A 43,357-nucleotide genomic window follows, 5' to 3' on the forward strand; every position below is an offset into this window, starting at 1 on the left:
CGCGGCCAAGCCGGCGGCGGCGAAGAAGGCGCCTGCGGCCAAGAAGGCTGCGGCCAGGAAGGCCCCGGCGAAGCGGAAGCCCGCGGCCAGGAAGGCGCCGGCGAAGCGCACGCCGAAGGCCTGAGGCGCGGCTGGCCTAGGCCGCGGCTCTGCGCAGCGCGACCAACGCCTCCTCCAGGCAGGCGCGATCGCCGGCGATCGCCACCTGGCCGCGCCATTTGGCGTCGCGTGCGGCCGGTCGCCCGCCGAGGTCTTCCCCGCGCCAGTCGGTGACCAGGCCGCCGGCGCCTTCCAGGACCGGGATCGCCGCCTCGATGTCCCAGGCCGCGAGTCCCGCCTCCAGCACCAGATCCAGGGTCCCGGCCGCCACCATCGCGTAGGCGTAGGCGTCGCAGCCGAGCCGCGCGAGCTTCGCCGCCGCCCGCACCTGGCTCCAGGCGCCGAGCTCGGCGCCCGAGAAGCACATTTCCGGATCGGTGGTGGCGATGATCGCGTCGGTGAGATTCGGGCAGGGCCTCACCTTCAGCGGTCGGCTCCGGCCGCGGCTCATCAGCCGGGCGCCGCCGGCATGGCCGATGAAGAGCTCGCCGAGGTAGGGCTGGCCGATCGAGCCCAGCACGGGCCGGCCCTCATGCCTCAGCCCGATCAGGGTGCACCACAGCGGCAGGCCGGCGATGAAGGCGCGCGTGCCGTCGACCGGATCCAGCACCCAGACGAATTCCGCATCGGGCCGGTCCTCGCCGTATTCCTCGCCGATGAAGCCGTGCGTCGGATAGCGCTCGGCCACCCGCTCACGGATCGCCCGCTCGGCGCCCTTGTCGGCCTCGGTCACCGGATCGAACGCCCAACGGCCGCCCTTGTGGACCACGCCGTGGTCGCCTCGGAACAGCGGCAGGATGGCGTCCGCCGCCGCGCGGTTCAGCTCCACCAGGAAGGCATCAAGCTCCTCGGTGCGATCTTGCGAGAGCGCCATGGGCGGCGGTTTAGAGCTTCGGCGACGCCGGCTCAATCAACGGTCTCATCCGGGAGCCATGGACGCCCAGGCGGCCGCTCAGCCTTCGGCCTCGCCGCCGTGCAGGGACTTGGCCAGGTCGAGCAGCCGGCGGCGCGGGCGCTCGCCGAGCTGGTAGTAGGCGCGCACGAGGTCGCGCGTCTCCTTGCGGGCGAACACCTCGCCGCCTTCCTCGCGCAGCCGCGACTTGGCGCGGAGTTCGCTCAGCCCCTCGAAGAAGTAGGCGACCGGCACTTCCAGCGCCTCGGCGAGTTGCCACAGACGCGCGGCCGACATGCGGTTGGCGGCGCACTCGTACTTCTGGATCTGCTGGAAGCGCACGCCGCAGGCGCGGGCCAGCTCCTGCTGGGTCAGCCCCAGCAGGCGGCGCCGGCGCCTGAGACGCCGTCCCAGATGCATATCGATGTCGTCAGCCATACTCGGCTTCCCGAAAACGCCCCCGGATCGTCCCGTTGCGGGACGCCTGGCCCGGTCCGCTTCAAGTCGCGCGCCAACGTGGCGTTGCCGAGCGTCGCCGAGCCTGCCTACTAAATTGCATGGCGCACACCCGCCCCTCGTTCCTGCAAGACCTCGCCTGGCGGCTGCAGGCGGCGGCCTACGACGGCCTGACCGCCGTCCTGCGCCTGTTCCCGGTCGATCGGGTGTCGGACTTCGGCGCCTGGCTGGGTCCGATGATCGGGCCGCTGACCAGCCTGAACCAGGTCGCGGAAACCAACCTGAGGATCGCCTTCCCCGAGAGCTCGGACGCCGAGATCGCCCGCCTGCTCAGGGCCCAGTGGCAGGAGATCGGCCGGACCATCGTGGAGTATCCCCTCCTCGACCGGATCACCGCCGAGCCCGGCCGCGTGGAGGTCGTGGGCGAGCAGCGTCTCGCGGGCATAGCGGCCAGCGGCAAACCCGTCGTGTTCATCTCGGGCCACTTCTCCAATTTCGAGGCGATGGCCTGGGCCATCGTGCATGCCGGCGTCCCTTGCCAGGTGACCTACCGCGCGACCAACAACCCCTATTTCGACGAAAGCATCCGCAAGGCTCGCTACCGCTATGGCGTGCGGCGGTTCGCACCGAAGGGCCTGGCGAGCGCGCGCGAGCTGATGCGGGCCATGGCTCGGGGCGAAAGCGTCGCGCTGATGAACGACCAGAAGTACAACGGCGGAATCGCCGCGCCCCTCTTCGGCCGCACCGCGCACACCGCCCAGGGCCCCACGACCTATGCGCTGCGCTTCGGCGTCCCGCTGCAGCCGATGTCGGTGCAGCGCACGCACAGGGCCCGCTTCCGGGTTGTCGTCCACGATCCCATCGAGCTCGCGGATACCGGCGATCGCGAGGCCGATATCGAGGCGGGCGTGCGGCGCGTCAACGCCTTCATGGAGGCGCGCATCCGCGAACGGCCCGCGGAATGGTTCTGGGTCCACAAGCGCTGGCCGAACGAGGTGTACAAGACCCCGCGTTAGGCCTGCGTCTCGCGCCAGCGCTTCAGCGCCTCGGCGGGGCCTGCATAGGCTTCCTGCAGGGGCACGCTCCAGTAGCGGAGCTGTTCAATCGGGACCTTCGCCCCGCTCACCGCACAGAGCACGTAGCGGCCCGGCTTCAGGATGGCGAATTCGCCGTCCCCGTAGTGCAGCACCGCCAGGTCCTGGGCGGCGAAGTCGCGGTCGTGGGCGTTCATGGCGGACTATCTAATCCCCAATTCGCCCTCAGAACAGGTCGCCTTGCGCCGAGGTCGCGGCCTTCGGCTTGGATTTCGCAGGCTTGGCCGGCGGAGCGTCGGCCGCGCCGTCGATCACCGCCTGGCGGGTGACCTGGTCGCCGAACTTGATCGCCACCGGCTCGCCGCCGGCCAGCGAGGCTCCGGCGCGGACGATCGAGCCGTCGCGGCGCGTCACCCGCGCGAACCCGCGCTGCAGCGGCCGCTCCGGATCGACGCTCGCATAGAGCTTGCCGAGCGCGGCCAGCCGCTCGGCGGCCCGCTCCAGCCCCCGCTCCGCCGCAGGCGCCAGGCGCGCCGACAGGCTCTCCAGGCGCTGGCGCTGCACGGCCTGCGGGCGCTGCAGCAGCATCGGCGACAGCCGGGCGGCGATCCGCACCAGGTCACGCTCGTGCGCCGCGGCGTTGCGGGCGAGGGCGGCGCCCAGGCGGCCCGAGACGATGTCGAACCGCTGCTCGGCCAGCCGCACCAGGTCGGGCACGCGGGCCAGCGCCCGCTCCGCATGCGCCACCCGCGCGCGGCGGTCGGCCACCACGCGTCCGCCGCAGCGGTGCATGCGCCCGCCGAGATCGCCGACCGCGGCGCGGAGCTCCGCCAGCACCGGCGTCGCCATCTCGGCCGCCGCGGTCGGCGTCGGCGCCCGCCGGTCGGAGACGAAGTCGATCAGGGTGGTGTCGGTCTCGTGGCCGACGGCGCTGATCAGCGGGATCGTGCAGGCGGCGACGGCGCGGGCGAGCGCTTCGTCATTGAACGGCCACAGGTCTTCCACCGAGCCGCCGCCGCGCGCGACGATCAGCACCTCGGGCCGCGGAACGTCGCCGCCGGCGCCCAGCGCGCAGAAGCCGTGGATCGCGGCGCAGACCTGGGCCGCCGCCTGATCCCCCTGCACCACCACCGGCCAGACCACCACCCGGCACGGCCAGCGGTCGCGGATGCGATGCAGGATGTCGCGGATCACCGCGCCGGTGGGGGAGGTGATCACGCCGACGACCGCCGGCATCGAGGGCAGGGGACGCCTCTTCGCGACCTCGAACAGGCCTTCGGCCGCCAGCCTGGCCTTCAGCCGCTCGAGCTGGGCCAGCAGCGCGCCGACGCCCGCCGCCTCCATGGTCTCGATGACGATCTGGTAGCGCGAGCCGGCCGGATAGGCGGTGATCTTGCCGGTGACCACAACCTCCAGCCCCCGCTCGGGCCGGATGGAGAGCGCCCGCACCTGCGTCTTCCAGACCACCCCGTCGATCGCCGCCCGCTCATCCTTCAGCGTCAGGTAGATGTGGCCGTTGGCGTGGTGGGTGACCTTGGAGATCTCGCCGCGCAGGCGGACGAAGCCGTAGGCGTCCTCCAGCGTCCGCCTCAGGGCGAACGCCAGCTCCGAGACGGAGTAGGGGCGGGCGTTGCCGTCCTCGGCGATCGACTCGGGCGCGACCTCGGTCATGGCCGAAAGGTAAGCCCTCCCGGGGCCGATTCCCAACGCGATGGGCGGCGGCGCCGGCGGGGGTTCCGTCCGGCGCTGAGGGTCCCGGCCTTTCGCTGACGCGAAAACCGGGATGGCGCAGGCGGCGCACGGGGGCTCCAGACGGAAAGGGCGCGCCCGGAGCCGAAGCTCACGGACGCGCCCCCATCCCCAACGGATCGTATGGGCCGATCGCGCCGCCTAGAGGTAGCGGCGGAGCGAGCGGGCGAGCTCGGCGGCGGAGGTCTTCTTCTTGGCCTGCGCCGGCTGGTAGGCGACCTGGGCGTGCTCGTGGCAGTAGGGGCCTTCGTCGGTCCGCCGCCCGCAGAAGGTGAAGCTCTCCAGGGCGGGATCGCCGATCGGCCACTTGCACATGTGGGCGCCCAGCGTCAGGACGGTGGCGGTGCCGGGCGGCTCGTCGACGTAACGAACCGGCGCCGGCTGCATCGCGTGCGCCGCAGGCTCGGCGAGGCGGCGGGGCAGGGACGGCGCCGAAACCGGGCGGGCGGGCCTCGGGGCCTTGAACACCGTGCGGGCGGGCTTCGAGGGCGTCGCCCGGCCCGACAGCCCCAGCCGGTGCACCTTGCCGATCACCGCGTTGCGGGTGACGCCGCCCAGCTGCTTGGCGATCTGGCTGGCCGAGAGGCCCTCCTGCCAAAGCCTCTTCAAAAGCTCGACCCGCTCGTCCGTCCAGCCCATGCTCGCCTCCCCGACGGGCCCCGGCTCACCCCCACGGTCTCCGGGACTCTACATCTTGTGGCGCCCAGCTCTCTCAGCGCCCACCAACCACTATCAGTGGTAAACAACTCCTTAAGGGACACAATAGGCGCCACGGCATTCGTCCACAGGAACTACATCTTGCGTCCTCCCGCCGCAGCTAGGGCCGGGGTTGCGAGCCGGGGCGAGCAGGCGCACATGGGCGCCATGAAGGACATGGCCGTCGCTGACGAAGTCGTTCTGCCGCCGCAGCCGCGCAGCTACGAGGGCGTCAACTGGGTGGGCCTGCAGACCCTCTATCTCCGCGAGGTGCGGCGGTTCTGGAAGGTCGGCATGCAGACGCTGGCCGCCCCGGTGGTGACGGCGCTGCTCTACATGCTGGTGTTCGTGGTGGCGGTGGGCGGCGGCCGCGCCGTGAACGGCGTCGCCTACGGCTCGTTCGTGGCGCCGGGCCTGATCATGATGCAGGTGCTCTCCAACGCTTTCGCCAACTCCTCGTCATCGCTGCTGCAGGCCAAGTTCAACGGCCTGATGGGTGACTTCATGACCCCGCCGCTGACGCCCCTGGAGCACCTGATCGGCTTCGGCCTGGGCGCGGCGACGCGCGGCGTCTTCGTGGGCGGGGTCGCCGCCGTCGCCGTCATTCCGTTCGCGCGGCTGCCGATGGCGGCGCCCTGGGCGATCGCCTTCTTCGGCCTCGGCGCGGCGCTGATCATGGGCTTCGTCGGCATCATGGCCGGGCTGTGGGCCGAGAAGTTCGACCACATGGCCGCGGTCACCAACTTCGTCATCATGCCGATGACCTTCCTGTCCGGGACCTTCTACCTGATCGAGCGGCTGCCCGAGCCGTTCCGCAGCTTCTCCAAGTACAACCCGGTGTTCTATCTGATCGACGGCTTCCGCTACGGCTTCATCGGCCGCCACGAGGGCTCGCTCACCGCGGGCGTGGCGATGACCCTGGGCCTGATCGCCTTCACCGGCTTCGTCTGCTTCCGGATGTTCCAGACCGGCTACAAGATCAAGACCTGACCTCCCTTGAGGGACAGGTCGCAAAGCGGCCAGGGTGGGGATGGGTGGGCCAAATCTCCCACCTCACAGCCTGATCCTGACTCGCCCACCCGGCCCGAGCTCGCTCGGTCCACCCTCCCCTGAAGGGAGGGAAGATTGACAATCCCCCTCTCCGAGCCGAAAAGCCCATGCCTTCCAGTCCCCGGCGCCTGCGCGGCGGGGACGCTGCCGTTCTGGAGGGCTCCTTCGGTGACCGAGAAGACTGCGCAAGCGACGCCTGCGCCCGTTCCCAGCGACCACATCATGGGCGTCTATCAGCGCGCCCCGCTGGCGTTCGAGCGAGGCGAGGGCGTGCGCCTCTATACGGCCGAAGGCGAGGCCTATCTCGACTGCCTGGCCGGCATCGCGGTCAATGCGCTCGGCCACGCCAATCCCAAGCTGGTCAGGGCGCTCGAGGCGCAGGCCGAGAAGCTCTGGCACGTCTCCAACATCTTCACGATCCCCGGCCAGGAGCGGCTGGCGAAGATGCTGACCGAGGCGACCTTCGCCGACGTGGTGTTCTTCGGCAATTCCGGCGCCGAGGCGATCGAGTGCGCCATCAAGACCGCGCGCAAGCACCACTGGGCGAACGGGAATCCCGAGCGCATCGACATCATCGGCTTCGACGGGTCTTTCCATGGCCGCACGCTGGCGGCGGTGAACGCCTCCGGCAACCCCAGCTACCTGGAGGGCTTCGGCCCGCGCATGCCGGGATTCCTGCAGCTGCCGTTCGGCGACCTGGACGCCATCCGCGCGGCGGTGGTCGAGACCACGGCCGCCATCATCCTGGAGCCCGTGCAGGGCGAGGGCGGCGCCCGCGCCTGGCCCGATGCGACGCTGAAAGCCATCCGCCAGCTCTGCGACGAGACCGGCACGCTCCTGATCTACGACGAGATCCAGTGTGGCCTCGGACGCACCGGGACGCTCTTCGCCTACGAGTGGCTGGAGGGCGCGGCCGATCCCGACATCATGGCGATCGCCAAGGCGCTCGGCGGCGGCTTCCCCGTCGGGGCGTGCCTGGCGACGGCGCACGCCGCCAACGGCATGACGCCCGGCTCGCACGGCTCGACCTACGGCGGCAATCCGCTGGCCATGGCGGTGGGGATCGCCTCGGTGGAGGAGCTGGTGAAGCCCGAGCTCCTGGCGCATGTGCGCGAGGTGGCGGGCTATTTCACCCAGCAGCTCTCCGGGCTGAGGGACCGCTACCCCGATGTCGTGGTCGACGTGCGCGGCAAGGGCCTCCTGATCGGCATCAAGCTCGCCACGCCGAACCGCGAGTTCATGCAGCACGCGCGCGACCAGCACCTGTTGATCGCCGGCGGCGGCGACAACTGCGTGCGCCTGCTGCCGCCGCTGGTGCTCACCCTCGAGGAGGCCCGCGAAGCCGTCGAGCGGTTCGAGCGCGCCTGCGAAACCGCCCGAAGCAAGGCCAGGGCCGCGGCCTAGATTCTTCGCCGGTGGGGAATCCGATTTGACGCAATCGCCAAGACACTTCGTCGACCTCTGGAAGCTGGAGGCGGCGGACCTGCGCGCGATCCTGGATGACGCCAGGGCCCGCAAGGCCGCCCGCGACGGCTGGCCGATGGGCCGTCCCGACGCCGACAAGCCGGCCGAGCACCGGACGCTGGCGATGATCTTCGAGAAGCACTCCACCCGCACGCGGTTCTCGTTCGATGCGGCCATGCGCCAGCTGGGCGGCAGCGTGATCATCTCCAACGCCTCGGACATGCAGCTCGGCCGCGGCGAGCCGATCGAGGACACCGCCCGCGTGCTCTCGCGCATGGTCGACGCCATCATGGTCCGCGCCAACATCCACGAGGACCTGGAGCGGCTGGCGATGAACGCCGCCGTGCCGGTGATCAACGGCCTTTCGGACAAGGGCCACCCCTGCCAGCTGATGGCCGACCTGCTGACCATCGAGGAGCACTGCGGTCCGGTGGCCGGCAAGACGCTGGCCTGGGTCGGCGACGGCAACAACATGTGCGCGAGCTTCATCCACGCCGCGCCGAAGCTCGGCTATCGCCTGAACATCGCCAGCCCTGCGGTCTACCATCCGGACCTGGTCGATCTCGCCCGGGCGGCCGAGCAGCAGGGGATGGTCGCGACCACCCACGATCCGCGCGAGGCGGTGGCGGGCGCCCACGCGGTGATTACCGACACCTGGGTCTCGATGGGCGACACCGACCACGACGAGCGGCTGGAGGCGCTGGAGCCCTATCAGGTCGACGAGGAGTTGATGGAGCTCGCCGACCCGCGCGCCATCTTCCTGCATTGCCTGCCGGCCCACCGCGGCGAGGAGGTGACCGACGAGGTGATCGACGGCCCGCAGAGCGTCGTCTGGGACGAGGCGGAGAACCGCATCCACGCCCAGAAGTCCATCCTCGCCTGGTGCTTCGGGATAGATCTGACCCATCCCCCCGTGGGGAGGGAAATCTAGGCCGCGACCGCCGCCGCCCGGACTTCGCGGCGCCTCATGACCTCCAGGACTCCCAGGCCGAGCGCTCCGAACAGCCAGTCGCCGATCAGGGTGCCGCGGAAGAAGGGCAAGGCGGCGGCGTAGCATTCCGACAGCCCCTCGAGCGTCTTCGGGTAAGGCGGCGCGTTCAGGAGCGCGCCCCCCGACAGCCAGACGCCGAAGTTGCTGATCAGGAAGAAGATCACCGGCGCCGCGGCCACCGCCCCCAGCTTCCAGCCGAGCGGGCGCTCCGCCAGGACGCGGGCGATCGCCGCCACGACGGCGAAGGCGAGATAGTCGAACACCCGGCCGGCGTGGATCGGGTGGCCATCGTAGGCCAGGTTCAGGATCACGTCGGAGACGAACAGGCCTGCGAAGGGCGCCGCGATCCAGGCCCAGCCGGTTCCCAGATAGAGCCCGCCCAGCACGAACATGGCGCCCACCGGCGTGAGGTTCGGCAGGTGCGGCGCCAGCCGGTAGATCGCCAGCCCGGCGATCGCGGCCAAGGCGGCGATGCGGCTCAATCCGAAGGCTTGCAGCTTGGCCATGTGCGGTCCCCTGGGTTCGCCGTCCTATAGCGCGCGCCGGCCAGGCGGCCAAATGCCGGCGGTTGAGGCCTGCGGCTTTGCGGCGCCTTCCGCCAGGCGTGCGACACAGGCGAGCCTCGAATCCCGCCAACCCCACCCTATATGCGGCCGGATGCCTTCCTCCCTTCCCGATGACCTGGTCGGCGCCTTCCAGATCGAGGGCGAGCCGGTCCGCGGCCGGCTGGCGCGCCTGGGGCCGGCGATCGATGAGATCCTGACCGGCCACGACTATCCCGAGAGCGTCGCCAATCTGCTGGGCGAGGCCTGCGCGCTCGCCGCCCTGGTGGGGTCGAACCTGAAGTTCGACGGCCGGCTCATCCTGCAGGCCCAGGGCTCCGGACCGGTTCGCTTCGTGGTCGCCGACTACGACACCTCCGGCGGCCTGCGCGGCTACTGCCGCTATGACGGGGCGGCCGTGGAGCAGGCCGCACAAGGTTTCCAGCGGCCCGGCGCCCGCTCGCTGCTCGGCGAAGGCGTGTTCGCCATGACCGTCGACCAGGGCCCGGACATGGACCGCTACCAGGGCGTCACCCCGATCGAGGGGGAGACGCTGGCGCTCTGCGCCGAGCAGTACTTCGCCCAGTCCGAGCAGACGCCCACCCGTATCCGCCTGGCGGTCGGCCAGGCCGACGAGGGCGAGGGCGTCCGCTGGCGGGCTGGCGGGGTCCTGATCCAGCACATCGCCGCCGACGATGCGCGCGGCTCGACGCAGGAGGCCTGGATCCGCACCCAGGCGCTGTTCGAGACGCTCGGCGAGGACGAACTGATCGATCCGCGGCTGGCCTCCGACACCCTGCTCTGGCGGCTCTTCCACGAGGACGGCGTCCGCGTCTTCGGGTCCAAGCCGCTGCGCGCCTTCTGCCGCTGCAGCCAGCATCGCATCGAGAACGTGCTGAAGTCCTTCCCGCCGGAGGACCGTGTCGACATGGTCGAGGCCGACGGCAAGATCCGCGTCACCTGCGAGTACTGCAGCCGGGTCTACGCGGTCGAGCCCACCAGTCTCGACGAGGCGGCCTGATTCCTCCTCCGAAGGGGGAGGTGGCCCAGGGGGCCGGAGGGGTTTCCTCCGCAAACAAGCGGCACACCCTCGGTCGCTCCACGACAGCTCCCCCTGAGGGGAGCAACTACTTCCCGACCGCCTTGCAGACCGCCTGGATCGCCTCGGCCTCGGCGCCGACCGGATCCTGCCAGGTCCGCTCGTCGGTCACCCGGGTGGCGATCTCGCCCTCGAGGTTGTTGCCGGTGAAGATGGTCATGCGGGTGACCGCGAGGCGACGCGCCATGCAGTCCACCGCCCAGCGCGCCAGACCTGAGCGCGCCAGCCCGGCGCTGACCCGGATCGGCCGGAAAAGCTCGGTGCGGACATCGGCTTCCGCGAGGCCGTCCGGGGTCCTGCGCACGCCGCCGGGGGCGGTGAGCTTGACGCCCTCGCGGTCGTAGGCGAGCAGCGTCCACATCTCGCCCTGCACATAGGCCTGCGTCCAGGCGAGCACGGCCTCGCGGTCGAGGCTGGCCGGAGCCGGGATCTCGACCGGGGCGGGCGGCTGCGGCTGCAGGCTCGGCCCCGGCGTCGGGGCGGCGAGCGCGAGGGCGGCGAACAGGCTCAGCATCGCGGCAAGCTTCTCACGATCCTCTAAACCCCGTCACCCCGGGCTTGTGCCGGAGAGGGCGAGATCAGGCCGCATCCAGCGCGCGGCTCACGTCGCGCGAAAGATCGTTCGCCCCTTCCAGGCCGACGCTCATCCGCACCCAGCCCTCGGTCAGCCCGATCTCCAGCCGCTCGGCTTCCGGCATGGAGCGGTGGGTGGTGGTGGACGGATGCGTCGCGATCGACTTGGCGTCGCCCAGGTTGTTGGAGATGTCGACGATCTGCAGCGTGTCCAAGAACCGCCAAGCGGCGGCGCGGTCGCCGAGGTCGAAGGCGATCAGGTTGCCGCCGCCGGTCATCTGGTTGGCGATGATCGCCGCCTGCGGATGGTCCTTGCGGCCGGGATAGATGACCCGCTTGGACTTGGGATGCTCGGCGATCAGGTCGGCGATCCTGGCGGCCGTCTGCGTCTGGCGCAGCACCCGCAGCTCCAGCGTCTCCAGTCCTTTCAGCAGCAGCCAGGCATTGAATGGCGACATTGCCGGGCCGGTATGGCGCAGGATGTCGCGATAGGCCTCGCGGATCACCTTCTCGGATCCCAGGATGGCGCCGCCCAGCACGCGGCCCTGGCCGTCGATGTGCTTGGTGGCCGAATAGACGACCACGTCGGCGCCCAGCGCCAGCGGCTTCTGGAAGATCGGCGTCGCAAACACGTTGTCGACGATCAGCTTGGCGCCCGCCGCACGCGCGATCTCCGCCACCGCCCCGATCGGCGCGACCTCGAGCAGCGGATTGGCCGGGCTTTCCACCAGCAGCACCTTGGTGTTCGGCCGGACCGCGACGCGCCAGGCGTCGACGTCGGGGCCGTCCACATAGGTGGTCTCGACGCCGAACCGCGGCAGCAGGTTGGTCAGGATCCAGCGCGAGGAGCCGAACAGCGCGCGCCCGGCGATCACGTGGTCGCCGGCCCGAAGCAGCCCGATCAGCGAGGCGTGCACCGCCGCCATGCCGGAGGCCGTGGCGCGGCACATCTCGGCGCCCTCGATCAGCGCCAGCCGCTCCTCGAACATCGCCGTCGTCGGGTTGCCGAAGCGCTGGTAGATGAAGCCCGGCTCGCCGCCGAACCGCCGGTCGGCCGCCTCGGCGGAGGGATAGGCGAAGCCCTGCGTCAGGAACAGGGCCTCGGAGATCTCCCCATATGGCGAACGGGCGATGCCGCCGCGCACGGCCCGGGTCTCGATCTCCCAATCGCGCGGATCCTCGGCCATGGCGGGCCTCCCTTCGAACGTGCGGGCAGGAACCGCAGGCGAAAGGCGGCGTCAAGGCCAGGGTTTTCCGCGACGCTTGATGACCCTTCACCCGCAAGCGGCATCCGGCCCTCGCGGCCGCATCGAGGGGCGGAGTCCGCCGGCGCTGCTGGACCGCGGTCCGATCGTCGCGTTCCCGCGGGCGCGCGAGCAAGCCTTGCAAGACTCGGCGTCTCGGCTAAGGCTGCGTCGCCCATGAGCGAGCCTGAGCGCCCGGGCATCCTGCCCTGCCAGTCCATCGATGCGCTGATCGCCGCCGGCGCGATCGCGGCCGACAACCCCTTCGAGCCCGACCAGGTGCAGCCGGCGAGCCTCGACCTGCGGCTCGGCGCGCGAGTGTGGCGGGTGCGCGCGTCGTTTCTGCCGGGCGAGGGGCGCAAGGTCGCCGAGCGCATCGGCGAGGTGGCCATGCACGAGCTCGACCTCGTCGCCGGCGCGGTGCTGGAGCGGGGCTGCGTCTACATCGCCGAGCTGCAGGAGCGGCTGGCGCTCCCGCCGGGCATCTCGGCGCGGGCCAACCCGAAGAGCTCCACCGGCCGGGTCGACGTGTTCGTGCGCCTGCTCTCCGACGGCGGGGCCTTCGACGACGTCGTCGAGGGCTACCGCGGCCCGACCTTCATTGAGATCGCGCCGCAGACCTTCTCCGTGCTCGTGCGCCGCGGCACCCGGCTCAACCAGCTGCGCCTGAAGCGCGGCCAGCCGCCGCGGCTGCGCGTCGAGAGCGTCGGCGTCGACCTGTCGGACGGCATCGCCGGCTTCCGCGCCCGCCGCCACGCGCCGGTGGTCGACCTCGACAAGGAGGACGGCCACGATCCGCGTCACTACTGGGAGCCCTTGATCCCGCGCGACGGCCAGCTGCTGCTCGATCCCGGCGAGTTCTACATCCTGGCCTCCAAGCAGGCGGTGGAGATCCCGGTCGACGAGGCGGCCGAGATGACGCCGATCGATCCTTCGGTGGGCGAGTTTCGCGTGCACTACGCCGGCTTCTTCGATCCGGGTTTCGGCACCGACGAGGCGCACGGCAAGGGCTCGCGCGGCGTCCTGGAGGTGCGCAGCCACGAGACGCCGTTCATCCTGGAGGACGGCCAGACGGTGGCCCGGCTGGTCTATGAACCGCTGACCGAGCGGCCCACGCGGCTCTATGGCGACCTAGGGTCGCATTACCAGCGACAGGGCCTGAAGCTATCCAAGCACTTTCGAGCGTGGGGCGAGTGACGGCCCCAGTGGTGGCCGAATGCCGAGCTTGTTCAAAGCGTTGCTGTCTGCGGCCGCGGTCCTGATCGCCAGCTTCGGCGCCGTGCAGGCCGCCGCCGCCGCCCCGGCCATGTGGCTGGTGAAGTCGCCCCATTCCGCGATCTATCTGTTCGGCACCCTGCACGCGCTGACGCCCGGCGACCGCTGGCGCACCCCGCTCTACGACGCCGTCTACGCCAAGGCACAGACCCTGTGGTTCGAGACCGACGTGGCCGGCGCCGATCCGCTCGCGGTCCAGAACCTGGTCGCCCGCTACGGCGTCGACCCGCAGCGCACGCTGAGCCAGAAGCTGCCCGCCTCCGACGTCGCCACGCTGAGCCGCACCGCCAACCTTTCGCGCCTCGACCACCTGCGGCCCTGGGCGGCGGCGCTGGTGCTCTCCATGCAGCCGGTGATCGCGCAGGGCGGCAAGGTTGAGGCCGGCGCCGACATCGCGGTGACGCGCGAGGCCCGGGCCGGCGACAAGCACGTGAAGTTCTTCGAGAGCCTGGAAGACCAGGCGCGCCTGTTCGCCGACCTTCCGGAGCCGGCGGAGGTCCGCTACCTCTCCGACGTGTTGAAGGACCGCGCCCGCCCGCACCGCAGCCTGGCGCGCCAGGAGCCCTTGGAGCAGGCCTGGCTGGACGGCGACCTGGCGCGGCTGGGCCCGGCGCTGGTCGGCCAGATGAGAACCCAGAATCCGGCGCTCTACGAGGCGCTGCTCAAGCACCGCAACGAGCTCTGGGCCGCGCGGCTGACTGCGGAGCTGGCGACCGGCGACAGGGTCGAGCTGGTCAATGTCGGCGCTCTGCACATGGTCGGCGACGACGGCCTGCCGGCCCTGCTCGCCGCCCGCGGCTACACGGTCGAGCGCGTCCAATAGCAAGCGAAGCCGACAAAATGTAAGGCGTGCTTGACTAGCGGATTGTGTCGTGTTTCCTTGTCAATAAGGCAAGGAGACTGTTCTATGCTCGATCGACACAACCTTCGACTCTGGGCCTACAGCGGGGTCGCCTTCATCGGCGCGATCCCGATCATGGTGGCGCCGCACTATCTGATCGGCCCCGGCCATCCCGCCGGCGATCCTCTGCGCATCGTGGTGATGACGGCCAGCGCGGTTGCGGCGGTCGCCTGGGGCTTCACCTTCGCGACGCTGGGGTTCCGCCACGCCGACGAATACATCCGCGAACGCTCGAAGTTCGCCTGGTACTGGGGCGGCCTGATCGGGATCGCCGCCAGCGCGCCGGTCTACGCCTTCGTGGGCCTGGGCGGGCAGCACTGGCTGAACCCCGCCAACCCCATGGGAACGCAGGTCTTTCACGCCTTCGCTCTGGGATACAGCCTGCCGATCCTGGCCCAACTTCTCGGGTTCATCGGCGTGTATCTCTGGTGGAAGGCGACCAAGCGATGAGCGCCAAGCCGTGGAGGTTTCGGTGAAGAACCGCCTGAAAGTGCTCCGCGCCGAGCGCGATTGGAGTCAGGCCGACCTCGCCCAGCGCCTGGACGTCTCGCGCCAGAGCGTCAACGCCATCGAGACCGGCAAGTACGACCCGTCCCTGCCGCTCGCCTTTCGCATCGCGCGCCTCTTCGACATGCCTATCGAGGCGATCTTCCAGGACGCATAGTCGAGCAGGGGGCTCGCAGATCATGTTCGACCGCTTGCTACCGACGGCGCTCGCCTTCGCCGCCGCTGCAGCTGCGCCCGGCCTCGCCCAGGCGCAGGAGGCCCCCGGCGCCTGGCACGGCGTGCTGATCGCCGGGACCGCCATCTTGCGCGTGGTTGTCAAGGTGACCGCCGGCGCGGACGGCAAGCTCGCCGGCGAGTTCTTCTCCATCGACCAGAGCCCCAGGGGTTTCGCCCTCTCCGATGTGAAGGCCGCGGGCGGGAGCCTCTCCTTCAGCCTGCCGCAGATCTCCGGCAGCTTTGAGGGCAAGTGGGATGCGGCGCGCGGCGCCTGGGTCGGAACCTGGAAGCAGGGGCCCGTCAGCCTCCCGCTGACCCTGGCCAAGGGCGGGTTCCCTGCCGAGGCGCCGAAAGTGGCCGCCCCGCCGCCACCTGCGGCCCGGGCCAAGCCGCCCCCCGGCAAGACCGTCGAGGGGCTCACGGTGCAAGGTCAGGCCCAGACCGGCACGCGGATCGATATCGACCGGCGCAGCTACGACATCACCAAGGACCTGCAGGCTCAGACCGGCTCGATCGCCGACGCGTTGCGCAACATCCCCTCGGTGCAGGTGGACGTGCAGGGCAACGTCTCGCTGCGGGGCGATCCCAGCGTCACCATCATGATCGACGGCAAGCCCTCGAGCCTGTTCAAGGGACCCTCGCGCGGCACGGTTCTGCAGAACCTCCCGGCCAACGCCTTCGAGCGCGTGGAGGTGATGACCAATCCCTCGGCGGCGTTCCGGCCCGACGGCACGGGCGGCATCATCAACCTGATTCCCAAGAAGGCGCGCCAGCTCGGGCGCGCCGGCTCGCTGCGCGCCGCCGTGGGCGGAACCGACAAGTACCAGATGAACCTCAACCTCTCGCAGGTGGGCAAGAAGCTGACCCTGTCGGGCGACGCGTCCTGGGCGCATGAGAAGCAAGAGGTCGACATCACCGACCACCGCTCGAGCCTCGATCCGAAGAGCGGCGACTTCCTGGCCAGCACCCAGGCCACGGCGCTCACCCAGACGGTTGACGTGCTCATCGGCCGCGCCGCCTTCGACTACGACCCGGACGCCAAGACCCGCATCTCCGGCGAACTGCGCGGCACGGTGATCCACCTCGACGGGAGCGACGCCACCGACTTCACCAGCCAGGCGCCGGTGACGCTTGCGCCGATCGGCTTCACGCGCGACGGCAAGATCAGGCTGCAGCGCAACAACCTGGCCGCCAACGGCAGCTGGCGGCGCAAGTTCGGCTCCGACCCGGACCACGAGCTCGTCGTCGACCTCACCCAGGAGCACAACACCGACCGGCTCGACCGCGACGACTTCCTGGCGGGCCACGGCCTGCCGGACCGCGCGGAAAGCCTGCGCAGCAACACCGACGCCGACCAGAGCCACGTCAAGGTCGACTACACCCGGCCGTTCGCCGACGCCGCCAAGCTGAAGACCGGCTACGAGCTGGAATACGACGCTTCGAGGTTCGACAACTTCGGCGAGACCGGCCTCACCGAAGCTGCCGAGGCGCCGGACCCGACGCTCATCGACGCCTTCAGGTTCGACCAGGCGATCAACGGGATCTACGCCACCTACCAGCGCCCGTTCGGCAAGCTGACGGTGCTCGGCGGCCTGCGCCTCGAGGACACCCGGATCGACCTGCGCGACGACACCACCGGCTTCCGCGGCTCCAACGACTTCACCCGCTGGTACCCATCCCTGCACCTCGCCTGGAAGCTGGACGACGCTCGCCAGCTCACCGCCAGCTATTCGGAGCGGATCGCCCGGCCGCAACCGTCCGACTACAACCCGTTCCACGTCTTCCAGAGCCCGTTCACCTTCTCGGCCGGCAACCCCGACCTGAAGCCGCAGATCACCCACTCATTCGAGCTCGGCTACCAGTTGAAGAAGGGCTTCAGCTACTATCTCGCCACCCTTTACTGGCGGCAGAACGAGAAGGGCGTGACCGATGTCGTGCAGGACATCGGCGGCGGCGTCTTCCTGACCACCAAGCAGAACCTGTCCTCCAGCCGCAACGGCGGCCTGGAGCTGGTCGCCGCGAGCCGGCTGGGCTCGAAGTGGAGCTATCAGGTCAGCGGCGACGCCTTCTGGAACGAGATCGACGCCTCGGCCCTCGGCTTCCCGGACAAGCGCTCCGACTGGACGCTGTCGGCGCGGGGGTCGCTCACCTACCGGCCGACGCCCAAGGACACCTTCCAGCTGGTCGGCAACCTTTCCGCCAAGCGGCTCACCCCGCAGGGCTTTCACGAGCCGTTCAGCGGCTTGTTCGCGGGCTATCGCCACCAGTTCAACAAGGACTGGTCGGTCGCGATCTCGGCCCGCGGCTCCCTCAAGGACACCCTGGTGATCGACACGCCCACGCTGCACGACCGCATGGAGACCCGCGCGAACCTCCGCGCGGTCTTCGTCAGCCTCACCTACAGCTTCGGACGGGGCCCGCGGAAGGACACAGGCATCGACTACGGGACCACTGGCGTCGGCGCCGGCGGCGCGCCGCGCTGACTTCAGCCGTCATCGGGGTCAAAGCGTCGCCAGGCGGCGCGAAGAGTCGCGACCCGGGGGCGGTGCGCACGGCCGCCGCGTCCCGGATCGGCCCTTCAGACCGCCTGGGATGACGGCTTTGTGCCCGAAGTCATGCGCCTAGGCGGTCTCCCGCAGATAGATCGACCGCTTCGGCGCAGCCATCACGCGCCTCAGCATCGGCTCGAAGGCCTCCAGCGGCATCGACTCGTAGGCCGGGTCGAAGGCGCTCTGGTCGTAGCGGTGGCAGAACTGCGCGCAGTGCTCGAAATGCGGATGGCCGCGGTATTGCTCGCGCATGTCGCGGTCGAGGCCGATGTGGTGGAAGAAGTAGTAGCCCTGGAAGACGCCGTGCTTCTCCAGCATCCAGTGGTTCGCCTCGGAGACGTAGGGCTTCAGGATGCAGGCGCCGAGCTCGGCGTGGTCGGCCGGCATCAGGATGTCGCCGATGTCGTGGATGAGCGCGCAGACCACGTACTCCTCGTCGCGACCGTCGCGGTGGGCGCGCGTGGCGGTCTGCAGCGAGTGCTCGAGCCGGTCGACGGCGAATCCGCCGTGATCGCCCGCCAGCAGCTTCAGGTGGGCGAGGATGCGGTCGACGTGCTCGCCGCGGTGGGCGGCGCTGGCCCGGCCGATCGCCTGCCAGTCCTCCAGCGTGCCCTCGGTCATGGCGTGGAACTTGGCGCGGGTCTGGACGGCGGCGTCGTCGGCCATGGCGGCCTCCTTGTGAGCGTGATCGGCGATCAGGGTGCGGCGCGACGGAGAGCGCGTCAACGCGCCTATTCCGCCGCCTGCTTCTCCGGCTCTTCCACGAAGCCCTTCCACGAGCGCATGTAGCCCACGAATTTCTCCGACAGGCCCTCGGCCCGCAGGTGCGCCTCCGGGACCGGCCGGGCGATCGGCTCGAAGTCCGGATCGGCGGCGTAGAGCTTCGGATAGTCGTGGTGCAGGATCGCGGCGCGGCCCAGGAACACGAAATCCATGCCGCGCTCCAGGCAGGCGCGCACGTCGGACCCGCTCATGATCTTGCCGGCGCAGCCCAGCCGCACCTTCCCCCGGTCGAGCTCGGTGAAGTAGCTCATCAGCGTGCGGCCCTGGAATTCCTCGTCGGCCGGCTCCTTGGCGTAGTCCCAGAGGCTCATGTCGAGGTAGTCGATCCGCCCCTCGGCCATCACCTCGGCGGCGAGCGCGACGATCTCCGGCAGCTTCAGCTCGAAGCGCTCCGGCGACAGGCGCAGGCCCAGCGAGAAGTCCGCCCGGCAGCGCTCGCGGATGCCCGCGATGATCTCCTTGATCACCCGGCTGCGGTTCTCGGGCGAACCGCCATAGCGGTCGGTGCGCCGGTTGAGCCCCTCGGAAAGGAACTGGCACAGGATGTAGCTGTGCGCCCCGTGGATCTCGACGCCGTCGAAGCCCGCCCGCTCGGCGCGTTGGGCGGCGGCCGTGAAGTCCTCGACCAGCTGCTCGACCTCGGCCGTCGAGAGCCCGCGCGCGCCGGTCGCCTCGTCGTCGGAGGGCCCGACCGGCGCCTGGCCGATCAGCGCCTTCGGGCTGCGAATGCCGGCGTGGTGCAGCTGCACGACCGCGACCGAGCCCTCGGCCTTGATGGCCTGGGCGAGGCGGGTCATGCCGGGCAGGTGCTCCTCGCCGAACACCCCGAGCTGGCCCGGAAAGCCCTGGCCCTGGCGCTGCACGTGGGCGGCGCAGGTCATGGTCATGCCGAAGCCGCCCTTGGCCCGCAGCGTCAGCCAGCGGAACTCCTCGTCGGACAGCACGCCGTCGGGATGGCTCTGCAGGTTGGTGAGCGGCGCCAGCGCGAAGCGGTTCTTCATCGCCGGGCCGTGGGCGAAGGTCAGCGGCGCAAGCACGTCGGTCAAGCTGGGGTTCCCCTCGAACGCTTGTTTGAGAGATGGGTCATAGCCTCACTTCCGCAACGGCGCCAAACCCCGCGTCCGCGACCGATCGGCGCCGCGCTTGAGGGCCACGGCCCGAGCCGCTATGCATCGCGCCTGCGACGCGGGCGTAGTTCAGAGGTAGAACGTCAGCTTCCCAAGCTGAATGTCGTGGGTTCGATTCCCATCGCCCGCTCCAGCATCGCCCGCGCGCGCGGGTCCATGACGCGGCGCCAGAGCGGCGGGACGAAGGCCATCAGCAACGCGGCGGCGTAGCCGCTGGGCAGCTCCGCCGCGCCGGGCAGCGGCTCCAGCGCCTGGTAGGGCCGCTGGGTCAGCCGGTGATGGTCGCTGTGGCGGCCCATGTTGAACAGCGCGGCGTTGTTCATCCGCCGGGCCGAGTTCCAGGAATGCTGCGGCCCGAGCGGCTCCGGCCGCCCCGAGGCCGCATCACGGCGCGTCAGGCCGTAGTGGGCCACGTAGTTGAAGGCCTCCAGGAGCCCGATGGCGACGATGGCGCTCACGGCGACGAAGGCCAGCGCCCGCAGGCTGACCATGCCGAGGCCGATTGCCAGCAGGGCCTCCAGCGCGAGGTAGCCGAGCACACGGTTGCCGGGACCGATCGGGCGGCGGCCCGCGCGCCGCAGCCGCTCCGTCTCGAAGCGCCAGGCCTCACCGAACTGGCCTGCGATCGAGCGCGGCAGGAAGGCGTAGAGTCCCTCGCCCAGCCGCGCGCTGGCGGGATCCTGCCAGGTGGCCGCCCGGCGATGATGGCCGTGCACGTGGGAGATCCGGAAGTGCATGTAGAAGACGCTGCCCAGCAGCGCGAGGCCGAGCGCGCGCTCCGCCGGCGCGCGGCTGTGGATCATGTCGTGGGCGGCGACGAAGCCGAACACGCCGAGGGTGACGCCGGCGGAGACCGCCAGGCCCGCGGCCTCGGGAAGGCTCGTCCCAGGCCGCGCGGCCAGCGCCGCGGCCCAGGCGAAGGCGGCGATCTGCAGCGGGATGTAGAGCCAGAGGATCAGCCGATGCCCGGCTCCCGCGCCTGCGCCCGCGGACGCCCGCTCGTCGCCGAACACGGCGTCGAGGCCGGTCAGGACCAGCGGCGTGGCGATCACCGGGGCGAGGGTCCAGGCGCCGCCCAGCCAGCCCCCGAGAGGCAGCAGGGCCAGGAAGCCGAACGGCGTGCAGTACCTCAGCGCCGCCATGCGGCCCTCGCGCAGCATCGTTCCCCTTGACTGCCGAAACGTACATCGTTCCGTTCCGTTGAGGTACGTAGATGAAAATCGGCGCGATCCCCGAGACCCCGCTCGAGTGGCTGGCCCTGAAGCTCGGCCTGGCGCCGGAGCCGCTCGCCGACACCCACGGGGCGATGCTGCTGGCGCGCACCGTCATGGCGGGCGCGGAGCTCGGGGTGTTCGACGCCCTCGCCGCGAAGCCCCTGACCCGCGACGAGACCGCCGCGGCCTGCGGCACGGCGGCCGGGCCCACCGAGCTCCTGCTGGATGCGCTGCTCGCCTGCGGCTACCTGCGGGCCGAGGGCGGCCGCTTCGGCCTGACCGCCCGGTCGCGCAAGTGGCTGCTCAGCGACGCCCCGGCCTCGGTCCGCGACAAGCTCCTGCTGCAGACCATCGAGTGGCGCTGGCTGGGCGAGCTGGAAGCCTTCGTGCGCAGCGGCCGGCCGCTGGAGTTCCACGACGCGATCTCGCCGGCGGAGCTCGATCTCTACCACCGCGGCATGCGCGCGCTGGCGCAGGTGGCCGGCGGCGAGGTCGCCGTCCGCACGCCGCTACGCTCCGGCGCGACCCTGATGCTCGACATCGGCGGCTCGCACGGCCACTACGCCGCGGAGATCTGCCGCCGCCATCCCGGCCTGAGCGCCGAGGTCATGGACCTGCCGGAGGCGGTGGAGGCTGCGGCGCCGATCCTGGCGCGCGAGGGGCTCGGCCAGCGGGTCGTCCATCGCGCCGGCGACGCGACGAGCGCGGACCTCGGAACCGAGCGCTATGATCTGGTGCTGATGTCGAACCTCGCCCATCACCTGGACGCCGGCCAGAATCTCGACCTCGCCCGCCGGGTGGCGCGCGCGCTGAAGCCCGGCGGCGCCTTCGTGATCCAGGAGCCGGCGCGCGCCGAGGCGCCGGGCCGCGCGGGGCAGGTGCCGGCGCTGCTCGGCCTCTACTTCGCCATGCAGAGCCGCCCCGACGTCAGGACCTGGACGGTGCGCGAGATGGCGGGCTGGCAGGCGGCCGCGGGGCTGCGTCCGCGGCGTGCGGCGGCCCTGCGGACGGCGCCGGGCTGGGTGCAGCAGGCGGCGATTCGCAGACCTGGGGAGACCGCGTCATGACCACCGTCCTCGTCACCGGCGCGAACCGCGGCCTCGGCCTGGAGTTCGTGCGCCAGTACGCCGCCGACGGCGCGCAGGTGATCGCCTGCTGCCGCGATCCGCAATCGGCCGATGCCCTCGGCCGCATCGCCAAGGCCTCCGACGGCCGCGTGCGCATCCTGCCGCTGGACGTGGGCGACGCGGAGTCCGTCGCCACCCTGAAGGCGGTGCTGGGCGAGGAGCCGATCGACATCCTGATCAACAACGCCGGCGTCGGCGGCCCGCGCGAGCAGTCGGCCGGCAAGATCGACGCGGGCGGCTGGCTGGCGGCGTTCCTGGTCAACGCCATGGCGCCGGTGCTGATCGCCCAGGCGCTGCACGACAACCTCGTGCGCGGGCGGGAGAAGAAGCTGGTGGCGATCACCAGCCAGCTCGGCTCGACGGCGAACAACGGCGGCGGCCGCTATGTCTATCGCTCCACCAAGGCCGCGCTGAACAACGCCATGCGCGGGCTGTCGCGCGACTGGGCGGGCGAGGGGATCGCCGTCGGCATCTTCCATCCCGGCTGGGTGCGGACCGACATGGGCGGCAAAGGCGCGCCGCTGACGCCGGACGCGAGCGTCAGCGGCCTTCGCCGGCGCATCGCCGAGCTCTCGCCCGCGACCAGCGGCGCCTACCGCGACTACGCCGGCGCGGAGCTGCCCTGGTAGCGCCGCAAGCAAGCGGCGGGGCCCTGCGGCCCCGCCCGTCCCAGGCTCACCAGATCCGCACGCGGTCGGCCGGGGCGACGTAGAGCTTGTCGCCCGGCTTGACGTCGAAAGCCGGGTACCAGCCGTCGATGTTGCGGATCGTGCCGTTCACCCGATAGCGCGCCGGCGAGTGCGGATCGATGACCAGGAACTGCTTGGCCCGGTCCTCGCGGATCTTCTCGCGCCACACCTGCGCCCAGCCGAGGAAGACGCGCTGGTCGCCCGTGGTGCCGTCGATGATCGGCGCCGGGCGCCCCTTCAGCGAGGCGTGGTAGGCGTCCAGCGCGAGCGAGACGCCGCCCATGTCGCCGATGTTCTCGCCGAGCGTCAGATGCCCGTTCACATGCGCGCCCGGATAGGGCTCGAAGGCGGAGTACTGGGCCGCCAGCTTCTCGGCCTGGGCGGTGAACTTCGCGGCGTCCTCGGCCGTCCACCAGTCGCGCAGCACGCCGTCGCCGTCGGACTTGCGGCCCTGGTCGTCGAAGCCGTGGCTGGTCTCGTGGCCGATCACCCCGCCGATGCCGCCGTAGTTGATCGCCGGATCCGCGTCGGGGTCGAAGAACGGCGGCTGCAGGATCGCGGCCGGGAACACGATCTCGTTGTTCACCGGGTTGTAGTAGGCGTTGACCGTCTGCGGCGTCATCCCCCACTCGGTCTTGTCCACCGGCCCGTTCAGCCGCACGACGTCGCGCCGCCATTCGAAGGCGCCCGAGCGCTCCACGTTGCCGTAGAGGTCGGTGGGGCTGAGCGTCAGCTTGGAGTAGTCGCGCCACTTCACCGGGTAGCCGATCTTGACGGTGAACTTGGAGAGCTTCTCCAGTGCGCGCCCCTTGGTCTGCGGGCTCATCCAGTCGAGCTTCTGGATACGGGCCCTGAGCGCGCCCTGGATCTCGCCGACCAGCGAGTCCATCTTGGCCTTCGAGGCCGGCGGGAAGTAGCGCGCCACGTAGACCCGCCCGATGCTCTCGCCGATGGCGCTGTTGGCGAAGGCCACGGCGCGCTTCCAGCGCGGCTGCTGCTCCGGCTGTCCGGAGAGCGTCTTGTTGTGGAACTCGAAGTGGGCGTCCACGAAGCGCTTGGAGAGATAGGGCGCGGCGCCGTCGGTCACGTGGAAGGCCTCCCAGGCCTTCAGGGTCTTGAGCGGGGTCTCCGCGTAGACCTTCGCGACCTTCGGGTAGGCGGTGTTGGTGGTCACCACGATCCGGTCGAGGTCGGCCGGCAGCTCCGTCCCGGCCAGGTAGCGCTTCCAGTCGAAGCCAGGCGTCATCGCCTGCAGCTGCGCAAGCGTCGCGGGATTGTAGGTCTTGTCGAGGTCGCGGCGCTCGGCGCGGCTCCACATCGCCTCGGCGAGCTTGTCCTCGAAGCCGACGATCGCCTTGGCGTTGCCGGCCGGGTCCGGCCAGCCGGCCATGGTCAGCATCTGCTGCACGTAGGCGAGGTACTTGGCCTTCTTGTCGGCGAACGAGGCCTGCAGGTAGTAGTCCCGGTCCGGCAGGCCCAGGCCGCCGGTGGTCGTGTAGACCGCGTAGCGTTTCGGGCTCTTCTCGTCGGCTTCGATGAACACCGGCAGGATGCTCGCGAAGCCTGTGGTGTTGGCCTTGCCCATCAGCGCCGTGAACTGCGCCTTCGTCTTCACCGCCTTGACCTGGGCGAGCTCGCGCGCGAGCGGCTTGGCGTCCAGCTTGTCGGCCAGGGCTTCGTCCATGAACGAGGCGTAGGCGGCGCCGATCTTGGCCGCGTCCGGGTCCTTCAGCAGGCCGGCCTGCGCTTCCTCGAGGATGGCGTGCACGCGGGCCTCCGACAGCTCCGCGAGCTTGTCGAAGTTGCCGTAGCGGGTGCGGTCGGGCGGGATCTGCGTACGCGCATCCCACTTGCCGTTGGCGTACTCGTAGAAGTCATCGCCCGGCTTCACCGCTGGGTCCATGCCGGTCAGGTCGAAGCCCCAGGTCCCGTACTTGGGCGCGGGCGGCGGCTGGTCGATGTGGACCTCGGCCCGGGCGGCGGCCGCCGGCTTCGCTGCGGCGTGCCTGGCCGGCGCATGGCGCGCCTTCGCGGCCAGACCCGGGTCGGCGCTCAAGGCCAGCGCCGCGACGCCCGCCGCGCCAAGCAAAAGGTTTCTCAAGACTGGCCGCATTTCGCCCCCGCTGCTTCGGTGATGGCGCGGGCCACGATGTTTTCGCCCCGCCGGCCGCATCAAAGGTGGAAAATCGCCCCCGATGCAAGTGAACGGGGTGTCATTCGCCGCATCGCGGCGGCGCAGGCTCACTGCGCCGCGGGGAGCAGCCGTTCGTAGGTCCGGCGGATGACGCCGTAGCACTCGCAGGCGAGCGTCTCGAGCGTGCCGCGGTCGACGATGTCGACGACGCCGCGGCGATAGCGGATCGCCCCCTTCCCCTGCGTCGCGCGCGCGACCGCCGTCACCGTGGTTCCGCTGCACCCCCAGCATGTCGGCCAGGAACTCCTGGGTGAGCGCGATGGTGTCGGTGGAGATCCGGTCGTGGCAGGTGAGCAGCCAGCGGCAGAACCGCGCCTCCACCGAATGCAGGGCGTTGCAGGCCACCGACTGGATGGCGTGGGCGAACAGCGCTTCGCTGTGCAGATCGACGAGCTCGCGGATGCGGGGGCTCTTCTCCCAGGCCTCGTGCAGCTGCGCCGCGCCGATGCGCGCCGCCCGGGTCGGCGTCTGCACGATCGCCCGCACCAGCGACTGCCGCGGCGAGGCCGCCGCCGCCAGGCCGAGGGCGCCCTCGCGTCCGATCGTGGCGCTCTCGATGGCGGCGCCGCTGTCCATCAGGGTCATCAGCGAAATGACGCCGTCGTGCGGGAAGTAGACATGCTCGATCCGGTCGCCGGGGTCGTAGAGCAGCCGCCCGCGCTCGAGGTCGACCTGCGCCAGACCCGGCGTGAGCAGCGCGCGATCCTCGGCGGAAAGGGCGGCGAGAAGCAGGTTTCGCAACGCGGAATGGGGCCTCTGCATCGGGGCTGGAAAACGTCGCCGTCCGGCTTCGGTTTCCAAGTTATCGACGCAGGGTGGCGAAGACTGTCGAGAACTCGACATTCGCGCGCGGCAATCGACCAAATCCCAGAAGAGATCGGTCAGGAAATGCCGAATTGTGGAAATTCGACCTCTGCTCGAAATGTCGGAGAGTCGACGCAACTATATAGCGCTGGCCCTGATCCCGCCGAATCAGGACCACCATGCCTTTTGGCGCGCCGAATCATTGGCCGGGCGCGATGGCGCACGATGATTCGCCGACGCGGGCTTGAGACACGATCTCGCAGCGCGCCGGCGGCGGCGCGGGACGCCGCCCTGGACGCCGCGGGTCCCGACCCGCCGGCCGGGATCCGGCGACGACCGGGCGGTCCAGGCTAGCGCGGGCTGATGGTGGTCGAGCTCATCCAGCCGCGGTTGCCGTTCTCGTCGTCCACCTCCCACCAGACGCCGTTCTTCTGGCCGGTGGGGAACACGAGGTCGCCGACGCTGACGGTGCGCAGCGGCTTGGCCTTCGGCGAGGGCGTGATGCGGATGATGGTCGCCTGGGTCACGTGGTAGCCCTGCGATCCCGCGGCCGCGCTGGCCTGCTCGCCGCTGGGAACCGCGCCGCCCTGCAGGTGGTGCACGAGGTCGATGAAGGCGTTGAAGTAGGCCGCCGAGATCACCTTGCCGATCTCGGTGTTGGAATAGCCGCCGCCGGCCGCGGCCGCGAAGCCGCCCCAGCCGTAGCTGCCGCCGCCGAGCTCGAAACCGACGTCGGTCTTCTGGGCGGTGCCTTCGGCCACGTAGAGCTGCTCGGTGGTGCGCGCATCGACCAGGGTGATCAGCGCCTGCGCCTCCGAACGCTTGGTGCGGAACCCGCCGGCCAGCGCGCCCACCGGCCCGAAGCGGCTGCCCAGCAGCCCGCCGACGGCGGCGCCGACATTGTTGCCGCCGGCGTTGGAATTGGAGTTGGCGATATCCGGGATGATGAAGAAGTCGGCGGCGGCGACCTGGCCCTTGCCGATGTTGGAGCCGCGCCGCAGGTCGCCCGACGCGCCGAGCTCGGCCTCTTCGCGGCGCATCGCCAGTCCCATGTTGCGGTCGACGATCCGCAGGCAGTTGGACTTGGACGCGAACAGCTTCAGGAGGGTCTCGGGATGCGACAGGCCCAGCGGGGTCCACCAGTTGTGGTCCGGCTCCCGGATCGCCGCGCGGCCGAGCGGGGCGGCGCACTGCGGCATCTCGGGCGTGCCGGCCGGCTTCTTCCTGTCCATGTTGTATTGCGCGGCGGCCGGCTGCGCGAGGGCGAGGGCGGCGAGGCTGACCGTGGCCGCGATGACGGATCGGATGTGCATGGAGGTCCCCCATTGACCCGCGGGCGGGGGGCTGGCCACCGGCCCGACGGAAACTGAGAACCACGCTATCCCTGCCGCGTCGCCGCCTCAACCGGTCGATCGGCGGGTGCGCGCATTTTGCGGCAGGCCTGCGGCGAAGCGCCCGGACCGGGAATTGGCGACACCCGGTCCGGGGCTCGCCAGCCGGGGCGGCGCGAGCGAGGGGGAATAGGTGCTCTAGCCCGCCACCACCAGCTTGCCGGTCATGCCCGGATGGTACCTGCAGTAGAAGGCCACCACGCCGGGCGCTTTCAGCACGGTGCGCGCATGCGCCTGGGGCGGCAGGTCGACGTCGAAGCTGCCGTCCTTGGCGGTCGCGGTGTGCTGGAAGATGTCGTTGTTGACCCACTCGATGACGTCGCCGGTCCGCAGGCCCGACGGCGTCGGTCCGTAGGCCATGTTGGCGATCGTCACCTGATAGGTCTTGGGCGCCGGCGGCGGGGCGCGGTTGCAGGCGGCGAGGCTCAGGAGAGCCAGGCCGGCCGCCGCCGCCATCCTGCGCGATACGGCGCCCACGGCCCTACTTCAGGCCCGCCGCGAGCATCTCGGCGTGATGCTGGTGCTCGGTGAAGAGCTTCAGGCCGGTCTGCAGCAGGCTCTTCAGCTCGGCGTTCTTGGCGTCGGGGATCAGCGTCGTCTGCAGCGCCCCGTTCACCGCCTTGTGGTAGGCGACCTCGTTGTTGGCGTAGGCCTTGTCGAACGCCTTGCCGGAGAGCTTGGCGAAGTCCTTCAGCTTGGCGTCGCCCGCCGCCTTCAGCGATTGGCTGGTCGGATTGTCCTGCGGAGTGACGCCGAGCTTCTTCACCAGCGCCAGCGCCTTGTCGTTGACCGCCGTGTGGTCGCGGACCATCTCGTTGGCGAAGTCCAGCACCTGCTTGTTGTGCGACTTCTTGAGCGCCTGCTTGGCCGCGGCGATGTCGATGACGCCGGCGGTATAGGCGATATGGGCGATCTGCGCGTCGTTCGGCTTGGCCGCCTGCGCCAGGGCGGCGCCCGACAGCGTCAAAGCGAACGCCGCGGCGGCCAACAATGTCCTTCGGATCATCTCGTCGTCTCCTTCGCGGGAGGGGTGTCTGCCGTCCCTATGGCCCCACTCCCGACCCGCATTGGATTGCGCAGCGCCCCGAAGGTTCCCGCGGCGGTCGGGAACCTTGCACCTCGTGGGGCATCGAAGGAGGGTAGGTGAGCGAAAGGGGCGTCCATGACCGCCACGGCCGAACTCGTCGACTATGCCGCTCTGCCGGAGGCCGAGCTCGTGGCGCTCGCCAAGGCCGGCCGCCGGGAGGCGTTCGCGGCGATCATGCGGCACGGCAACCAGCGGCTGTTCCGCGTCGCCCGCGCCGTCGTGCGCGACGAGTCCGAGGCCGAGGACGTGCTGCAGGAGGCCTATGTTCGGGCCTTCACGCGGCTCGCGGACTTCCGCGGCGAGGCTTCGATCTACACCTGGCTCACCCGCATCGTTCTCAACGAAGCCCACGGCCGCCTGCGCAAGCGGCGCGTCACCGTGGACCTGTCGGCGGTCGAGGCCGCCCAGGCCGACACCGGACGGATCTTGATGTTCCCTACAGCTTTTGGATCCGGCGACCCCGAGCGGGACGCCTCGCGCGCCGAGGCGCGGCGCATCCTGGAGCGGGCGATCGACGCCCTGCCCGAAAGCTTCCGGCTGGTGTTCATCATGCGCGAGATCGAGGAATGCTCGATCGACGAGACCGCCCGCAATCTCGACGTCCGGCCGGAGACGGTGAAGACCCGCCTGCACCGCGCCCGCCGCCTGCTGCGCAAGAGCCTGGACGATCAGCTCTCCAACGCGCTGGCCGGCGCCTTCCCGTTCCTCGGCGCCCGCTGCGACCGGATCACCGGCGCGGTGCTGGAGCGGCTCGCGCTTTAGACGCCCCGATGCACCCGCCAGCGGTGCAGCGCCCAGAACGCCGCCGCCAGGAGGCAGCCGGCGAGGATGCCCGTCGTCAGGTCCTTCAGCACCGTGAGGCCGAAGGTCGCCGCGAGCACGGCGCCTGAACGCCAGCCGCCGATCAGCCGGGCGAACTCGGCCTTCTCGGCCATGTTCCAGGCCACCAGCACCAGCACGCCCGCGAGCGCGGCGACCGGCACATAGCTCGCCAGGGGTGCGGCGATGGCCATGAAGCCGAGGAGGAAGGCCGCATGCAGCATGCCCGAGACCGGGCTGCGACCGCCGGCACGGATGTTGGTCGCGGTCCGCGCGATCGTGCCGGTCACCGCGATGCCGCCGAACACCGCGGAGACGCAATTGGCGACGCCCTGGGCGATCAGCTCCATGTTCGAGCGGTGCTGGCGCCCGGTCATGCCGTCGGCGACCACCGCCGAGAGCAGGGATTCGATCCCGCCCAGCAGGGTGAAGGAGAGCGCCGCCGGCAGCACCGCGAGGATCCGGCCCCGGCTCAGGTCGGGCAGCCTCGGCGCCGGCAGCCCGTGCGGGATGCCGCCGAACCGCGAGCCGATCGTCTCGACCGGCAGGTGCAGCGCGGCCGCCGCGGCGGCCGCGGCTGCGACCGCGATCAGCATCGCGGGCCACATCGGCCGCCAGCGGCGGATCGCGACGGTGATCGCCACCACCAGCGCGCCGAGCGCGAAGGCGGCGAGGTTGGCGCTTGGGGCCGCGTGCGCCAGGGCGGCGATCTTGGGGATAAACGGGCCGGGCTCGGCGCCTTGCAGCCTGAGCCCGAAGAGGTCCTTGAGCTGGCTCGCCGAGATGGTCACGGCTATGCCCGCCGTGAAGCCCACGGTCACGGTGTGCGGGATGTGGCGGATCAGGCTGCCGAGCCGCAGCGCGCCCACCAGGGTGAGCATCAGGCCCGAGAGGAAGACGGTGACGGCGAGCCCCCCGACGCCGAACTTGGCGACGGTTGCGGCCACCAGCACGATGAAGGCCCCGGCGGGCCCGCCGATCTGGAACCGGCTGCCGGACAGCGCCGAGACCAGGAAGCCGCCGACGATCGCGGTGTAGAGCCCCCGGTCGGGCGAGACGCCGGAGGCGATCGCGATCGCCATCGACAGCGGCAGGGCCACGATGGCGACGGTCAGGCCGGCGACCGCGTCGCGCTTGAGATCGCCGAGCCCATAGCCTTCGGCCAGGGCGGTGGCGAGCTTGGGACGGTAGATGTCGGAGGCCGCGCGCGCCGCGTCGGTCATGCTCGAGGGGTCCGAACAGGTAAGGAACGCCGGACCTGGTAAGCAGACGCGGCTTTAGGCTTCGCTAATGCAAGCCGCGCTTGAGCCGAACTACGTATTTCTACGTAAGCCGCGACGACCGGCCACGGTCGCCCAGGCGGCAGGCGCAGGCTCGGCAACAGACTTTGTAGTCAGTTCCGACCGGACTTGACCGTGCCTCGGCGCGTGCCTGACGCCCGAAGAGCGGGCCGAGAAGTATCGCCACATGCGCCGCGACGGCATCGTCCAGATCAGCGGCCCCAAGTGGCGCTCGATCTCCGAGCGCAACCGCGACGCCCGCGAGCTGAAGCGCACCGCCCAGACCCTCGGCGACGACTGGGCGTGACCCCATGCCCCGCTGCGCCATCCACCCAAAGCTCCGCAAGGCGCTCGATGAGACCGGCTTGCCGTGGACCATCGAGCTGGGCTCGCGGCATCACCACCTCCGCCTGGCCGGCCGCCTGGTCTGCGTCCTGCCGCTCGGCGGGACGACAGACCGCGACCCCCACGCCACCCGCAACACCATCGCCCAGGTGCGCCGAGCAGCCCGCGCGATGAAGGCAGAAAACCCCGATAGGAAAGGCGCTTAGAACCATGAGCTACCGCAACAACGACGGCGATCCTCGCGCCCATACGACCTTCGAGGAGAAGGAAGAGATCGCCCGCGATCTACTCGACCGCCTGACCACGCTGATGGTCGCCGACCAGCCCGAGGGCACGCCGGCCTGCAACGAGTGCGCCGCCACGACGCTCTTGGTGGCGCTGGGCGTGCTCTGCGAGAAGCTGGTGGCCATGGGCGAGGTCGACGAGATGCTGGGCATCGCCCGGCGCCTGCTCACGATGAACGCGGCCTTCGACCCCATGGCGGCCGACATGCTGCGCAAGGTCGCCGAGCGCGATATGCCCTACCTGGTGAAGCACTCCAGCGACCTGGACAAGGCGTTGAAGGACCGCGTCCGCACGAGCCGAATTGTCCGAGGCCGCTTGAAACGGCGGTAAAAGTACCTATATCTTCATCCATCACGGGGCCTCGCCCCACCTCACGAAGGAGACCACCCGATATGTCCCACGAAGTTGAAATCCGCGACGGCATCGCCAGCATGGCGTTCGCCCACGACGTTCCCTGGCACGGCCTGGGCGTGAAGGTCGACCCCAACACCCCGCCCGAAGATATGGGCAAGGCCGCCCAGATCGACTGGGGCGTTGAGAAGCGCCAGCTCTACACCTGGTCCAACCCGACCAAGGAGCAGCTTGAGAGCGGCGCCATCCTGCCGCCCATGCAGCCGATCCCCGACCGCTACGCGCTGACCCGCGACACCGACGGCAAGGTGATGAGCATCGTCACCGGCCGCTGGAACCCGGTGCAGAACTCCGAAATCCTCGCCACCTTCAAAAAGTTCGTGGACGAGGGCGGCGCCACCATGGAGACGGCCGGCGCGCTGAAGGGCGGCAAGCTGGTCTGGGCGCTCGCCAACCTGAACCATGGCTTCACGATCAACGGCGATCCGGTGAAGGGCTATCTGCTGCTCGCGACCATGCACGAGCCTGGCTACGCCACCATCGGCCGGGTGACGCCGGTCCAGGTGGTCTGCGCCAACACCTTCGCCCAGGCTGGCGGGTTCGACGGCAAGGCCCAGCTCCGGGTCCCGCACACCCGCGAGTTCAAGGCCGAGGAGGCTGCCGAGCAGATCGGCCTGGCGCACCAAAGGCTCTCCGAGTTCGAGCGCAACGCCAAGCTGCTGACCAGCCTGAACATCAGCCGCGACGACGCGATCAACATCCTGGCGCCGATCTACCAGCCCGACATCGAGCCCAAGGAGCTGATCTCCGACTTCGAGAAGGCCAACCGCACGGTGAGGGGCATCATGGAGGCCGCGCTCGCCGGCCCCCACAAGGGGATCGCCGACACCGGCTACGGCCTGCTCTCCGGCGTGACCTACTACGCCAACCACAAGGCGCGCGGCACGAAGGATAGCCGCTTCGCTTCGGCCCTGGTGGGCGACAGCAACGCGAAGGCCAACAAGGTCTTCCGCCAGCTTGTCGATATGGCCGAGGCGTGAGCGGCGGGGGTGGTGGAGGGGCTGGGCTTGCCCCTCCGCCGATCTTAGGTATGAGCACGACCATGAACGGCATTGAGATGAAGCGCGCCCGGCGCCAGTTGGGCCTGATGTGGGGACTGGGTCGAGGTCTCAGCCTCGCCGAGCTGGCCCGAGCTTGCCGGCTGTCCGGCGAGCGGCCGTCGACCGTCGTTCGCGACTACGAGCGTGGCAAGACCAAGATCAGCGGCCCGTTGAGCGCGCTGATCGACTGCTACCTTCGGGGTGTTCTGCCGTCTGACCCGCTCGACGAGATCATCACGCCGAATGATGAGTACGAGGATGACCCGGACGACTAGGGTCCGGTGCTCGCAGGGCGTGCTCGGCGATTGACGGCTCCAGACGCGCGACGAGCTGAGCGGCCCACACGGGCCGCACCGTCCTGATCGGCCCAGAGAGCACATCGAGGTCGATCAGGCCAGGCTCAGGGCCTCGGGTGATCCGCGCCATGACCAGGCTCTCGTCTTCGAGCTTCACGAGCGCGACGCGGCCGATCAACTCCTCGGCAGCTCTGGGCTCGCCGAAGTAGAGGATCGCGCCTTGCTCGGCGAAGCTGCCGAGACCAGGTCCGCCGACGTCGAGCGCCATGCCGCCGCTGCCGACGCCAGGCGGGCGCGCGATCAGCTCGCCGGCCTGACCATCAAGGAGCTGGCGAACGGCTCCGCCCGGCGTCTCGCCCACTATGCCAACCAACGGAACCGTCGGCTCCCCCTGCGGCCCGGTGCCGTCCAGCAGCCAGGCCGCCGTCGTTTGGAGAGCCGGCGCGAGCTGCAGGAGCGTATAGGTCGACAGCCCTAGCGCGTTATCTTCATCCGCGCGGCGCCTAAAGTTGCGGATCGTGTCCGCGCTGAGGCCGGCCGCCCTGGAAACGGCGGTCGGCGTGGTGTTGAGTGCAGCAATACGCTGCTCGATACGGTCGAGAATGTCTTTAAGCACAACCAGGCTCTCCCACGTCCCTCAGGGTAAATTACCGACCCTGAGGTAAGGTTCCATCGGTTTTTCGTCGCGGTTGACAGCGGCGGTAATATATCCGATATGGGGACATGAGCCTGATTTCGCAATTCCTCCTCGTGGCCGACCGCTACGGCCAAGCCGAGGGCATCACCGACGCGACGATCTCCACGCGCGTCTTCAACGACGGCAAAAAGCTGGGCCTGCTGCGGGCCGGCAAGGTGGACATCGGCACGCCGCGGGTGTGGACTTCCCCGGAAGCCCGCCCGGAGGATCGGCCCATGAAGTTCGGCATCTTCTACGAGCTGCAGCTGCCGAGGCCCTGGGGGCCGGACGACGAGTACCGCCTCTACCAGAACGCCCTCGACGAGCTCGAGCTCGCCGACCGGCTGGGCTACGACTACGCCTGGGAGGTGGAGCACCACTTCCTCGAGGAGTACTCGCACTCCTCCTCGCCGGGCGTGTTCCTGGGCGCGGCCAGCCAGCGGACCAAGCAGATCCGCCTCGCCCACGGCATCCTGCATCTGACCACCAACCATCCGGCCAAGCTGGCGGCCCAGGTCGCCGCGCTGGACCTGGTCTCCAACGGCCGGGTGGAGTTCGGCATGGGCGAAAGCGCCTCGCTCACCGAGCTGGAGCCGTTCGGCGTCGAGTTCTCGGAGAAGCGGGCGATCTTCGAGGACGCGGTCCGCTGCCTGGTCCCGATGTTCACCAAGCAGAACCATTCGTACAAAGGGCCCTATTTCGACTTCCCGCCGCGCAACGTCCTGCCGAAGCCCCGCCAGAAGCCGCACCCGCCGCTCTGGACGGCCTGCTCGCAGCTGCCGACCATCGCCTACGCCGGCGAGAAGGGGCTCGGCGCGCTCGGCTTCCAGTTCGTCTCGGCGGACGCGGCCCACGCCTGGGTGCACGCCTACTACAACGGCATCACCAAGCGGCTTTCCAAGCTCGCCGACTACCCGATCAACCCGAACATCGCGCTTGTCTCGATGTTCATGTGCGCCAGGACCGATGAGGAGGCGCGCGAGAAGGCCGACGGCGCGACCTTCTTCCAGTTCTGCCTGCGCTACTACAACACCCCCGACCGCAAGCGCCCGCCGCCCGGCACGGTCGACATGTGGGAGGAGTACGGCAAGTGGAAGCGGGCCAATCCCGAGGCCGCCGCCGCGGCGCTCGCGGGCGGGCTGATCGGCAGTCCGGAGACGATCCGGCGCAAGCTGCGCAAGTTCGAGCAGAGCCACATCGACCAGGTGATCCTGCTCAACCAGGCCGGCCGCAACAGCCATGCCGACATCTGCGCCTCGCTCGAGCTGTTCGCCCGCGAGGTCATGCCGGAGTTCCACGCCAACATCCCGGCGCACGAGGAATGGAAGGCCAAGGTGATGGCCCGCGAGATCGAGCTGGAGGAGATCGACACCGCCGCCTTCACCGCCCGCTATGGCGCACGCTCGGTGGACCTGTCCAAGGCGCCGGTGCCGGCGGGCTGAGCGCGGCATGCGCAAGCTCACCGACCGGGAGCGGTTCATCCTGCTCGTCGTGGCGTTCGCCGTCGCCACGGGCGTCGGGCGCATGGCCAGCCGCAGGGGGTCGGGCCCCGACGTCCTGCCCCTCGAGCTGACCCTCTTGTTCGGCGGCCTCCTGATGGTCGCGCTGGCGGCCTGGGCCTGGAAGCACAATTGGTTCGGAGGCTACGATGACTGACCTGAAGTTCGATCGCGCCGAGCGCGGCGTCGCGCGGCATTCGTTCGAGGTGACCGTCGCCGGCGAACGCGTGCCGGCCGTCATCTGGTCGCCGGAGGGCGCGAAGGGGCCCAGGCCGCTGGTGCTGATGGGCCACGGCGGCTCGCAGCACAAGAAGATCGATTCGCTGCGGATCCGCGCCGAGCAGTATGCGCGCCACCTCGGCTACGCGACGCTCGCCATCGACGCGCCCGGCCACGGCGACCGCATCTCGCGCGAGGAGTCGGCCCGCAACATGGCCGAGACCGCCGCGCGGGTGACCGGCCAGGTCACCTCCGCGTGGACGCCTGAGCGCCTCGCGCGGATGGCCGAGCGCACGCGCCAGGCGGCGCCGGAGTGGAATGCGGCCCTCGATGCGGCGCAGAGCCTCGAATTCGTCGGCGCGGGGGGGCCGGTGGGCTACTGGGGCGTCTCCATGGGCACGGCGATAGGCGTGCCGTTCGTCTCCCAGCAGCCCAGGATCACCTGCGCCGTCTTCGGCCTCGCGGGCCTGCGCCCGGGCGCGACCGACATGGCCGAGGCGGCGGCGAAGATCACCATTCCCGTCGAGTTCGTCTTCCAGTGGGACGACGCCGTGGCCCCGCGCGAGAACGGCGTCGCCCTGTTCGACGCCTTCGCCGCCAAGGAGAAGACCATGCACGTCAATCCCGGCGGCCACATGGAGATCCCCGCCTTCGAGGGCGCGAGCTGGGAGCGCTTCTTCGCCCGCCACCTGGGCGTCGCCGCCGACGCCCCCGCCCCCCGCAAGGTCGCCGAGCCGGCCTAGGGACCGTCATCCTTCTCCCGCAGGCGGAGAAGGGCCGCTTAGCCGGCCTCGGCCTGCAGGCTCCTGAGCGCCCGCTCGCCCGCGGCGGCGAACGCCGGGTCCTGCTCGGCGGCGCTCTCCAGGATCACGGCGCCCATGGCGATCGCCCAGCCGCGGGCTCGCCGCAAGGTCGCCCCTGAAACCGGACCGTAGGCCGCCAGCGCCGCGGCCCGCGCGGCGGCGCCCGGCAGCACCATCCAGAGACTGTAGAGATCCATGGCGGGATCACCGCGGCACATGTCGCCCCAATCGATCACGCCGGCCAGCACGCCCTGCTCGGTGATCACGTTGCGCGCATGCAGGTCGGCATGGATCCAGGCGGGCGCAAGGTCGGCCTCCGCCGCCAGCGCCTCGGCCCACATGCCCAGGATTCTGGCGTCGACCAGGTCGGGCCGCGCCGCCGCCAGCCGCTCCAGCGTCGGGCCGGAGACCTTGGCCCGCTCGGTCAGCGGAATGCTGCGGTACGGGTTGAACGGCGCCTCGGGCGGGGCGGGGCGGTGCAGCGCCTTCAGGAACGCGCCCCAGCGCTCCCCCTGGTCGGCCTTCAGCGGCGCGCGCTCGGCCGAGGCGCCCGGCAGCCAGCGGATCACGCTCCAGGGCCATGGATAGCCGCAGCCCGGCGCGCCGGCGAACACCGGCGCGGGCGTGGCGAGCGGCAGCCGGGGCGCGATCTGCGGCAGCCACCGCTGCTCGACCAGCAGCAGGGCGGCCCCGAGCTGCCGGCGCGGAAGTCGGACCGCAAGCTCCGCGCCCAGCCGGAAGATGGCGTTGTCCCAGCCTTCCGAGGCGAGCGCGATCGGAAGCCGCGCGAGCTCCGGCCTCTGTTCGGCCAGCAGCGCGCGCACCAGCTCCGCGTCGATGGCGTGTTCGGCGGCCGGAATGCGGGGCGCGGGATGAGGGCTGGGCGGCGTCATGCGATCGAGCCCGCAGCAGAGCCCAAAATCCGGCCGCCGGATAGCCGTGCGGATTTGAGCAGGATCGTCGCGCCGCCTTTCGTGCGCAGCTCAAGATATGTCAGAAGGTCCGGGCGCCCGCCGGTCTCGTTGCGGCGCCGCTTGGCGAACGGAGGCGCGGTGCGTCAGGTCAAAGAGGTTGCGGTCCGCTCGGCTCTGGCCGCCGCTGCCGCCGCCCTGCTGCTCGCCGGGTGCGCGACCGCGCCCCTTCCCGCGCCCGGCGGAGCCGCCGCGCTCCCCGCCCGGCACGATCCGTTCGAAAGCGTGAACCGCGGCCTCTTCCGTGTCGGCGACGCCATCGACCATGGCCTCATCCATCCGATCCTCGCCGGCTATCGCCGCATTGCGCCCAGGCCGGTTCGGCAGGGCGTGCACAACTTCGTGCAGAACCTCGACGAGCCGGTGGTGTTCGTGAACGACGTGCTGCAGGCGCGGCCCAAGGCCGCCGCGAAGACCGCCGCGCGCTTCGTCGCCAACTCCACGGTCGGCGTCGCCGGGGTGTTCGATCCGGCGCGAACCGTCGGCTGGGCGCACCACGACAACGGCTTCGGCTCGACGCTGGGGCGGTGGGGCGTCGCCCCCGGGCCCTATGTCTTCGCGCCCGTGTTCGGCCCCACCACCGTGCGCGACGCCATCGGCGACGGCGTCGACTTCGTGCTCGATCCGCTGTCCTGGACGAAGTTCGGGGGCGCGCAGGCGTTCGGGATCGCCCGCACGGGCCTCAACCTGCTCGATGACCGCGAGCAGGCCGACGCGCAGCTTCGCGCGCTGAAGAGCACCGCCGCCGATCCCTACGCCACGCTGCGCTCGGTCTACCTCCAGTCGCGCGAGGCGGAGATCAAGGGTCCCGACGCGACGCTGGAGACCCTTCCCGAACTGCCTGAGCCGCCGCCCGCCGCCGAGCCGGCCGCGCCCACGACCCCGGCTGCGCCGCCGCCGCCGCCGCCGGAGTCGGCCGCGCCGCCCCCGCCCGAGCCGCCCGCGCCGCCCCCGCCCGAGCCGCCTGACGCGCCCGCGCCGGCCCAGTCCAACCCCTAGGCGGGCGCGTGGCCGGGTCGCACATCGCCAGCCTGGTGGCCACGGCCTGCCGCCGCCGGCGGCTGGTGGTGCTGGCGACGCTGCTTGTCGCCATCCTGGCGGGCGCCTACGCCGTCGCCCGGTTCTCGATCCATACCGAGCTCGCCGCGCTGATCCCGGCCGACACCCCCTGGCGGGCGCACGAGGCGGCGCTTGAGCAGGCCTTCCCGATCGAGGGGGACGACATCACCGTGGTGATCGACGGCAAGACGCCGGAGCTCGCCCAGTCCGCCGCCGCGCGCCTGGCCGCCGCCCTGCGGCCCCGGCGCGACCTGTTCGAGGTCGTCGAGCGCCTGGGCGCAGGCCCGTTCTTCGACCGCGAAGGCCTTCTGTTCCTTCCCGAACCGCAGGTGCGGGCGACCACCGCGGCGCTGATCAACGCCCAGCCGCTGCTCGCCCCCGTCGCCTCCGATCCCAGCCTGCGCGGCGTGATGACCAGCCTGACCACCGGGGCCGAAGCCGTCGCCTCGGGGGAGGCCGATCCCGCCGCGATGAAGGCGCCGCTGGCGGCCATCGCCGACGCCGTTGCGAAGACGCGGGCGGGCAAGCCGGTCTTCTTCGCCTGGCGGCCGCTGATCACCGGCCATCCGTCCGATCTCGACGAGAGCCGCCAGTTCATCGAGCTGATCCCGAAGGTCGACTACGGCCGCGCCGATCCGGGCGAGGCCGCGATCGCCCTGGTCCGCGACCAGGCCCGGACGCTCCGGCTCGATCCGGCGCACGGGATCAGCCTGCGCCTGACCGGCGAGATCCCGATGGCCGAGGACGAGTTGGCGACCCTGTCGGAAGCCACCGGCCCGATCGCCCTGGCGACCCTGGGCGTGGTGCTCGTCATCCTCTATTTCGCGGTCCGCTCGCCGAAGATCGTGGGCGCGATCGTGGCGACCGTGCTGGCGGGGCTGGCGATCACCGCGGCCTTCGGTCTGGCGGTGTTCGGACGCTTCAACCTGATCTCGGTGGCCTTCATGCCGCTGTTCGTGGGCCTGGGCGTCGATTTCGCGATCCAGTACTGCGTGCGCTACCGGGCCGAAGCGCTGGCCGAGGCGGACGTCGCGGCCGCGCTCGCCAGGGCGGGCGCGGGGGCCGGCCGGGGCATCACCCTGGCGGCCGCCGCCACCGGCCTGGGCTTCCTCGCCTTCCTGCCGACCCGCTACAAGGGTGTTTCCGAGCTGGGCGTGATCGCCGGCGTCGGCATGGGGATCGCCTTCCTCCTGGCGCTCACCTTCCTGCCGGCGCTGCTCGCCTGGCTTTCCGCCCGCAGCCCGGCCGAGGAGGTGGGGCTGCCCGCCCTGCGCGGCGCCGACGCGCCGCTGCAGGCCCGCCGCCGCGAGATCCTGGCCGCCGCCGCCGTGCTCGGAATCCTGGCGCTCGCGCTGACCCCCAGCCTCGTGTTCAACTTCGATCCCCTGCGGCTCCGCGACCCGAAGACCGAGTCGGTGGCGACCTTCCTCGAGCTCTCGGCCGACCCGGACACCAATCCCAACAGCCTCGACGTGCTGGCGCCCGACCTCGCCGCCGCCCGCGCCCAGGCCGCCCGCCTCGCCAGGCTGCCGGGGGCGGGCCAGGTCGTCACCCTCGACAGCCTGGTGCCGCCCGACCAGCCTGCGAAGCTCGCGGTCATCCAGGACGCCGCCCTGCTGCTCGATCCCACGATCAATCCGTTCGACGTCTCGTCGCCGCCCAGCGACGCCGATCTGGCGCAGAGCCTGCGACGCGCCGCCGACGCGCTCGCCGCCGCCGCGGCCAGCCCGAACGGCCGTCCGCTCGCGGCCGACGCCGCCCGCCTGGCCACGGCGCTGCGCGCGGCGGCCGACGGTCCTGCGGCTGGGCGCGCGCGCCTGCAGACGGTGCTGCTGGGCGGGCTGCCGACCGCGCTGGACCAGGTCCGCGCCATGCTGACCGCCGCCCCGGTGACGCCCGACAGCCTGCCGGCCGAGCTGAAGCGCGACTGGCTCGCGCCGGACGGCCGCGCGCGGATCGAGATCCTGCCATCCGATCCTCAGGACCCCAGGCTGCTCGCCCGCTTCGTCCAGCGGGTGCAGGCGGCCGCCCCGCAGGCCAGCGGCACGCCGCTCGACGTCGCGGAGACCCGCCATCTGATCCTGGGCGCGTTCGGCCAGGCGGCGATTCTGTCGGTCGCGGCGATCACCGCCCTGCTCGCTGTGGCGTTGCGCAGCGCCAGGGCCGTCGCGCTAACCCTCGCGCCGGTGCTGCTGGCCGCCGTCCTGACCGTCGGCTCATGCGTGCTCGCCGGCCAGGACATCAACCTGGAGAACCTGATCGCCCTGCCGCTGCTGCTGGGGATCGGCGTCTCCTTCAACATCTACTTCGTGGTCGCCTGGCTGAAGGGGGAGCGACGGCTGCTGGCCTCCAGCCTCACGCGCGCCATCCTCTACAGCGCGCTCACCACCGGCGCCGCGTTCGGCGCGCTCAGCCTCTCGCAGCACCCGGGGACGGCCAACATGGGCGTCCTGCTGCTGATCTCGCTGTTCTGGATCCTGGTTGTGACGCTCGTCGTTCAGCCCGCGATCCTGGGCGTCGCGGCCGCCGCCGGCCCGCCGCCGCTCAGCGCATCTTCGCCGTGAGCTCGTTGAGCTTGGCGACCAGCGCCGGCGGCCCGCCCGCGGCCAGCACGCCCGCGAAGTCGGCCCGTTCGGTGGCCAGTTGGCTGACCCCCTGGTAGTAGACGTCGATCACCTTCCAGGCGCCGCTGTATTGCCGAAGCCGGTAATTCACCGACGAGGAGTCGTGCGGCTCGACGATCTGCGACTTCACCAGCTTGTCCGGCCCGCGGGTCTGGACCGCGGGATCCACCACGCACTTCTGCCCGGTGTAGCTGTCGAACTCCTGCGCGTAGCGCGCGGCGGTGTGCCTCGTCAGTGCGGCCACCAGCGCGGCCCGCTCGGCCGGGCTCACCTTGGCCCAGGCCGTGGGCCCGATGGCGAACTGCGCCATGACGCCGATATCGAAGCTCTCCTCGATGACCGGTTGGATCTTGCGCGCCCGCGCCTGCACGCCCGCGCCCTTGGCCTGCTTCACCGCGTCCAGCACGCCCACGCACAGGCTCTCCACCCGCTGGGCGGCGGGATCGGCGGGCGCCGCCCTGGCCGTCGGCGCCCAGGCGATCAGGGCGAGCGCGGTCCAGGCCGCCAGCAGGTTACGCATCACCATCTACCGTCTTGTTCACGCCCAATATCCGCTGACCGGCTGACTACAGCCTGAACGCCGCCGCCGCAAAGCGTCAGCGTCCGATAGCTACCGTGGGGCGCGAAACACAACCTGCACCTCGCCCAAGAAATTGGCCCTCCCCCCGGATTCTCCAGGAAGAGGGCCGGTGACGCGCCGACGGCTGAGGGACGGGAAAGTGCGCCGGCGCTCCACGAAAGCCCAGCCGGGACGGGCGGCGGGGCCTTGTCTCTTGGATCAGCCGCCGGAGCCGCTGAGCCCCGCGTGGGTGTTCGCGTGGCCCGTGCCGTGGATGGAGGCGTGCGACGGACCCATGCGATGCGACCGCCGATGGCTGTTCGACGCGAGGGCCGAGCCGCCGGTGCGGAGGCCCGCGCGGATGTTCGAGTGCGCGACGCCCTGCGCCGAGGCGCGGGTCGGACCCATGCGATGCGCCCGGCGGTGGTTGTTGGCGGTGTCATTGTCGGCGTCGCCGGCCGCCTCAGCCGCCTCGTCGTCGGCGGGCTTCGCGGCGGAGCCGGCGGAGTTCAGCACTGAATTCGGGCTGGCGTGCTCGAGGCCTTCATCAGAGGCGTGCGCCGCGCCCTGGCTGTTGACGCGACCCGAGGCCGAGACGCCCGGCCCGAGGTCCGCGCCCGAGTTCACCGAGGCGCCGCCGCCGATACGTCCCTGGGCCGCGCCGCTGATGCCGGAGCCGATGCTCCCGCCGAGGCCGCCGCTGGCGCCGAAGCCGCTGTGCATTGCGCCGATCCCGCCTCCCAGGCCGCCGCCAAATCCCCCCGATCCCCCGTGTCCGCCCGGGCCGGCGTGGGCCGCCGTCGCCAGGGCGAGGCAACTCGCCAAGCTCGCGAACCCAAGGGTCGTGTCACGCATGGGGATGTCTCCGAGGTGTCCCGCCGCGTCCAACGAACCGCCGAGCTGATTTCATCCCTCGGGCGGCGAGGAATCTCCGGACCTCATCGCGGCGCCTCGCGCCACCCCGCCGCGATCATGGAGATCTCACCCCGCCCGCCGGTGGGACCGGCCGCGGGTCGATGGCACGGCGGTGGCCGGCTGCCCCGCAGGCGCGGCGGGCGCGGCCGGGCCGCCGCCCAGTCCGGCCAGCGCCATGATCCCGCCGGGATTCAGCGAATCCACCATCGCGCTCGGCAGGAGGATGGTCGCGCCGCGCTCCTTGGTGGTCTCGTAGATGATGTTCATGGCCCGCAGCTGCAGGGCGGCGGGCGAGCGGGCGTAGATTTCGGCGGCCTCGACGAACTTCTGCGCCACCTGCTGCTCGGCCTGGCCCAGGTGCACCCGCGCGGCGGCCTCGCGCTGCGCCTGGGCCTCGCGGCTCATGGCGTCCTGCAGCGCAGCCGGGACCGAGATGTCGCGGATCTCCACCGAGTGGGCCGTGACGCCCCATTCGGCGGTCTTGCGGCCGATCTGGTCGCGCAGCACCTCATCGCCCTTCTGCCGGTCGGAGAGCAGGGTCGAGAGCAGCGAGGAGCCCACCATCTCCCGAAGCGAAGTCTGCGCGACCCGTTCGATGGCCGACCGATAGTCGGTGATCTCCAGCGCCGCCCGCTCCGGATCGTGGATCTGCCAGAACACGACTGCGTCGACGTCCACCGGCACGGTGTCCTTCGAGAGCGCCTGCTCGGCGTTGAACTCCGTCGTCTGGATGCGCTGGTCGAGCCAGGTCGCGATCTGGTCGATGACGGGCACGATCACGAACAGCCCGGGCCCGGCGACCTTCTGCAGCCGCCCCAGCCTAAGCACGACGGCGCGCTCCCACTGGTTGGCCATCTTCAGCGACATCGGGATCAGCACGCCCACGACGAACAGGGCCACCCCGACCCACGGCAGCACGTAGGACTCGGTCCGCGCCGCCTCGTAGATCATCAGCCCGCCGAGCAGAAAGGCGAGCGCGGAGAGCAGGGCGGCGGGGCCGCTGACGCCTCTGGGCCGGTAGTCCGTCCCGGGGAAGCCGTTCATCGAAGATTCTCCTTCTTCGCGGCCAGCGCCGCGATCTGTTCCAACAGATGTTCGGTCCGCACGCCCGCCTGCGCCGCCTTTGCGAGCGTCTGGCGGGCGAGCCTTTCGGCGGCCTCGGCGTGCTTCGAAGGGGCGGCGGGTTCGGCCACGAAGCTGCCGCGTCCGCGTTCCAGCCGAAGCGTCCCCAGCCGCTCGAGCTCGTCGTAGGCATGGCGGACGGTGTTCAGGTCGACCCTGAGCGCGATCGCCACCTGCCGCATCGTGGGCATCTGGTCGCCGGGCTTCAGGAAGCCCGCGCCGATCGCTCCCAGCACCTGCTCGCGCAGCTGCACGTAGATCGGAACCCCGTTGGGTTCGATGTGCAGGGCGTCGAGGATAAGTTGCTGTTGTGTATTCATACATTCATACAATATGCGCGCGGAAGCGCCCGGTCAAGGTCCGCCGGCCTGGCCTACTCGGGCGTGTGGTGGGCGATCGGCGCGTTCGGGTCGGACGGCGGCGGCCGCGCGGCGGGCGGCGGCGCTGCGGGAGCGGTCTGGACGGGCGCGGGGGCAGGCGCCGCGGCCGGCGGGACGATGATCAGCGGCGGCGGCGTGCCGGCGGCGGGAACTGCTGAAGCGGTCGGAGCCGGGGCGGGCGAGGCCGGCGCGGGCTTCGCCGCCACGGCCCGCCGCAGCGGCCGCTTCGCGGCGGCTCGCGGCGCGGGTTCGGGCGCAGCGGCGCGCGGCGCGGCTTGGGGCTGTGCGGGGGGAGGCGCCG

45 protein-coding genes, 1 tRNA gene and 1 pseudogene are annotated in these 43,357 nt (G+C 70.8%); 23 read left to right on the forward strand and 24 right to left on the reverse strand.

Annotated elements, in window-relative coordinates; translation table 11 throughout:
* Nucleotides 1-136 precede the first annotated feature (136 nt).
* Together hisN and Q0W60_RS08745 are read right to left on the reverse strand one after the other, a co-directional pair.
* A complete protein-coding gene (gene hisN / locus Q0W60_RS08740) occupies nucleotides 137-973 on the reverse strand; it encodes a histidinol-phosphatase (protein ID WP_297694611.1) in 837 nt (278 codons plus the stop codon).
* Between the two features lie 78 nt (nucleotides 974-1,051).
* On the reverse strand, nucleotides 1,052-1,429 hold the full coding sequence (locus tag Q0W60_RS08745; RefSeq protein ID WP_297694613.1) for a helix-turn-helix transcriptional regulator: 378 nt from the start codon (nucleotides 1,427-1,429) through the stop codon (nucleotides 1,052-1,054).
* Nucleotides 1,430-1,548: 119 nt separating this feature from the next.
* On the opposite strand from Q0W60_RS08745, the gene Q0W60_RS08750 reads away from it, so the two are divergent.
* Complete coding sequence (locus Q0W60_RS08750) at nucleotides 1,549-2,463, forward strand: lysophospholipid acyltransferase family protein (protein WP_297694615.1); 915 nt, start codon at nucleotides 1,549-1,551, stop codon at nucleotides 2,461-2,463.
* Here Q0W60_RS08750 and Q0W60_RS08755 read toward each other — a convergent pair.
* From Q0W60_RS08755 to Q0W60_RS08765, 3 genes are all read right to left on the reverse strand, one after another.
* Nucleotides 2,460-2,678 (reverse strand): DUF2093 domain-containing protein, encoded by a 219-nt coding sequence (locus Q0W60_RS08755; RefSeq protein ID WP_297694617.1) that lies wholly within the window; start codon nucleotides 2,676-2,678, stop codon nucleotides 2,460-2,462. The genes Q0W60_RS08750 and Q0W60_RS08755 overlap by 4 nt on opposite strands.
* Before the next feature lie 28 nt (nucleotides 2,679-2,706).
* Nucleotides 2,707-4,152 (reverse strand): exodeoxyribonuclease VII large subunit, encoded by a 1,446-nt coding sequence (gene xseA / locus Q0W60_RS08760; RefSeq protein WP_297694619.1) that lies wholly within the window; start codon nucleotides 4,150-4,152, stop codon nucleotides 2,707-2,709.
* A gap of 219 nt (nucleotides 4,153-4,371) precedes the next feature.
* Nucleotides 4,372-4,869, reverse strand: a complete 498-nt coding sequence (locus Q0W60_RS08765; RefSeq protein ID WP_297694621.1) for a GcrA family cell cycle regulator — start codon at nucleotides 4,867-4,869, stop codon at nucleotides 4,372-4,374.
* Between the two features lie 225 nt (nucleotides 4,870-5,094).
* Here Q0W60_RS08765 and Q0W60_RS08770 point away from each other — a divergent pair, with 225 nt between their 5' ends.
* From Q0W60_RS08770 to argF, 3 genes are all read left to right on the forward strand, one after another.
* On the forward strand, nucleotides 5,095-5,916 hold the full coding sequence (locus Q0W60_RS08770) for an ABC transporter permease (RefSeq protein WP_297694690.1): 822 nt from the start codon (nucleotides 5,095-5,097) through the stop codon (nucleotides 5,914-5,916).
* Nucleotides 5,917-6,198: 282 nt separating this feature from the next.
* Entirely contained in the window at nucleotides 6,199-7,380 is a 1,182-nt protein-coding gene (locus Q0W60_RS08775) for an aspartate aminotransferase family protein (RefSeq protein WP_297694692.1), read from the forward strand.
* Between the two features lie 25 nt (nucleotides 7,381-7,405).
* Complete coding sequence (gene argF / locus Q0W60_RS08780; RefSeq protein ID WP_297694623.1) at nucleotides 7,406-8,371, forward strand: ornithine carbamoyltransferase; 966 nt, start codon at nucleotides 7,406-7,408, stop codon at nucleotides 8,369-8,371.
* On the opposite strand, the gene Q0W60_RS08785 is transcribed toward argF, so the two are convergent.
* Complete coding sequence (locus tag Q0W60_RS08785; protein ID WP_297694625.1) at nucleotides 8,368-8,937, reverse strand: DUF6580 family putative transport protein; 570 nt, start codon at nucleotides 8,935-8,937, stop codon at nucleotides 8,368-8,370. The genes argF and Q0W60_RS08785 overlap by 4 nt on opposite strands.
* Before the next feature lie 151 nt (nucleotides 8,938-9,088).
* Here Q0W60_RS08785 and Q0W60_RS08790 point away from each other — a divergent pair, with 151 nt between their 5' ends.
* Nucleotides 9,089-9,994: an Hsp33 family molecular chaperone gene (locus Q0W60_RS08790; protein ID WP_297694627.1), complete on the forward strand. Its 906-nt coding sequence runs from the start codon at nucleotides 9,089-9,091 to the stop codon at nucleotides 9,992-9,994.
* 106 nt (nucleotides 9,995-10,100) lie between these two features.
* On the opposite strand, the gene Q0W60_RS08795 is transcribed toward Q0W60_RS08790, so the two are convergent.
* On the reverse strand, nucleotides 10,101-10,586 hold the full coding sequence (locus Q0W60_RS08795) for a surface-adhesin E family protein (protein ID WP_297694629.1): 486 nt from the start codon (nucleotides 10,584-10,586) through the stop codon (nucleotides 10,101-10,103).
* Nucleotides 10,587-10,650: 64 nt separating this feature from the next.
* Entirely contained in the window at nucleotides 10,651-11,832 is a 1,182-nt protein-coding gene (gene metZ / locus Q0W60_RS08800) for an O-succinylhomoserine sulfhydrylase (RefSeq protein WP_297694631.1), read from the reverse strand.
* A 234-nt stretch (nucleotides 11,833-12,066) separates the two neighbouring features.
* Between metZ and Q0W60_RS08805 the strand changes: the two genes are divergently transcribed.
* From Q0W60_RS08805 to Q0W60_RS08825, 5 genes are all read left to right on the forward strand, one after another.
* On the forward strand, nucleotides 12,067-13,086 hold the full coding sequence (locus Q0W60_RS08805; protein WP_297694633.1) for a 2'-deoxycytidine 5'-triphosphate deaminase: 1,020 nt from the start codon (nucleotides 12,067-12,069) through the stop codon (nucleotides 13,084-13,086).
* A 19-nt stretch (nucleotides 13,087-13,105) separates the two neighbouring features.
* Complete coding sequence (locus Q0W60_RS08810) at nucleotides 13,106-13,987, forward strand: TraB/GumN family protein (RefSeq protein WP_297694635.1); 882 nt, start codon at nucleotides 13,106-13,108, stop codon at nucleotides 13,985-13,987.
* 84 nt (nucleotides 13,988-14,071) lie between these two features.
* Entirely contained in the window at nucleotides 14,072-14,515 is a 444-nt protein-coding gene (locus Q0W60_RS08815) for a hypothetical protein (RefSeq protein WP_297694637.1), read from the forward strand.
* A 22-nt stretch (nucleotides 14,516-14,537) separates the two neighbouring features.
* Nucleotides 14,538-14,729, forward strand: a complete 192-nt coding sequence (locus Q0W60_RS08820; protein WP_297694694.1) for a helix-turn-helix transcriptional regulator — start codon at nucleotides 14,538-14,540, stop codon at nucleotides 14,727-14,729.
* A gap of 22 nt (nucleotides 14,730-14,751) precedes the next feature.
* Entirely contained in the window at nucleotides 14,752-17,271 is a 2,520-nt protein-coding gene (locus Q0W60_RS08825) for an outer membrane beta-barrel family protein (protein ID WP_297694639.1), read from the forward strand.
* Nucleotides 17,272-17,409: 138 nt separating this feature from the next.
* Here the strand turns inward: Q0W60_RS08825 and Q0W60_RS08830 are convergent, their stop codons facing one another.
* A complete protein-coding gene (locus Q0W60_RS08830) occupies nucleotides 17,410-18,003 on the reverse strand; it encodes an HD domain-containing protein (protein WP_297694641.1) in 594 nt (197 codons plus the stop codon).
* A 65-nt stretch (nucleotides 18,004-18,068) separates the two neighbouring features.
* Nucleotides 18,069-19,157 (reverse strand): NADH:flavin oxidoreductase, encoded by a 1,089-nt coding sequence (locus Q0W60_RS08835; protein WP_297694696.1) that lies wholly within the window; start codon nucleotides 19,155-19,157, stop codon nucleotides 18,069-18,071.
* A gap of 148 nt (nucleotides 19,158-19,305) precedes the next feature.
* Here Q0W60_RS08835 and Q0W60_RS08840 point away from each other — a divergent pair.
* A tRNA-Gly gene (locus tag Q0W60_RS08840) sits at nucleotides 19,306-19,380 on the forward strand.
* On the opposite strand, the gene Q0W60_RS17395 is transcribed toward Q0W60_RS08840, so the two are convergent.
* Nucleotides 19,331-20,407, reverse strand: a complete 1,077-nt coding sequence (locus Q0W60_RS17395) for an alkane 1-monooxygenase (RefSeq protein ID WP_366075387.1) — start codon at nucleotides 20,405-20,407, stop codon at nucleotides 19,331-19,333. The two genes, Q0W60_RS08840 and Q0W60_RS17395, sit on opposite strands and share 50 nt — an antisense overlap.
* A 53-nt stretch (nucleotides 20,408-20,460) precedes the next feature.
* Here Q0W60_RS17395 and Q0W60_RS08850 point away from each other — a divergent pair, with 53 nt between their 5' ends.
* Nucleotides 20,461-21,528 (forward strand): class I SAM-dependent methyltransferase, encoded by a 1,068-nt coding sequence (locus tag Q0W60_RS08850; RefSeq protein WP_297694645.1) that lies wholly within the window; start codon nucleotides 20,461-20,463, stop codon nucleotides 21,526-21,528.
* The gene (locus tag Q0W60_RS08855) at nucleotides 21,525-22,217 is read left to right on the forward strand and encodes an SDR family oxidoreductase (RefSeq protein ID WP_297694647.1); all 693 of its coding nucleotides are present in this window, start codon (nucleotides 21,525-21,527) and stop codon (nucleotides 22,215-22,217) included. Before Q0W60_RS08850 ends, Q0W60_RS08855 begins: the two co-directional genes overlap by 4 nt.
* A gap of 46 nt (nucleotides 22,218-22,263) precedes the next feature.
* On the opposite strand, the gene Q0W60_RS08860 is transcribed toward Q0W60_RS08855, so the two are convergent.
* From Q0W60_RS08860 to Q0W60_RS08875, 5 genes and pseudogenes are all read right to left on the reverse strand, one after another.
* Nucleotides 22,264-24,378 carry a M13-type metalloendopeptidase gene (locus tag Q0W60_RS08860; protein WP_297694699.1) on the reverse strand — a complete coding sequence of 705 codons (2,115 nt, stop codon included), beginning with the start codon at nucleotides 24,376-24,378 and terminating at the stop codon, nucleotides 22,264-22,266.
* A gap of 567 nt (nucleotides 24,379-24,945) precedes the next feature.
* Nucleotides 24,946-25,314, reverse strand: a pseudogene (locus Q0W60_RS17400) (hypothetical protein); the annotation flags it as partial.
* Nucleotides 25,315-25,625: 311 nt separating this feature from the next.
* Nucleotides 25,626-26,588 carry a CsgG/HfaB family protein gene (locus Q0W60_RS08865; protein ID WP_297694649.1) on the reverse strand — a complete coding sequence of 321 codons (963 nt, stop codon included), beginning with the start codon at nucleotides 26,586-26,588 and terminating at the stop codon, nucleotides 25,626-25,628.
* Nucleotides 26,589-26,804: 216 nt separating this feature from the next.
* On the reverse strand, nucleotides 26,805-27,143 hold the full coding sequence (locus tag Q0W60_RS08870) for a cupredoxin domain-containing protein (RefSeq protein WP_297694651.1): 339 nt from the start codon (nucleotides 27,141-27,143) through the stop codon (nucleotides 26,805-26,807).
* Nucleotides 27,144-27,147: 4 nt separating this feature from the next.
* The gene (locus Q0W60_RS08875; protein ID WP_297694653.1) at nucleotides 27,148-27,672 is read right to left on the reverse strand and encodes a DUF4142 domain-containing protein; all 525 of its coding nucleotides are present in this window, start codon (nucleotides 27,670-27,672) and stop codon (nucleotides 27,148-27,150) included.
* 156 nt (nucleotides 27,673-27,828) lie between these two features.
* Between Q0W60_RS08875 and Q0W60_RS08880 the strand changes: the two genes are divergently transcribed.
* Nucleotides 27,829-28,515: an RNA polymerase sigma factor gene (locus Q0W60_RS08880; protein ID WP_297694655.1), complete on the forward strand. Its 687-nt coding sequence runs from the start codon at nucleotides 27,829-27,831 to the stop codon at nucleotides 28,513-28,515.
* On the opposite strand, the gene Q0W60_RS08885 is transcribed toward Q0W60_RS08880, so the two are convergent.
* The gene (locus Q0W60_RS08885; protein WP_297694657.1) at nucleotides 28,512-29,795 is read right to left on the reverse strand and encodes a SulP family inorganic anion transporter; all 1,284 of its coding nucleotides are present in this window, start codon (nucleotides 29,793-29,795) and stop codon (nucleotides 28,512-28,514) included. The genes Q0W60_RS08880 and Q0W60_RS08885 overlap by 4 nt on opposite strands.
* Nucleotides 29,796-30,163: 368 nt before the next feature.
* On the opposite strand from Q0W60_RS08885, the gene Q0W60_RS08890 reads away from it, so the two are divergent.
* The 4 genes from Q0W60_RS08890 (at nucleotide 30,164) to Q0W60_RS08905 (ending at nucleotide 32,208) form a co-directional block, all read left to right on the forward strand.
* Nucleotides 30,164-30,403: a hypothetical protein gene (locus Q0W60_RS08890; RefSeq protein WP_297694659.1), complete on the forward strand. Its 240-nt coding sequence runs from the start codon at nucleotides 30,164-30,166 to the stop codon at nucleotides 30,401-30,403.
* 4 nt (nucleotides 30,404-30,407) lie between these two features.
* Complete coding sequence (locus Q0W60_RS08895; RefSeq protein ID WP_297694661.1) at nucleotides 30,408-30,812, forward strand: hypothetical protein; 405 nt, start codon at nucleotides 30,408-30,410, stop codon at nucleotides 30,810-30,812.
* Nucleotides 30,813-30,874: 62 nt separating this feature from the next.
* Nucleotides 30,875-31,873 carry a DUF932 domain-containing protein gene (locus tag Q0W60_RS08900; RefSeq protein ID WP_297694663.1) on the forward strand — a complete coding sequence of 333 codons (999 nt, stop codon included), beginning with the start codon at nucleotides 30,875-30,877 and terminating at the stop codon, nucleotides 31,871-31,873.
* 62 nt (nucleotides 31,874-31,935) lie between these two features.
* Nucleotides 31,936-32,208: a helix-turn-helix transcriptional regulator gene (locus Q0W60_RS08905; protein WP_297694665.1), complete on the forward strand. Its 273-nt coding sequence runs from the start codon at nucleotides 31,936-31,938 to the stop codon at nucleotides 32,206-32,208.
* On the opposite strand, the gene Q0W60_RS08910 is transcribed toward Q0W60_RS08905, so the two are convergent.
* Complete coding sequence (locus Q0W60_RS08910) at nucleotides 32,168-32,845, reverse strand: hypothetical protein (protein WP_297694667.1); 678 nt, start codon at nucleotides 32,843-32,845, stop codon at nucleotides 32,168-32,170. The genes Q0W60_RS08905 and Q0W60_RS08910 overlap by 41 nt on opposite strands.
* A 107-nt stretch (nucleotides 32,846-32,952) precedes the next feature.
* Between Q0W60_RS08910 and Q0W60_RS08915 the strand changes: the two genes are divergently transcribed.
* From Q0W60_RS08915 to Q0W60_RS08925, 3 genes are read left to right on the forward strand one after another with little or no spacing between them, the layout of a single operon-like run.
* Entirely contained in the window at nucleotides 32,953-34,347 is a 1,395-nt protein-coding gene (locus tag Q0W60_RS08915) for an LLM class flavin-dependent oxidoreductase (protein WP_297694669.1), read from the forward strand.
* A gap of 7 nt (nucleotides 34,348-34,354) precedes the next feature.
* The gene (locus Q0W60_RS08920; protein WP_297694671.1) at nucleotides 34,355-34,561 is read left to right on the forward strand and encodes a hypothetical protein; all 207 of its coding nucleotides are present in this window, start codon (nucleotides 34,355-34,357) and stop codon (nucleotides 34,559-34,561) included.
* The gene (locus Q0W60_RS08925) at nucleotides 34,554-35,366 is read left to right on the forward strand and encodes an alpha/beta fold hydrolase (protein ID WP_297694673.1); all 813 of its coding nucleotides are present in this window, start codon (nucleotides 34,554-34,556) and stop codon (nucleotides 35,364-35,366) included. The genes Q0W60_RS08920 and Q0W60_RS08925 overlap by 8 nt, the downstream gene beginning before the upstream one ends.
* A 38-nt stretch (nucleotides 35,367-35,404) precedes the next feature.
* Here Q0W60_RS08925 and Q0W60_RS08930 read toward each other — a convergent pair whose 3' ends face one another.
* A complete protein-coding gene (locus Q0W60_RS08930; RefSeq protein ID WP_297694675.1) occupies nucleotides 35,405-36,319 on the reverse strand; it encodes an aminoglycoside phosphotransferase family protein in 915 nt (304 codons plus the stop codon).
* Between the two features lie 159 nt (nucleotides 36,320-36,478).
* On the opposite strand from Q0W60_RS08930, the gene Q0W60_RS08935 reads away from it, so the two are divergent.
* On the forward strand, nucleotides 36,479-37,396 hold the full coding sequence (locus tag Q0W60_RS08935) for a VacJ family lipoprotein (protein ID WP_297694677.1): 918 nt from the start codon (nucleotides 36,479-36,481) through the stop codon (nucleotides 37,394-37,396).
* An 8-nt stretch (nucleotides 37,397-37,404) separates the two neighbouring features.
* Nucleotides 37,405-40,020 (forward strand): MMPL family transporter, encoded by a 2,616-nt coding sequence (locus tag Q0W60_RS08940; protein ID WP_297694679.1) that lies wholly within the window; start codon nucleotides 37,405-37,407, stop codon nucleotides 40,018-40,020.
* Here the strand turns inward: Q0W60_RS08940 and Q0W60_RS08945 are convergent.
* The 5 genes from Q0W60_RS08945 to Q0W60_RS08965 form a co-directional block, all read right to left on the reverse strand.
* Entirely contained in the window at nucleotides 40,001-40,606 is a 606-nt protein-coding gene (locus Q0W60_RS08945; RefSeq protein WP_297694681.1) for an ABC transporter substrate-binding protein, read from the reverse strand. The two genes, Q0W60_RS08940 and Q0W60_RS08945, sit on opposite strands and share 20 nt — an antisense overlap.
* A 252-nt stretch (nucleotides 40,607-40,858) precedes the next feature.
* Nucleotides 40,859-41,494 carry a hypothetical protein gene (locus Q0W60_RS08950; protein ID WP_297694683.1) on the reverse strand — a complete coding sequence of 212 codons (636 nt, stop codon included), beginning with the start codon at nucleotides 41,492-41,494 and terminating at the stop codon, nucleotides 40,859-40,861.
* A gap of 126 nt (nucleotides 41,495-41,620) precedes the next feature.
* Nucleotides 41,621-42,598, reverse strand: coding sequence for an SPFH domain-containing protein (locus Q0W60_RS08955; RefSeq protein WP_297694685.1), 978 nt, complete (start codon nucleotides 42,596-42,598; stop codon nucleotides 41,621-41,623).
* Nucleotides 42,595-42,996 (reverse strand): GntR family transcriptional regulator, encoded by a 402-nt coding sequence (locus Q0W60_RS08960; protein WP_297694687.1) that lies wholly within the window; start codon nucleotides 42,994-42,996, stop codon nucleotides 42,595-42,597. The genes Q0W60_RS08955 and Q0W60_RS08960 overlap by 4 nt, the downstream gene beginning before the upstream one ends.
* A gap of 53 nt (nucleotides 42,997-43,049) precedes the next feature.
* Nucleotides 43,050-43,357 (reverse strand): hypothetical protein (locus tag Q0W60_RS08965; protein ID WP_297694689.1); only part of this gene is annotated, 308 nt, incomplete at its 5' end.

The sequence above is a fragment of the Phenylobacterium sp. genome (assembly GCF_025934275.1).
Lineage (GTDB): Bacteria > Pseudomonadota > Alphaproteobacteria > Caulobacterales > Caulobacteraceae > Phenylobacterium.

Coding starts and splice junctions, on each gene's coding strand:
- hisN (WP_297694611.1), bottom strand. CDS start 973: ATGGCGCTCTCGCAAGATCGCACCGAGGAGCTTGATGCCTTCCTGGTG.
- Q0W60_RS08745 (WP_297694613.1), bottom strand. CDS start 1,429: ATGGCTGACGACATCGATATGCATCTGGGACGGCGTCTCAGGCGCCGG.
- Q0W60_RS08750 (WP_297694615.1), top strand. CDS start 1,549: ATGGCGCACACCCGCCCCTCGTTCCTGCAAGACCTCGCCTGGCGGCTG.
- Q0W60_RS08755 (WP_297694617.1), bottom strand. CDS start 2,678: ATGAACGCCCACGACCGCGACTTCGCCGCCCAGGACCTGGCGGTGCTG.
- xseA (WP_297694619.1), bottom strand. CDS start 4,152: ATGACCGAGGTCGCGCCCGAGTCGATCGCCGAGGACGGCAACGCCCGC.
- Q0W60_RS08765 (WP_297694621.1), bottom strand. CDS start 4,869: ATGGGCTGGACGGACGAGCGGGTCGAGCTTTTGAAGAGGCTTTGGCAG.
- Q0W60_RS08770 (WP_297694690.1), top strand. CDS start 5,095: ATGAAGGACATGGCCGTCGCTGACGAAGTCGTTCTGCCGCCGCAGCCG.
- Q0W60_RS08775 (WP_297694692.1), top strand. CDS start 6,199: ATGGGCGTCTATCAGCGCGCCCCGCTGGCGTTCGAGCGAGGCGAGGGC.
- Q0W60_RS08785 (WP_297694625.1), bottom strand. CDS start 8,937: ATGGCCAAGCTGCAAGCCTTCGGATTGAGCCGCATCGCCGCCTTGGCC.
- Q0W60_RS08790 (WP_297694627.1), top strand. CDS start 9,089: ATGCCTTCCTCCCTTCCCGATGACCTGGTCGGCGCCTTCCAGATCGAG.
- Q0W60_RS08795 (WP_297694629.1), bottom strand. CDS start 10,586: ATGCTGAGCCTGTTCGCCGCCCTCGCGCTCGCCGCCCCGACGCCGGGG.
- metZ (WP_297694631.1), bottom strand. CDS start 11,832: ATGGCCGAGGATCCGCGCGATTGGGAGATCGAGACCCGGGCCGTGCGC.
- Q0W60_RS08805 (WP_297694633.1), top strand. CDS start 12,067: ATGAGCGAGCCTGAGCGCCCGGGCATCCTGCCCTGCCAGTCCATCGAT.
- Q0W60_RS08810 (WP_297694635.1), top strand. CDS start 13,106: ATGCCGAGCTTGTTCAAAGCGTTGCTGTCTGCGGCCGCGGTCCTGATC.
- Q0W60_RS08815 (WP_297694637.1), top strand. CDS start 14,072: ATGCTCGATCGACACAACCTTCGACTCTGGGCCTACAGCGGGGTCGCC.
- Q0W60_RS08825 (WP_297694639.1), top strand. CDS start 14,752: ATGTTCGACCGCTTGCTACCGACGGCGCTCGCCTTCGCCGCCGCTGCA.
- Q0W60_RS08830 (WP_297694641.1), bottom strand. CDS start 18,003: ATGGCCGACGACGCCGCCGTCCAGACCCGCGCCAAGTTCCACGCCATG.
- Q0W60_RS17395 (WP_366075387.1), bottom strand. CDS start 20,407: ATGCTGCGCGAGGGCCGCATGGCGGCGCTGAGGTACTGCACGCCGTTC.
- Q0W60_RS08850 (WP_297694645.1), top strand. CDS start 20,461: ATGAAAATCGGCGCGATCCCCGAGACCCCGCTCGAGTGGCTGGCCCTG.
- Q0W60_RS08855 (WP_297694647.1), top strand. CDS start 21,525: ATGACCACCGTCCTCGTCACCGGCGCGAACCGCGGCCTCGGCCTGGAG.
- Q0W60_RS08865 (WP_297694649.1), bottom strand. CDS start 26,588: ATGCACATCCGATCCGTCATCGCGGCCACGGTCAGCCTCGCCGCCCTC.
- Q0W60_RS08875 (WP_297694653.1), bottom strand. CDS start 27,672: ATGATCCGAAGGACATTGTTGGCCGCCGCGGCGTTCGCTTTGACGCTG.
- Q0W60_RS08880 (WP_297694655.1), top strand. CDS start 27,829: ATGACCGCCACGGCCGAACTCGTCGACTATGCCGCTCTGCCGGAGGCC.
- Q0W60_RS08885 (WP_297694657.1), bottom strand. CDS start 29,795: ATGACCGACGCGGCGCGCGCGGCCTCCGACATCTACCGTCCCAAGCTC.
- Q0W60_RS08890 (WP_297694659.1), top strand. CDS start 30,164: ATGCCCCGCTGCGCCATCCACCCAAAGCTCCGCAAGGCGCTCGATGAG.
- Q0W60_RS08895 (WP_297694661.1), top strand. CDS start 30,408: ATGAGCTACCGCAACAACGACGGCGATCCTCGCGCCCATACGACCTTC.
- Q0W60_RS08900 (WP_297694663.1), top strand. CDS start 30,875: ATGTCCCACGAAGTTGAAATCCGCGACGGCATCGCCAGCATGGCGTTC.
- Q0W60_RS08905 (WP_297694665.1), top strand. CDS start 31,936: ATGAACGGCATTGAGATGAAGCGCGCCCGGCGCCAGTTGGGCCTGATG.
- Q0W60_RS08915 (WP_297694669.1), top strand. CDS start 32,953: ATGAGCCTGATTTCGCAATTCCTCCTCGTGGCCGACCGCTACGGCCAA.
- Q0W60_RS08920 (WP_297694671.1), top strand. CDS start 34,355: ATGCGCAAGCTCACCGACCGGGAGCGGTTCATCCTGCTCGTCGTGGCG.
- Q0W60_RS08925 (WP_297694673.1), top strand. CDS start 34,554: ATGACTGACCTGAAGTTCGATCGCGCCGAGCGCGGCGTCGCGCGGCAT.
- Q0W60_RS08930 (WP_297694675.1), bottom strand. CDS start 36,319: ATGACGCCGCCCAGCCCTCATCCCGCGCCCCGCATTCCGGCCGCCGAA.
- Q0W60_RS08945 (WP_297694681.1), bottom strand. CDS start 40,606: ATGGTGATGCGTAACCTGCTGGCGGCCTGGACCGCGCTCGCCCTGATC.
- Q0W60_RS08950 (WP_297694683.1), bottom strand. CDS start 41,494: ATGCGTGACACGACCCTTGGGTTCGCGAGCTTGGCGAGTTGCCTCGCC.
- Q0W60_RS08955 (WP_297694685.1), bottom strand. CDS start 42,598: ATGAACGGCTTCCCCGGGACGGACTACCGGCCCAGAGGCGTCAGCGGC.
- Q0W60_RS08960 (WP_297694687.1), bottom strand. CDS start 42,996: ATGAATACACAACAGCAACTTATCCTCGACGCCCTGCACATCGAACCC.